49 protein-coding genes (2 of these 49 running past the window's edge) are annotated in these 57,047 nt (G+C 65.9%); 25 read left to right on the top strand and 24 right to left on the bottom strand.

Annotated elements, in window-relative coordinates:
* Positions 1-195: the 3' end of a CDP-glycerol glycerophosphotransferase family protein gene (locus G7Y82_RS08880; RefSeq protein ID WP_168147693.1), read on the top strand. It extends 945 nt beyond the left edge of the window; the window shows 195 of its 1,140 coding nt (coding positions 946-1,140); the start codon falls outside the window, past its left edge; it ends in the stop codon at positions 193-195.
* Positions 196-224: 29 nt separating this feature from the next.
* Here G7Y82_RS08880 and G7Y82_RS08885 read toward each other — a convergent pair whose 3' ends face one another.
* From G7Y82_RS08885 to ettA, 3 genes are all read right to left on the bottom strand, one after another.
* The gene (locus G7Y82_RS08885; RefSeq protein WP_168147694.1) at positions 225-1,145 is read right to left on the bottom strand and encodes a peptidylprolyl isomerase; all 921 of its coding nucleotides are present in this window, start codon (positions 1,143-1,145) and stop codon (positions 225-227) included.
* A complete protein-coding gene (locus G7Y82_RS08890) occupies positions 1,138-1,893 on the bottom strand; it encodes an ATP-binding protein (RefSeq protein ID WP_168147695.1) in 756 nt (251 codons plus the stop codon). Before G7Y82_RS08890 ends, G7Y82_RS08885 begins: the two co-directional genes overlap by 8 nt.
* A 262-nt stretch (positions 1,894-2,155) precedes the next feature.
* Positions 2,156-3,820 (bottom strand): energy-dependent translational throttle protein EttA, encoded by a 1,665-nt coding sequence (ettA, locus tag G7Y82_RS08895; protein WP_168147696.1) that lies wholly within the window; start codon positions 3,818-3,820, stop codon positions 2,156-2,158.
* Positions 3,821-3,984: 164 nt separating this feature from the next.
* Between ettA and G7Y82_RS08900 the strand changes: the two genes are divergently transcribed.
* From G7Y82_RS08900 to G7Y82_RS08915, 4 genes are all read left to right on the top strand, one after another.
* Entirely contained in the window at positions 3,985-4,827 is an 843-nt protein-coding gene (locus G7Y82_RS08900; RefSeq protein ID WP_168147697.1) for a sulfurtransferase, read from the top strand.
* A gap of 100 nt (positions 4,828-4,927) precedes the next feature.
* Positions 4,928-5,452, top strand: a complete 525-nt coding sequence (locus G7Y82_RS08905; RefSeq protein WP_168147698.1) for a DUF4124 domain-containing protein — start codon at positions 4,928-4,930, stop codon at positions 5,450-5,452.
* A complete protein-coding gene (locus tag G7Y82_RS08910) occupies positions 5,452-6,696 on the top strand; it encodes a threonine ammonia-lyase (protein WP_168147699.1) in 1,245 nt (414 codons plus the stop codon). Before G7Y82_RS08905 ends, G7Y82_RS08910 begins: the two co-directional genes overlap by 1 nt.
* A gap of 152 nt (positions 6,697-6,848) precedes the next feature.
* Positions 6,849-7,337, top strand: coding sequence for a hypothetical protein (locus G7Y82_RS08915; protein ID WP_168147700.1), 489 nt, complete (start codon positions 6,849-6,851; stop codon positions 7,335-7,337).
* Here the strand turns inward: G7Y82_RS08915 and G7Y82_RS08920 are convergent.
* Entirely contained in the window at positions 7,301-8,455 is a 1,155-nt protein-coding gene (locus G7Y82_RS08920) for an MFS transporter (protein WP_168147701.1), read from the bottom strand. The genes G7Y82_RS08915 and G7Y82_RS08920 overlap by 37 nt on opposite strands.
* 162 nt (positions 8,456-8,617) lie before the next feature.
* On the opposite strand from G7Y82_RS08920, the gene G7Y82_RS08925 reads away from it, so the two are divergent.
* On the top strand, positions 8,618-9,622 hold the full coding sequence (locus G7Y82_RS08925) for a 2-hydroxyacid dehydrogenase (RefSeq protein WP_168147702.1): 1,005 nt from the start codon (positions 8,618-8,620) through the stop codon (positions 9,620-9,622).
* A gap of 22 nt (positions 9,623-9,644) precedes the next feature.
* On the opposite strand, the gene G7Y82_RS08930 is transcribed toward G7Y82_RS08925, so the two are convergent.
* From G7Y82_RS08930 to G7Y82_RS08990, 13 genes are all read right to left on the bottom strand, one after another.
* Positions 9,645-12,020, bottom strand: coding sequence for a TonB-dependent receptor (locus G7Y82_RS08930; RefSeq protein WP_168147703.1), 2,376 nt, complete (start codon positions 12,018-12,020; stop codon positions 9,645-9,647).
* 251 nt (positions 12,021-12,271) lie between these two features.
* A complete protein-coding gene (locus G7Y82_RS08935; protein WP_168147704.1) occupies positions 12,272-13,420 on the bottom strand; it encodes an acyl-CoA dehydrogenase family protein in 1,149 nt (382 codons plus the stop codon).
* Positions 13,421-13,518: 98 nt separating this feature from the next.
* Entirely contained in the window at positions 13,519-14,343 is an 825-nt protein-coding gene (locus G7Y82_RS08940) for a diguanylate cyclase (protein WP_168147705.1), read from the bottom strand.
* The gene (gene siaC / locus G7Y82_RS08945; protein WP_168147957.1) at positions 14,340-14,726 is read right to left on the bottom strand and encodes a biofilm regulation phosphoprotein SiaC; all 387 of its coding nucleotides are present in this window, start codon (positions 14,724-14,726) and stop codon (positions 14,340-14,342) included. The genes G7Y82_RS08940 and siaC overlap by 4 nt, the downstream gene beginning before the upstream one ends.
* A gap of 19 nt (positions 14,727-14,745) precedes the next feature.
* Positions 14,746-15,285, bottom strand: a complete 540-nt coding sequence (gene siaB / locus G7Y82_RS08950; RefSeq protein ID WP_168147706.1) for a biofilm regulation protein kinase SiaB — start codon at positions 15,283-15,285, stop codon at positions 14,746-14,748.
* On the bottom strand, positions 15,275-17,302 hold the full coding sequence (siaA, locus tag G7Y82_RS08955) for a biofilm regulation protein phosphatase SiaA (RefSeq protein ID WP_168147707.1): 2,028 nt from the start codon (positions 17,300-17,302) through the stop codon (positions 15,275-15,277). The genes siaB and siaA overlap by 11 nt, the downstream gene beginning before the upstream one ends.
* A 569-nt stretch (positions 17,303-17,871) precedes the next feature.
* A complete protein-coding gene (locus tag G7Y82_RS08960; RefSeq protein WP_168147708.1) occupies positions 17,872-19,005 on the bottom strand; it encodes an acyl-CoA dehydrogenase family protein in 1,134 nt (377 codons plus the stop codon).
* Positions 19,006-19,073: 68 nt separating this feature from the next.
* Complete coding sequence (locus G7Y82_RS08965; protein ID WP_168147709.1) at positions 19,074-20,708, bottom strand: Na+/H+ antiporter; 1,635 nt, start codon at positions 20,706-20,708, stop codon at positions 19,074-19,076.
* 50 nt (positions 20,709-20,758) lie between these two features.
* The gene (locus tag G7Y82_RS08970; protein WP_168147710.1) at positions 20,759-21,652 is read right to left on the bottom strand and encodes a carbon-nitrogen hydrolase; all 894 of its coding nucleotides are present in this window, start codon (positions 21,650-21,652) and stop codon (positions 20,759-20,761) included.
* Positions 21,649-22,671 (bottom strand): agmatine deiminase family protein, encoded by a 1,023-nt coding sequence (locus G7Y82_RS08975; protein WP_168147711.1) that lies wholly within the window; start codon positions 22,669-22,671, stop codon positions 21,649-21,651. The genes G7Y82_RS08970 and G7Y82_RS08975 overlap by 4 nt, the downstream gene beginning before the upstream one ends.
* A 108-nt stretch (positions 22,672-22,779) precedes the next feature.
* Positions 22,780-23,115 carry a phosphodiesterase gene (locus G7Y82_RS08980; protein ID WP_168147712.1) on the bottom strand — a complete coding sequence of 112 codons (336 nt, stop codon included), beginning with the start codon at positions 23,113-23,115 and terminating at the stop codon, positions 22,780-22,782.
* Positions 23,116-23,240: 125 nt separating this feature from the next.
* The gene (locus G7Y82_RS08985) at positions 23,241-24,947 is read right to left on the bottom strand and encodes an Aq_1262 family (lipo)protein (RefSeq protein ID WP_168147713.1); all 1,707 of its coding nucleotides are present in this window, start codon (positions 24,945-24,947) and stop codon (positions 23,241-23,243) included.
* 76 nt (positions 24,948-25,023) lie between these two features.
* Entirely contained in the window at positions 25,024-26,772 is a 1,749-nt protein-coding gene (locus tag G7Y82_RS08990) for a PhoX family protein (RefSeq protein WP_168147714.1), read from the bottom strand.
* Positions 26,773-27,032: 260 nt separating this feature from the next.
* Between G7Y82_RS08990 and G7Y82_RS08995 the strand changes: the two genes are divergently transcribed.
* The 3 genes from G7Y82_RS08995 to G7Y82_RS09005 are packed head-to-tail and all read left to right on the top strand — an operon-like array spanning position 27,033 to position 31,322.
* The gene (locus G7Y82_RS08995; protein ID WP_168147715.1) at positions 27,033-28,280 is read left to right on the top strand and encodes a lipoprotein-releasing ABC transporter permease subunit; all 1,248 of its coding nucleotides are present in this window, start codon (positions 27,033-27,035) and stop codon (positions 28,278-28,280) included.
* Positions 28,281-28,329: 49 nt separating this feature from the next.
* The gene (lolD, locus tag G7Y82_RS09000; protein ID WP_206370539.1) at positions 28,330-29,022 is read left to right on the top strand and encodes a lipoprotein-releasing ABC transporter ATP-binding protein LolD; all 693 of its coding nucleotides are present in this window, start codon (positions 28,330-28,332) and stop codon (positions 29,020-29,022) included.
* A gap of 20 nt (positions 29,023-29,042) precedes the next feature.
* Positions 29,043-31,322 carry a DNA internalization-related competence protein ComEC/Rec2 gene (locus tag G7Y82_RS09005; RefSeq protein WP_168147717.1) on the top strand — a complete coding sequence of 760 codons (2,280 nt, stop codon included), beginning with the start codon at positions 29,043-29,045 and terminating at the stop codon, positions 31,320-31,322.
* A gap of 81 nt (positions 31,323-31,403) precedes the next feature.
* Here G7Y82_RS09005 and hisI read toward each other — a convergent pair whose 3' ends face one another.
* The 3 genes from hisI to G7Y82_RS09020 all read right to left on the bottom strand — a co-directional run bounded on the left by hisI (position 31,404) and on the right by G7Y82_RS09020 (position 33,508).
* On the bottom strand, positions 31,404-31,880 hold the full coding sequence (gene hisI / locus G7Y82_RS09010; protein WP_168147718.1) for a phosphoribosyl-AMP cyclohydrolase: 477 nt from the start codon (positions 31,878-31,880) through the stop codon (positions 31,404-31,406).
* 111 nt (positions 31,881-31,991) lie between these two features.
* Positions 31,992-32,609 (bottom strand): hypothetical protein, encoded by a 618-nt coding sequence (locus tag G7Y82_RS09015; protein WP_206370509.1) that lies wholly within the window; start codon positions 32,607-32,609, stop codon positions 31,992-31,994.
* Between the two features lie 53 nt (positions 32,610-32,662).
* Complete coding sequence (locus tag G7Y82_RS09020; RefSeq protein ID WP_168147719.1) at positions 32,663-33,508, bottom strand: 6-carboxytetrahydropterin synthase; 846 nt, start codon at positions 33,506-33,508, stop codon at positions 32,663-32,665.
* A 90-nt stretch (positions 33,509-33,598) separates the two neighbouring features.
* On the opposite strand from G7Y82_RS09020, the gene gltX reads away from it, so the two are divergent.
* From gltX to G7Y82_RS09065, 9 genes are all read left to right on the top strand, one after another.
* The gene (gltX, locus tag G7Y82_RS09025) at positions 33,599-35,014 is read left to right on the top strand and encodes a glutamate--tRNA ligase (RefSeq protein WP_168147720.1); all 1,416 of its coding nucleotides are present in this window, start codon (positions 33,599-33,601) and stop codon (positions 35,012-35,014) included.
* Positions 35,015-35,133: 119 nt separating this feature from the next.
* Positions 35,134-36,408 (top strand): mechanosensitive ion channel family protein, encoded by a 1,275-nt coding sequence (locus G7Y82_RS09030; protein ID WP_168147958.1) that lies wholly within the window; start codon positions 35,134-35,136, stop codon positions 36,406-36,408.
* A 173-nt stretch (positions 36,409-36,581) separates the two neighbouring features.
* The gene (gene thrS / locus G7Y82_RS09035) at positions 36,582-38,489 is read left to right on the top strand and encodes a threonine--tRNA ligase (RefSeq protein WP_168147721.1); all 1,908 of its coding nucleotides are present in this window, start codon (positions 36,582-36,584) and stop codon (positions 38,487-38,489) included.
* A gap of 8 nt (positions 38,490-38,497) precedes the next feature.
* Positions 38,498-39,358, top strand: a complete 861-nt coding sequence (locus tag G7Y82_RS09040) for a M23 family metallopeptidase (protein ID WP_366515645.1) — start codon at positions 38,498-38,500, stop codon at positions 39,356-39,358.
* 198 nt (positions 39,359-39,556) lie between these two features.
* Complete coding sequence (locus tag G7Y82_RS09045) at positions 39,557-41,908, top strand: catecholate siderophore receptor Fiu (protein WP_168147722.1); 2,352 nt, start codon at positions 39,557-39,559, stop codon at positions 41,906-41,908.
* Positions 41,909-42,124: 216 nt separating this feature from the next.
* Positions 42,125-42,811, top strand: a complete 687-nt coding sequence (locus tag G7Y82_RS09050; RefSeq protein WP_168147723.1) for a Fe2+-dependent dioxygenase — start codon at positions 42,125-42,127, stop codon at positions 42,809-42,811.
* A gap of 1 nt (position 42,812) precedes the next feature.
* The gene (locus G7Y82_RS09055) at positions 42,813-43,481 is read left to right on the top strand and encodes an energy transducer TonB (protein ID WP_168147724.1); all 669 of its coding nucleotides are present in this window, start codon (positions 42,813-42,815) and stop codon (positions 43,479-43,481) included.
* A 10-nt stretch (positions 43,482-43,491) separates the two neighbouring features.
* The gene (locus tag G7Y82_RS09060; protein WP_168147725.1) at positions 43,492-44,235 is read left to right on the top strand and encodes a MotA/TolQ/ExbB proton channel family protein; all 744 of its coding nucleotides are present in this window, start codon (positions 43,492-43,494) and stop codon (positions 44,233-44,235) included.
* A 1-nt stretch (position 44,236) separates the two neighbouring features.
* On the top strand, positions 44,237-44,665 hold the full coding sequence (locus tag G7Y82_RS09065) for an ExbD/TolR family protein (protein ID WP_168147726.1): 429 nt from the start codon (positions 44,237-44,239) through the stop codon (positions 44,663-44,665).
* A 209-nt stretch (positions 44,666-44,874) separates the two neighbouring features.
* On the opposite strand, the gene G7Y82_RS09070 is transcribed toward G7Y82_RS09065, so the two are convergent.
* Entirely contained in the window at positions 44,875-45,216 is a 342-nt protein-coding gene (locus G7Y82_RS09070; protein ID WP_168147727.1) for a histidine triad nucleotide-binding protein, read from the bottom strand.
* A 71-nt stretch (positions 45,217-45,287) separates the two neighbouring features.
* On the opposite strand from G7Y82_RS09070, the gene msbA reads away from it, so the two are divergent.
* The 4 genes from msbA (at position 45,288) to kdsB (ending at position 49,140) form a co-directional block, all read left to right on the top strand.
* On the top strand, positions 45,288-47,057 hold the full coding sequence (gene msbA, locus G7Y82_RS09075) for a lipid A export permease/ATP-binding protein MsbA (RefSeq protein ID WP_168147728.1): 1,770 nt from the start codon (positions 45,288-45,290) through the stop codon (positions 47,055-47,057).
* On the top strand, positions 47,054-48,037 hold the full coding sequence (lpxK, locus tag G7Y82_RS09080; RefSeq protein WP_168147729.1) for a tetraacyldisaccharide 4'-kinase: 984 nt from the start codon (positions 47,054-47,056) through the stop codon (positions 48,035-48,037). The genes msbA and lpxK overlap by 4 nt, the downstream gene beginning before the upstream one ends.
* Positions 48,038-48,074: 37 nt before the next feature.
* Positions 48,075-48,257, top strand: a complete 183-nt coding sequence (locus tag G7Y82_RS09085; RefSeq protein ID WP_168147730.1) for a Trm112 family protein — start codon at positions 48,075-48,077, stop codon at positions 48,255-48,257.
* 97 nt (positions 48,258-48,354) lie between these two features.
* Positions 48,355-49,140, top strand: a complete 786-nt coding sequence (gene kdsB, locus G7Y82_RS09090; RefSeq protein WP_168147731.1) for a 3-deoxy-manno-octulosonate cytidylyltransferase — start codon at positions 48,355-48,357, stop codon at positions 49,138-49,140.
* 285 nt (positions 49,141-49,425) lie between these two features.
* On the opposite strand, the gene G7Y82_RS09095 is transcribed toward kdsB, so the two are convergent.
* Positions 49,426-50,016, bottom strand: coding sequence for a TetR/AcrR family transcriptional regulator (locus G7Y82_RS09095; RefSeq protein ID WP_168147732.1), 591 nt, complete (start codon positions 50,014-50,016; stop codon positions 49,426-49,428).
* Between the two features lie 88 nt (positions 50,017-50,104).
* Here G7Y82_RS09095 and G7Y82_RS09100 point away from each other — a divergent pair, with 88 nt between their 5' ends.
* Positions 50,105-51,133: an NADP-dependent oxidoreductase gene (locus G7Y82_RS09100; protein WP_168147733.1), complete on the top strand. Its 1,029-nt coding sequence runs from the start codon at positions 50,105-50,107 to the stop codon at positions 51,131-51,133.
* A gap of 309 nt (positions 51,134-51,442) precedes the next feature.
* Here G7Y82_RS09100 and G7Y82_RS09105 read toward each other — a convergent pair whose 3' ends face one another.
* The gene (locus tag G7Y82_RS09105) at positions 51,443-54,634 is read right to left on the bottom strand and encodes an Rne/Rng family ribonuclease (protein WP_168147734.1); all 3,192 of its coding nucleotides are present in this window, start codon (positions 54,632-54,634) and stop codon (positions 51,443-51,445) included.
* Positions 54,635-54,962: 328 nt separating this feature from the next.
* Here G7Y82_RS09105 and G7Y82_RS09110 point away from each other — a divergent pair, with 328 nt between their 5' ends.
* Positions 54,963-55,850, top strand: a complete 888-nt coding sequence (locus G7Y82_RS09110; RefSeq protein WP_436286670.1) for an RluA family pseudouridine synthase — start codon at positions 54,963-54,965, stop codon at positions 55,848-55,850.
* 110 nt (positions 55,851-55,960) lie between these two features.
* Entirely contained in the window at positions 55,961-56,650 is a 690-nt protein-coding gene (locus G7Y82_RS09115; RefSeq protein WP_168147736.1) for an HAD family hydrolase, read from the top strand.
* A 98-nt stretch (positions 56,651-56,748) separates the two neighbouring features.
* Here the strand turns inward: G7Y82_RS09115 and G7Y82_RS09120 are convergent, their stop codons facing one another.
* Positions 56,749-57,047 carry the final stretch of a Maf family protein gene (locus tag G7Y82_RS09120; protein WP_168147737.1) on the bottom strand. It continues 307 nt past the right edge of the window, so the window shows 299 of its 606 coding nt (coding positions 308-606); its start codon lies beyond the right edge, outside the window; the stop codon is at positions 56,749-56,751.

The raw sequence follows: 57,047 nt of genomic DNA on the forward strand, positions 1-57,047 counted from the left end.
ATGGGGCCGGTCGTCGAGGCCTGCGATGAACTGGGCGCGACCGTCGATCGAGCGTTCGCCACGCATGCCGACTATGTCGATCGGCAGCGGCACTACTTCACTTCAAGCTTCGGCCTGACGCCCGGGCAGACCAGCTCGCCGCATGCGGCCGACGGCATCGCGCAGTTTCTCGACGGGCAGGCGATCGTCGTCTGAGCGGCGATGTAAGCCAGGCCGCGCCGACTCTATGGCGCAGTCGCTGCTTGCGGTGCTGGGCGAACCGGCAGCGGGACGCTGCAGACGTCGATGTGACCGGCCGGCACGAGATACCAGGCGTCGCGGCGGTTGCGCCGTGATTCGACGAGCGCGGTGAAGCTGGCGGTGTCGGTGCGCAGCAGTTGCAGACGCGGTCGCTCGGCGGCGGGCAGGTCGGCGGCGATGCGCACACGCACGATGGGCGGCATGGCTTGCTGGGCATCGTAGAAGCCCATCGCGCCGTCGCCGCGCGGCAGCGCCGCAAGCAGCGGCATGCCCTCGACGACACGACCGACCAGCGCGATGTTGCGGTCGAGCTGGCGCGGTGCCTGGCCGATCACCACATAGAGTTCGTTACCGGGGCCGGAGGTGGGCGCGTTGTCGCGGCCGGCGCCGACCATGCCATAGCAGTGCGTCAACCACGCGTGTCCATCGGCGCTGTCGCGCGCCGCCGGAAGGCCATCGACAAAGCCGGTCTGCGGTGCATAGCCGTCGACGTCGGGCAGGGCCGTGAACGGCAGCCCTTTTGCGCTGCGAGCGAATTCCGGTGCGACGCTGGTCGCAACCTTGCCGAGACTGCGCGCGCCGGGTTCGCCGGCTTTGGGGTCGCCCCACTGCGTGACGAAGTTGTCCTGCACGCGCGTGATCGCCAGACCGTCGAAATAATGCGCACGGACCAGCGCCTTGACGTTGGCAACATGCTGCGGCGCGAATTGCGGTGCCAGCTCGATGACGACACGGCCACCCGGCAAGTCCATCAGCAAGGTGTTGTTCGGATCAAGCGCGCGCCAGTCCGACGCCTGCGTGGCGTCGAGCACCTGCTGCATCGTCAGCGCCGGCGCTGGGGCCGCGTCGTCGGCGATCGCCGGCAGCGCGGTGAGCAGCGCCAGCGCTGCGAGCGCCTTACGCATGGCGGCCTGCCCAGTCGCGCGCGAACTGGCGTGCGACGCGGCCGGAGCGCGATGCGCGATTCAGCGCCCAGCGCAGCGCCATCTTCTCGGTTTCCTCGTCCCATGTGGCGTGGTCGAGCTTGTTCAGGTGCAGGCGCACGACGTCGAGATACTGCTGCTGCGAGAACGGCTGGAAGCTCAGCCACAGGCCGAAGCGCTCGGACAGCGAAATCTTTTCCTCGGTCGATTCGCCAGGGTGCAGTTCGTCGTCGATCCAGTGGTACTCGCCGTTGTCGCGCTTGGCTTCCGGCATCAGATGTCGGCGGTTCGACGTGGCGTAGATCAGCACGTTCTCCGGCGGCTCCTCGATACCGCCGTCGAGGGCGGTCTTCAGTGCGGTGAGCGCCGGGTCGTTGGAGGCCACCGAGAAGTCATCGACGTAGAGCACGAAGCGCTCGTCACGCTCACGCAGCGGTGCAACGACATCGGGCAGATCGATCAGGTCGTGCACGCCCAGCTCCACCAGGCGCAGGCCCTGCGGCGCGAAGGCATTGAGCAGCGCCTTGACGATCGACGACTTGCCGGTGCCTCGCGAGCCGGTCAGCAGCACGTGATTGGCCGGCTTGCGCTCGACGAACTGCCGTGTGTTCTGGATCAGCGCTTCTTTCTGGCGCTCGATGCCGAGCAGATCGTCGAGTTGCACGGTCTGCACGAATTCGATCGGTTGCAGTTTGCGCTGATGCCAGCGGTAGGCGAGATGCACGGTCATCGGAATCGGAAGTCTTGGCGTTGGGGGAAGGGCGGTTGCCGGGCGCTCATGCTAAGCGCTGCGGCGCTCGGCGTCTTGCGTCAGAGGGGCGTCAGGCTTTGCGATCCGGACAACGATGCGGATTGCCGACCGCACTTGTGGCGCGGTGTTGCGTCGGCGGTGGCGATCATGAGTCCGTCGTCAACCCGCGCCGCTAACGACAACGGCCCCGACAGGCGCGTGGTTGCGCGTGCCGGGGGCCGTTGTCGTCACGCACGAACAATCAGGCCAGCTTCTTGTGCCGCGCGCGGCGGTTGATGCCCGGCTCGCTGCCGGTCCGGCGACGGAAGTCGTCTTCGTATTCGCGGTAGTTGCCCTCGTGCCAGATCACTTCGCCGGAATCCTCGAACGCGAGGATGTGCGTGGCGACGCGGTCGAGGAACCAGCGATCATGCGAGATGACCAGCGCGTTGCCCGGGAAGTCGAGCAGCGCTTCTTCGAGCGCGCGCAGCGTTTCGACGTCGAGGTCGTTGGTCGGTTCGTCGAGCAGCAGCGTGTTGCCGCCGGCCAGCAGCAGCTTGGCCAGATGCACGCGGTTGCGTTCGCCGCCCGACAGATCCTTGATGCGCTTCTGCTGCGACTCGCCCTTGAAGTTGAAGCGGCCGATGTACGCGCGGCTCGGCATTTCGAAGCTGCCGGCGCGAATGATGTCCTGACCGTTGGAAATTTCTTCCCAGACCGTCTTGTCGCCGTCGAGCGCGTCGCGCGACTGGTCGACGTAGGCGATCTTCACCGTTTCGCCGACCTTGATCTCGCCGGCGTCCGGCTGCTCCTGGCCCATCAGCATGCGGAACAGCGTGGTCTTACCCATGCCGTTGGCGCCGATGATGCCGACGATCGCGCCGCGCGGAATCGAGAAGCTGATGCCCTGATAGAGATTGCGCTCGCCAAACGACTTCGACAGGTTGTTGACGTCGATGACCACGTCGCCGAGGCGCGGGCCGGGCGGGATGTAAAGCTCCTTGGTCTCGCTGCGCTTCTGGTATTCCTGCGACGACAGTTCCTCGAAGGCCTTGATGCGCGCCTTGCTCTTGGTCTGTCGGCCCTTGGGGTTCTTGCGTACCCATTCGAGCTCTTCCTTCATCGCCTTGCTGCGCGCGTCTTCCTGCTTCTGCTCGGTCTCCAGGCGCTTTTCCTTCTGCTCCAGCCAGCTCGAGTAGTTGCCCTGCCACGGGATGCCGTGGCCGCGGTCGAGTTCGAGAATCCAGCCGGCGACGTTGTCGAGGAAGTAGCGGTCATGGGTGACGGCGATGATGGTGCCCGGGAAGTCCTTGAGGAACTTCTCCAGCCAGGCCACCGATTCGGCGTCCAGATGGTTGGTCGGCTCGTCGAGCAGGATCATGTCCGGCTTGCTCAGCAGCAGGCGGCACAGCGCCACGCGGCGGCGCTCGCCGCCCGACAGCGTGGTGACGTCGGCGTCCCACGGCGGCAGGTTCAGCGCTTCGGCGGCCTTGTCGAGAATGACGTCGATGTTCTCGGCGTCGGCCGCGGCGATCTTCGCTTCGAGGTCGGCCTGCTTGGCGGCCAGCTTGTCGAAGTCGGCGTCTTCCTCGGCGTAGGCGGCGTAGACCGCGTCGAGGTCTTCCTTGAGCTTGAGAATGTCGCTCAGCGCTTCCTCGACGTTGCCGCGCACGGTCTTGCTCGGGTCGAGCTGCGGCTCCTGCGGCAGATAGCCGATCTTGATGCCGGGCATCGGCCGTGCCTCGCCGACGATGTCCTTGTCGATGCCGGCCATGATCTTCAGCAGCGTCGACTTGCCCGCGCCGTTGTAGCCGAGCACGCCGATCTTGGCGCCCGGGAAGAACGACAGCGAGATGTCGCGGAGGATTTCTTTCTTCGGCGGCACAATCTTGCCGACGCGATTCATCGTGTAAACGTACTGAGCCATGACACTTCCGGGAGTTCGTGAGAATCGTCGCGAACCACGCGACGCAGCCGCCGATTATCGCGGCCGCAGGGGGTGCTTGTCATGTCTGCGGCCGCGCGGCATGGCCCTCGGGCTGTGCTAAAAAGCGCGCCAAACCGTGCATTTCCACCATAACCGGAGCCGCCATGAGCGATCCGCTGATTCGCGCCGCTGCGCTCGCAACGCATCTCGATGACCCGCGCTGGCGGCTCATCGACTGCCGCTTCGATCTCACCGATCCGGCCGCCGGGCGGCGTGCCTATGCGCAGGCTCACCTGCCGGGCGCGCGCTACGCCGACCTCGACACCGACCTGTCGTCGCCGATCACCGCCGGCAGCGGCCGCCATCCGCTGCCGGATCCGGCGGTGTTCGCCGCACGAATGGCCGCCTGGGGCATCGCCGACGAGACCGAAGTGGTGGTCTACGACCATGGCAATGCGCTGTTCGCGTCGCGCCTGTGGTGGTTGCTGCGCGCGCGCGGGCATCGCCGCGTGCGCGTGCTCGACGGTGGCCTGCAGGCCTGGGTCGCGGCGGGTTTGCCACTGACCGATGCGCCGCCGGTCGCGGTGGCACCGGTGGCGGTCGAGACCCGGCCGTTCGTCGGCTGGCTGAGCAGCGCCGACGTCGAACGGGCGCTGGCCGACGACGCCATCCGTCTCGTCGACGCGCGCGCGGCCGACCGCTTTGCCGGGCAGAACGAGACCTTGGACCCGGTCGCCGGCCACGTGCCCGGCGCCGTCAACCATCCGCTGGCCGCCAATCTCGCCGCCGACGGCAGCTTCTTGCCGGCCGACGAGCTGCGCCGGCGCTGGCGGGCGACGCTGGAGGGTCGCGCGCCGACCGATCTGGTGACCATGTGCGGCTCCGGCGTCACCGCCTGCCACAGCCTGCTGGCGCTGGAACGCGCCGGCCTGACCGGCGGCCGGCTCTACGCCGGCTCCTGGAGCGAGTGGATCCGCGATCCGTCGCGGCCGGTGGCGCGCGGCTGAGCGCTATTTGGACTTGCGCTGTGCGCCAGGTCACAGCCCGCGGCCGTTGATGTGAAAAGCCCTCATGCAGGGGCTGCCGCGCAGGCGGATAATGCGCGCCATGTTGAGTTCCGCGCCTACCCAGTGTGCAACGGCGGCCGCGCTCGTCACGGCGCTGCTGATGGCGCCGGCCGAGGCCGGCGTCTACCGCTGCACGGTGGACGGCGTGACCCGTTACAGCGACCAGCCCTGTCAGGCTGGCGATACGCCGGTGGACGTGCCGGATGCCAATGTCGTGCAGCCGACCGCGTCGGATGCGCTGGCCGAGCAGCATGATCGCCGTGTCGACGCCTATCGCAAGGCGCGCGCCGCCGAGGATGCGGACTGGCGCGAGCAGCACGATGCGGCGACGGCCGATGCCGAGCGCATCCGCAATGCTCGTGTGCGTGGCGAGGCGGCGGTCGGCATGACCGAAGCCGATCTGCGTGGTGCGCTCGGCACGCCGGACAAGACGCGTACGCGGCAGTCCGCCAGCGGCACGCGCGAGACCTGGTCGTATCGCAACGACGACGGCAGTCGCACCACGGTCACGCTGCAGGACGGCATCGTCAGCAAGGTCAGTCGTTCCAGCAGTCGGAGTCGTTGATGAATACCCACCAGCCCCTGCCGATCGGCTTCGATGACGTGCGCCGCGCGGCGAACGTGATCGATGGCCAGGTCGTGCGTACGCCGTGTACGCGCTCGCGCGTGCTGTCGAAGATCACCGGCGCCGATGTCTGGATCAAGTTCGAGAATTTCCAGTTCACCGCGTCGTTCAAGGAACGCGGTGCGCTGAACAAGCTGGTGAGCCTCACCGAGGCCGAGCGCGCCGCCGGCGTCGCCGCGATGTCGGCCGGCAATCACGCGCAGGGCGTCGCCTATCACGCGACACGTCTCGGCATCAAAAGCGCGATCGTGATGCCGGCCAATACGCCGTTCACCAAGGTGCGCAACACGCGCGAGCTGGGCGGCGAGGTGATTCTGCATGGCGAGACGCTGGCCGACGCACAGACCTTTCTCGAACAGGAATTGATGGCTCGCCGCGGCATGACGCTGGTGCATCCATTCGACGATCCGTACGTGATGGCCGGGCAGGGCACGGTGGCGCTGGAGATGCTCGAACAGGCGCCGGACCTCGATACGCTGCTGGTGCCGATCGGCGGCGGCGGCTTGATTGCCGGCATGGCGGTCGGCGCGCACGGCATCAACCCGGATCTGCGCGTGATCGGCGTCGAATCGGCGGCGTTTCCGTCGGCCTACGCCGCACAGCAAGGTGATCTGTCGCTGGTCAAGGGTGGTCAGACCATCGCCGAAGGCATTGCCGTCAAGACCATCGGCCGCCTGACGATGGCGGTGATACGCGAGCACGTCGCCGAGCTGCTGCGCGTCGACGAGCCGGCGATCGAACGTGCCGTCGGTCTGCTCGCGTCGATCGAAAAAGTCATCGCCGAAGGCGCCGGCGCGGTCGGTCTGGCGGCGCTGCTGACCGATCCGGTGTCGTTCGCCGGGCGCAAGGTCGGCCTGGTGATTTCGGGCGGCAACGTCGACACGCGCTTGCTGGCGTCGGTGCTGCTGCGCCAGTTGGTCAACGAATCGCGGCTGATCTCGCTGTCGATCGACATCGAGGACCGGCCCGGCTTTCTTGCGCGCGTCGCCGGCCGCATCGGCGAATCAGGCGGCAACATCATCCAGGTCCACCACGAGCGCCTGCATCGCGGCCACGCCAAGAATGCGACGCTGGAGGTAATGGTCGAAGCGCAGGACGAAGCGCATGCGCGGCAGATCTTCGCCGACCTCGAAGCGCACGGTTACAGCGTGCGCAAGGGTTCGGGCGGCATGGAATTCGATTGAAATTTGCGCGAGGCGCTACTGCGCTCGACGGCTTGCCCGCGGGCGGTGCTCGCAATACTCACGTACTGGTGTACGCTGCGCTTGCTGCGCTCCGTCCTCGCGCAACCCGTCTTCGCTCGCAACGCGCCTCGCACAAATTTCGACGACTCACGATGAGCGCACGTACCAAGAATCTGTTCGAATCGGCGGTCAGTCGCGCGCGGGTGATCCGCCAGGGCGACATCGTTCAGGTCGTGATCGACGGGGGCGGTGCGTTCGTGACCTTCACCCAGGAATTCCGCATGGCGCAAAAATGGGCGTCATCGCGCATCGCGACCGGCAACATGGTCACCGACCGCGGCCGTTTCTTCGAGCAAATCGGCACGCTGGTGTCGCGGCCGGGCAGCATGGTCAGCACCCGCGGCTCCGGCAAATACGTCGAGAATCTGGTGCGGGCGATGAACCAGGGCGGCTATGAACTCAGCGAGTGGATGCTGACGCCAGAGCTCAAGGCGATTGCCCGCGCGCATCTGCAGGGCCCGGAGCCTAAGGTTCGAGACGCTGCAGAAGAAGCGCCATCTGAGGCGCCGGAAGCCGACGACGACGTGTCGCCCGACGTTGAAGCTCAGCCGCGCGACGGAGCCGGACGCCGCAGCCCGTAGCGGCCGACCAGCATCGACATCATGCCGGCCGTGCAAATCAGCGCGACGACGCCGGCCCAGCCGAAATGCGTCCACAGCGGCGCCGGCAGCACACCGCCGACGCTGCCGCCGAGGTAGTAGCTCGTCACGTACAGGCCGACCGCCGCGCCGCGCGCCGCTGGCATTGCCTCGCCGACGAAAGTCGTCGCCGCCGTCTGTGCGAAGAAGATGCCGGCCGAGAACAGCGCCAGACCGACGATGGTCAGCGCCAGCGACGGCAACAGCGTGATCAGCAGGCCGGTGATGGCGGCGATCCAGGCGCCGGTCAGTACCGCCCCGTGGCCGTAGCGATTGAGCAAACGCCCCGAGACCGGGGTCGTCAGCGCGCCGACCAGATAGACGACGAAGATCGCTGACAGCGCGCCGGGGCCGAGCAGGAACGGCGCGTCGGCGAGTCGCAGCGAGACATAAGTGAAGCCGGCGACCAGTGCGAACAACATCATGAAGCCGGTGGCGTACATGGCACGTAGCCCAGGATGCGACAGCGGTGCGGTGAACGGGACACGCGCGGCGCCGTTCGCCCGCGGCTGCACGCGATCCGGCGCCAGCCACGCGCGGATCAGTACCGCCAGCAACAGCTGCAGCACGGCCAGGCCGAAGAATGCCAGTCGCCAGCCGGAGAATTCGGCGATCAGCCCGGACACCAGGCGGCCGCAGAAACCGCCGAAAATGGTGCCGGCCACGTAGAGCGCGGTGACCGGGCGTGCCTCGGCAGGCGGCCACTGGTCGGCGGTATAGGCGACGGTGACGGCGAAGATGCCGGGTAGGGCCAGGCCTTCGAGCAGGCGCGCGGCGATCAACAGTGCCGGGGTCGGTGCCAGCGCCGACAGCAGGCTCGGCAGTGCGGCGAGAAAAGCCGCGAGCGTGATGACGTTGCGCCGACCGAGGCGGTCACCGAGGCGGCCCATGAACGGCGCGGCAAGCGCGACGCCGGCAGTGCCGGCCGAGACAATGGCCCCGGCCATCGCCGCGTTGTGGCCAACGAACAGACGCAGCAGCGGCAGCAGTGACTGCGGGGCATACAGCGGCACGAAGGCGGCGGCACCGCAAAGAAAGACGGCGAGACGGCGACGGTCCATCGGGTTCGGGGGAACGGATGCGGCGCGCACGGTACGCCGACGCCCGCGCCGTGTCCAATACCGACGCGGACGACGAGGACGTCGCGATGCCGGCGCTGTTCGTGGGCACTGGTGCGATCATTGCGGGACGCCTTGGACCCGACGAGCCGCGATGGAGGTCGCATGCGAGTTCTGTTCTTCAGTGCCAGGCCCTATGACCGCCGCTCGTTCGCTGCGGCGAACGGCCGCCACGAACTGGTTTTCACCGAAACGCGCTTGAGCGCGCAGACGGCGGGGCTGGCGGCCAGCTATCCGGCGATCTGCACTTTCGTCAACGATCGCCTCGATGCCGAGACGCTGGCGGCGCTGGCGGCCGGGGGCTTGCGCTATGTTGCACTGCGCTGTGCCGGCTTCAATCAGGTCGATTTGCGCGCCGCCGAGCGCCTGGGCATCGAGGTGGCGCGCGTGCCGGCGTATTCGCCTTATGCCGTCGCCGAATACGCGGTCGGCCTGCTGCTGACCTTGAACCGCAAGTTTCACCGCGCCTACAACCGTGTCCGCGAGAACAACTTTCTGCTCGACGGACTCGAAGGTTTCGACCTGCACGGCAAGACCGTCGGCGTGGTCGGCGCCGGGCGCATCGGTGCGGTGTTCGCGAACATCATGCTCGGTTTCGGTTGCCGTGTGCTGGTCCACGACCCGCACAGCGACGATGCGGCGCTGCGCGCCGCCGGCGCGCAGTTCGTCGGCCTCGATACCTTGCTCGCGCAGGCGCAGATCGTGTCGCTGCATTGTCCGCTGACGCCGGAGACGCATCATTTGATCGATGCGGCGGCACTGGCGCGCATGCAACACGGCGCGATGCTGATCAATACCAGCCGCGGTGGCCTGCTCGATACCGCGGCAGTGGTCGGTGCGCTGAAGTCCGGCCGGCTCGGCGCGCTGGGCCTCGACGTCTACGAACAGGAGGGCGATCTGTTTTTCGAGGATTTGTCCTCGACGATCGTCGAGGACGATGTCTTCCAGCGCCTGCTGACGTTTCCGAATGTTGTCGTCACCGGCCACCAGGCCTTCTTCACGCAGGAAGCACTGGCGGCAATCGCCAGGACCACGCTGGTCAATCTCGACGACTTCGCGGCCGGACGTCCCTGTCCGAACCGCCTCACGGCGGCTGCGTTGCTACGCTAGCTCGCGGTCGCGGGTGTCGCGCTCAGAAGTGCGCGCTGACACTGACGCCATAGGTGATCGGCGATGCCCAGATCGCCTGGATGCTGGTGGTATTGGCGTTGATGTACGACAGATAGTGCTCGTTGCCGATGTTGTCGCCATACAGCGCGACGCTGTAGCGGCCGCTCGGGTCGTCCCATTGCGCGCGCAGCGACAGCACTGAATAGGCGCCCTGGCGGAACTGCTCGCTCGGGTCGAAGTAGAAATCCGAGCTGTAGTACAGATTGCCGGACAGCGTGAACGCGCCGCTGGCGGCGGTCGGGATCAGGTAGTTGGCACCGAGGTTGGCGGTGAACGCGGGCGAGCGCTGCAGCCGGTCACCGCTGGCGTCGGAACGGACCTGCACGATCGAGCCTTGGCCGGACGTGCAGTAGGTCGGCGCGGTCGGATCACTGACCGCCGGATCGCAGTAGCCGTAGAACGGTGCGCCCTTGAACGAGCGATAACGCGCGTGCGTCCAGGTTGCGCCGGCGTTGACGTCGAGCTGATGCGTGACGCTGTAGCGGAGCTGCGCCTCGGCGCCGTAGACCCGCGCGGTGGCGGCATTGGTGATCTGCGCGGTGCCGGCCTGGAAGCTGGAGACCTGCAGATCCTTGTAGTCGTAGAGAAAGCTTGCGAGGTCGACGGCCAGGCCACGCTGCTCGTACTTGTAGCCGATCTCGTAGGCGTTGTTCTTCTCCGGCTTGATCGGTTGCAGCGAGTAGCCGCCGACGTTGAGGATGCCGGCCTTGTACCCCTGCGTGTAAGACGCATAGACGCTCGAGCGTTCGCCGGGCTTGTAACGCAGGACCACGCGCGGCGTGAACTGGTTGTTGCTGAGGTCCGGCACGTCGATCCGCGTCTGCGGGTTGCCGCTGAAATCGATGTGTTCGCCATTGCGTCCGGTGTAACCGGTATACGGGGTGAACTGGTTGCTGTTGAAGTAGGCGTCCTTCACGGTGTCGTGACTGAAGCGGCCGCCGAGCGTCAGGAACAGCCGTTCGGGGACCAGCGCATAGGTCGCGTCGGCGAACGTGGCGATCGAGCCGGTCGTGGTGCTGGAGCCGCCGAACGGTTGCAGATTGCTGGTGTCGGGATCGGTGCCGAAGGTAGGGGTCAGCCCGGACGCCTTCAGGTCCGACCAGTCGTCCTTGTAATAGAAGTAGTTGGCGCCGACGGTCCATTGCAGGCGGGCGTCGGTGTCGCGCGAGTTCAGCAGGAATTCCTGCGAGATCGTCGTGTCCTTGACGCCGATGTACAGCGTCAGCACCGGCGCCGCGGTCGAGTCGAGATCGTCGTAGTACGGCGTATAGTCGTGGCGATACTGCGTGTACGACGTCAGCTCGGCGAAGTCGAGATCGGTCTTGTACGTTGCCTCGACGGCGTTGGTGCGCAGGCGAAAGCTCACCGGCTTGTTCAGCGCGATGTCGCCGGGCCGCGTCGTGTACAGGTCGGCAGGCGTCTGCAGATTGACGAGCGCCACGCCTTTGGAGCTGCTGTAGCCGTAGCTGCTCTGCGGATCCTGCACCGTCGAGAAGAAGCGCGCGTCGCCGCTCTTGTCGACGAAGGCGTTGTACATCAGCGTCGACGGATCGTTCATCGCGCTGTGTTCGTAGCGCAGCAGCAGCGAGCCGAATGGACCGAAGTCCGCCTTCGCACCGGTGCGGACCGACCAGTTCCGGTATTGGCCGACCTGATCGTCGTGGTTCAGCACGTCGGTGTAGTAGCCGTCACCGCGCCGGTAGAGGCCTTCGATGTCGACGGCCAGGTGATCGCCGATGCCGGTGGTCGCATAGGCCTGGACCGACGGTGCGTTGTAGCGCGCGTAGCCGGCCTTGATCTGTGCCGAGGTCTGCGTGCTCGGGTCGGTGGTCGACACCAGGATGGCGCCGCCGGTGGTATTGCGGCCGAACAGGGTGCCCTGCGGCCCTTTGAGAACCTGAATGCTCTTGACGTTCAGCAGCTGAAAGTCGGAAGCGTAGGTATTGGCGCGAAAGAATCCGTCGACGTAGATGCCGACGTTCGGTCCGCCGCCGGAGGTCGTGATCGCCGTGCCGACGCCGCGGATGCTGGGCTGCACGGCCGGGCCGGCGGCGTCGAAGCGCAGGCCGGGCGTGACCTTGGCGGTATCCGACAATTGTTCGACGTGCGCGGTCGCGAGCTGGTCGGCGCTCAGGGCGGTGACACTGATCGGCACGTCACGCGACTTTTCCTCGCGACGCTGCGCGGTGACGACCACTTCGGCGATGTCCGAGGTATCGCTGGCGGCGGCCTTGGTGTCGCTCGCCGCGTTCTGTGCCAGCGCCACCGACGGCGGCAGCAGTGCAGCACCGATCACGGCGATGCCCGCCGCCGAGCGCAAGCCAAGCTTCGTTTGCATGATGTCCTCTCCTCACTCGCTGGCGCCATTGACGGCGCCGGGGCGCCGCGCGGAGCACTCGCGAAGGTGGCGGCCGATCCCGGCATCCACCGCGGTTTTTGTTATGCGACCGGGTCTAGGTGCCCGGTCCGGAGAAGTTAAAAGCAAACGCGCATCTATCGACAAGCGTTACGCGCATCGAAATCGGGACGAACGGCTTGCGCGATGGCCGGATCGGTGCAGCGCCCCGCAGATGGTTTGCAGGGCGGACTTCAGCGGCCGACCAGGGCGCGCGCGATCACTTCCTTCATGATCTCGTTGGTGCCGCCGTAGATGCGCTGGATGCGCGCGTCCGTCCAGTAGCGCGCGATCGGATATTCGCTCATATAGCCGTAGCCGCCGAACAGCTGCAGACAGGCGTCGACGACGCGGCCTTCCATCTCGCTGGTCGCCAGCTTGATGATGGCCGCCTCGGTCACGCCGAGCTTGCCGTCAGCGTACAGCGCGCGGCACTTCTCGTAATACGCACGGTGGACTTCGATGTCGGTCTTGATCTTCGCCAGTTCGAAGCGGGTGTTCTGGAAACTCGATACCGGCTGGCCGAAGGCCTTGCGCGCCGTCACGTATTCGACCGTGCGTTCTAGCGCGCCTTCGGCATGGGCGACGGCGGCGACCGCGAGCATCAGCCGTTCGCGCGGCAGTTCGTCCATGAGGTGGCCGAAGCCGTTGCCGGCGCGGCCCAGTGCGGCGTCGGCAGCCAGCGGCACGTTGTCGAAGAACAGCTCCGAGGTGTCGGCGGCGTGCATGCCGATCTTGTCGAGATTGCGGCCGCGCGTGAAACCCGGCCGATCGGTGTCGACCAGAAACAGTGTCATGTCCTTGCCGCCGCTGCGCGGGTCCTTGGCGGCGACGATGACGACGCCGGCATGCTGGCCGTTGGTGATGAAGATCTTCGAGCCGTTCAGGCGAAAGCCGTCGCCGTCGGCGGTCGCCGACGTCCGGATCGCCTGCAGGTCGGAGCCGGCACCCGGCTCGGTCATCGCCAGCGCGCCGAAGCACTCGCCGCTGACCATTTTCGGCAGGTAGTGGCGCTTCTGCGCCTCGGAACCCAGATGCAGGATGTACGGCGCGACGATGTCGGAATGCATCATCACGTTCGAGCACAGCGACATGTAGCCCAATCGCGCGCTTTCCTCGGCGATCGCGAACGAGAATTCGAGTGGCGCGCCGGCGCCGCCGTATTCCTCGGGCACATCGACACAGAGCAGGCCGGCTTCTCCCATTTTCAGGTAAAGCTCACGCGGCACGATGCCGTCCTTCTCCCAGCGCTCGTAGTGCGGTTCGACCTCGTCGGTGAGGAAGCGGCGGATGGTGTCGCGCCAGTCGGACAGTTCAGCGGCGAGGGGTTCGGCAGCGGTCATGGCATCGGCATCGTCGGTGGGCGGTCAGCGGCAAGGCCGCTGTCGCGATCGTCGCCGCCGCGGCGTGCCGGCGCATCACCGGATTGCAGTAGCCGGGTTCAGATTTCGGTGCGTTCGCGATCCGCCAGATCGTCGTCCGCGCTGCGTTCGGCGATCGTGCGATTGCGGCCGGCGCGCTTGGCCGCGTAGAGCGCGAAGTCCGCGCGCTTGATGATGTCGGCGCTGTCCTGATCGACGTCGGGGCGGTAGCCGGCGACGCCGATGCTGATCGTCAGCGTGCGCTGCACACCCTGAATCTCGAACGGCGTCCGCGCCATGGTCAGGCGGATGCGCTCGGCGACCTCGATGGCGCGCGACAGCTCCAGGTCCGGCCACAGCATCAGGAATTCCTCGCCGCCCCAGCGCGCGCAGACGTCATGGCTGCGCAGCTGGCTGCGCAGCAGCGCGGCGATGCGGGTCAGCACCTGATCGCCGATATCGTGGCCGTAGGCGTCGTTGATCTGCTTGAAGTGATCGACGTCGAGCAAGGCCAGCGAGAAATCGGTGTCGCGACGCTGGCCAGCGGCCTGCAACTGCTCGAGCATGAGGCGGCGGTTCGGCAGCCCGGTCAGCGGATCATGCGTGGCCGAGGTGCGCAGGTCGCGCGTCAACTCGCGCTGCATCTCCTGATAACGGTCGGAGATGCGCGCGATCTTCTGCAGGCGGCGCTGCTGTTGCTCGCTGCGCGCATTGAGCACGCGGTTTTCCTGCAGCATCGCCGCCTGGTAGCGATCTGAGATCCAGCTCAGACGCTCGATCTGCTCGCGTTGGTCGCAGTACCGGCGGTAGAGTTGTTCAAGCGCGAGGTAGAGCGGATCGTCGCGGCGTTGCTCGCTGTCGAGCAACGCGCGAATCTGCGCCTCGAGCTTTGCCGCGTTCCTCATTCGCCGGCGGCCGTCTCGGCGATGATCTCGAACGTGAAGTTGCAGTCTTCCTTGAACTCCTCGGCGAGTTCGGCGACGCGCACGTTCTGCTGGTCGTAGTACCAGTTCACGCCGACCTTGCGGCCGTTCTGATGAGCCGATTCGAGCAGGTCGAAGAGGTCCATCATGGCCTTGACGCTGCTGGTGTTGAGGTACAGCAGATACAGGTCGACGCTGACGGCGCCGTGTTCGGCGATGCAGCGCTCGGTCCATTCGATGATCGGCGCGAAGAACGCGAACGAGTTTTCCGGATAGGAATCGCCACGCATCACCAGGCGCCCGGCCTGGCTGTCGGCATGGATGGCAGGCGTCGACTGCGTCGCCGCAATTTCGATGTTGGTTATGGTCATCGCGTTCATCTCCTCAGATCACGACGCGCAGGCTGAAGAACTTGCGCGCAGTGTTCGGGGTGTCGCGCAGCGAGCACGACAGCGGCGCGCTGGCCTTGCGTGCGATGTCGATCAGGCCGAGTCCGGCCCCGGCGCCTGGCGTCGCCGGCCGGCGCAGCTGTTCTTTGTAAGCGGTCTTGAGCTGTGTTTTATCCATGCCCTGCAGGGCCTCGATGCGTGTCATCAGCCGGGCGGCGTCCTGTTCCTCGACCACGTTGCCGGCGAGCACTTCATAGCGGCGCTCGGCGTTGCGGCCGATGACGACGATGGCCGAGGCGGTGACGTCGTCGTAGCCCTTGGACTGAGCGTAGCTGCGGATGTTCTGGGTGATCTCGATATAGCAGCCGAAAACGTCGGCGAGTGCCGATGAGGTCGCGGCGTCGCTGGACAGATAGGTGCGCAGTGCACTCCCGATCTCTTCGATCAGGCCCTGCGAAAACGGGCCGTTGAAGCACAGCAGGATGCGCTTGTCGTCGAAGCTTTCGCGGATCAGGCGCAAGTCGTCATGATTCATGGTGATGTTCCGGGTCGGGGCGGGGGCCGTCGGCCAAGGGGCGAAAGCCGATCACGGTCACGTCGTCGCGCTGTGGTCGGTCACCCTGCCAGCTTTCGATTGCATCGATGAGTGCGGCGCTCTGGGTCGCCATCGGCTCCGTAGCGTGCGCGAGCAGGGTCGTCTGCAGGGCCTGTTCGCCGAAGCTGTAGCCCTTGTCGCCGCCCGCCTGATCGAGCACACCGTCGCTGCATATCCAGCAGACATGATACGGGGAAATGCCCATCTCCCGGTTCGTAAAATCGACTCGGCGGCGGTCACCGACCGCTCGGCGGTCACCGTGCAGTTCGCCGGCCTGTTGCCCATCGCTCCAATAGAGCGAGGTTTTGGCGCCGGCATAGCGCAGCAGTCCGGCACCGCGGTCGACGTAGGCGAGGCCTGCATCCATGCGCGTTGCAATATGCCGGGCATGGTCGGTGCCGAGCATGCCGCGCACGCGCTCGTCGAGCTGCTGCAGCAGCGCTGCCGGATCGCGCAGGCCCAGCGCATCGATTGCGGTGCTCAGCGCGGTATGCGCGATCATCGTCATCAGCGCGCCGGGCACGCCGTGACCGGCGCAGTCGATGACGCCGATCAGGTAGCCACGGTCGTCGGACTGGAAAACGTAGAAGTCGCCGCCGACGATGTCGCGCGGCCGCCACAGCACGAATTGCTGCTCGCCGAGCGCAGAACGCAGGGCCTGCGTCGGCAGGATCGCGCTCTGGATCAGCTGCGCGTAGTCGAGGCTGTCCCCCAGCTTGCGCGAGGCGATCGTCATCTGCTCGTTGAGCGCCTGCAGCTCATGCGTGCGTTCGGCGACACGCGTTTCGAGCATCTCGGTGTGTTCGCGGATGCGCCCGGCCATGGTCGCGAAGGCATCGGTCAGTTCGCCGATTTCGTCGCCACGCCGGTGCTGCAGATCGATGGCGTAGTCGCCACGACCGAGGCGTCGCGCAGCGCCGGTCAGTTGCACGAGCGGCGTCAGCACGATGCGGTTGACGGCGACCAGGATCGCCATCGTCAGCAGTGCCAGCAGCAGCAGCCCGGCGATCACCGCCGGTAGCCATTGTTTCGCCGTCACCGTCCGAGCCGCGGCTGGGTCGACGGCGGTGGCAAGCACCCATTTGAGGTCCGGGGCATAGGCCAACGACAGAATCTGCCGGCGCCCGTCGAGCCGTACGTCGAGTGACTGGATCGAGTCCGGGGTGGTGATCGCCGCCTGGATCGCCGTGCGGACCGCGGCGCGGTCGCTGTCGCGATCGAGCAGTTCGTAGATGGTGCGCCGCAGCATGTGGACCGTCTTGCCGTCGGTTTCGGCGATCAGCTTGCGGTCCGGGTGTGCTTCGATGCGGCCGTCGGTGCCGAGCAGCATCGGCGTCACGCCGGCACTGGCACGCTCGGTCAGGTGCGCGATGAAGGTGGTCAGATCGAGGCCGGTGCCGGCCGCGCCGAGCACGCGATCCCCATCGCGGATCACCAGGTTGATCCAGACCTTGAACAGGCCCAGGCCGGGGTCGAAGTCGGGATTCAGCTCGAAGTCGCGCGGCGAGGCGATCAGCTGAAAGTACCAGTCATGATCCGGATCGCCACGTGTCAGCAGGTAGCGCGGCTCGTCGCTGAACGGCGACTTGTCGTCGTTGAACCAGTAGCGGTGCGACAGGTTCGAGGCGATGAAATACGAGTGGTCCGAGAACGCGCGGCGGTAGCGCTTGGCTTCGGCAAAGAACATCTGCCGCTTGGCCGGATCGGACTCGTCGAGCAGCCAGGCGCGTGTGATCTCGGAATTGGCGAAGCGTTGCGCCAGCGCCAGCTCGCGCTCGACCGGCGCGACGATGCGTAGCTTGTTGTACTCGGTGGCGCTGCGCGACAGCGCCAGGCTCTGGTTGCGCTCCATGGCCTGCAGCATCACCGTGCCGCCGAGCAGCGCCAGCGCCAGCACGATCAGCACGCAGAACAGCAGGGCCAGCGCCGAACGACCGCGCAGACCCAGGCGCGACATGATGCCCGGCCGGCTCGGGGCGGCAGACTTCGGCCTCGCCGGGGCGGCGAGGGATGTGGGGGACTTTTTCGACATCGATTCGCCTTTCGCGTCGCCCGAAAGCACGCGTGAATGACTGGCGTAGGCAATTGGTAACTGTAACGTGCACTGGCGCACAGATGTGTAGATAAACCTTCCTATTCGTCCCCAATCGCGGGTATCGGTGTGGCATGTGCGCCGTTTGCAGCGTCGCGAGCAGGGCGTCGAACGATGCGCTGGCGGTCATGAGTGCGCCCAGCGTTTCGATGTCGAATTGAAGCGGTTCGGCGTAGACGACGAGCACGCTAGCCGGGCTCGCAACGACCGCGTGACGGCGCAGCGATGGGATCAGGATGCAGCGTGTCGCAAGGCGCGCGCCGTCGATGTCGACGATCAAGCCACCGTCGGCGGTCAGCATGCACTGGTGCGCGTAGTGCGCGTGGGCGCCGGTGATGCCGGCGCTGCCGCGCAGCAGTGCGAAATCGCGGGCCAGGTGCAGCGTGCCGGTCCAGGCTTCGGACGACACGGCACCGGCCCGCGAGCGCCGTCGATCAGCGCCCGACCAGCGAGCGTGCGATCACTTCCTTCATGATTTCCGAGGTGCCGCCATAGATGCGCTGGATGCGCGCGTCGACGAAGTAGCGCGAGATCGGGTATTCGGTCATGTAGCCGTAGCCGCCGAACAGTTGCAGGCAGGCGTCGGTGACGCGGCCTTCCATCTCGGTGGTGGCGAGCTTGATCATCGCCGCGGTCGGCACGTCCATGGTGCCCTCGGCGTACATCGCCGTGCACTTCTCCATGTAGGCGCGGTGGACCTCAATGTCGGTCTTGATCCTGGCCAGCTCGAAGCGCGTGTTCTGGAAGCTGGCGATCGGTGCGCCGAAGGCCTTGCGCGTCGTCACGTATTCGATGGTCTTTTCGAGCGCGCCCTGGGCATGTGCGACGGCGGAGACGGCGAGCACCAAGCGTTCGCGCGGCAGCTCGTCGATCAGGTGACCGAAGCCGCCGCCGAGACGGCCCAGCACCTCGTCCTTGCTGAGGCGCAGATTGTCGAAGAACAGCTCGGAAGTGTCGGCCGAATGCAGGCCGATCTTGTCGAGATTGCGACCGCGCTTGAAGCCGGGCAGCGAGGTATCGACGGTGAACAGCGTCGTGCCCTTGGCGCCGACCTTCGGATCGGTCTTGGTCGCCAGCACCACGACGCCGGCGTGCTGGCCGTTGGTGATGAAGGTCTTGGAGCCGTTGATGACGTAGTCGTCGCCGTCCGCCAGCGCGCTGGTCTTCATGCCCTGCAGGTCGGAGCCGGCGCCCGGTTCAGTCATGCCGATCGCGCCGATGCATTCGCCGGACGCCATCTTCGGCAGATACTTCTGCTTCTGTGCCTCGGTGCCCAGATGCAGGATGTAGGGCGCGGCGATGTCCGAATGCACGGTCAGGTTCGATGCCAGCGCCAGGAAGCCCATGCGCGCCGCTTCCTCGACGATCAGACAGGAGAATTCGAACGGCGCACCGATGCCGCCATACTCCTCGGGCTGATCGACACAGAGCAGGCCGGCCTCGCCCATCTGCAGATACAGCTCCTTGGGGAACATGCCGTCCTTTTCCCACTGTTCGTAGTGAGGCTCGACGTTGTCGGCGAAGAAGCGCACGACGTTGTCGCGGAACAGCTCCAATTCGTTGCTCATGTCCCTCTCCTGATTTTGAGTCTGCGCATCATACGGGAGCATCAGACGCCATCCATTGGCCGCAATACTCAGCGGTAGCGCGATTCGCTGAGGTCGATGTCGCGGACCAGCTTGCGCGCGGTCTCGTCGGAGACGTGGCGGCGCCGCGCCAGCTCGAAGATCGCGTCGCGTTCGGCCTGCAGTGCGGCCAGGCGCAGCTCGCGCTCGGCGTCGTCGGCGCGGCGCAGCGCCTCGGCGGCGATACCGGTCGGCGCCTGGTCGCTGAGCTGGCGTTGATACAGGGCGATGACGCGGCTGGCGGCGTCGTTGTAGCGCTCGACGTCGGCCGGCGTCTGCGCATGTGCGTTCTGCGCGCGGTGGATGGCGTCGAGTGCGGCCCGCGCCGCGACCCGGCGGGCGTGGTCTTCTTCGCGCTGCGGCTCGGTCGGCGGCGGCAGGTGCAGCCCGGTCAGCAGCCGCGGCAGGCCGATGCTGGCGGCGATCAACGACAACAGGATCACCGAGGCGGCGAGGAAGATCACCAGCTCGCGGGCCGGAAACGCATGGCCGTCCGGCAGGGTCAGCGGCAGCGTCAGCACCGCGGCCAGCGTCACCGTGCCGCGCACGCCGGCCAACGAGGTTGCGACGGTCAGGCGCCAGTGCGGCGCCGCCTGCGGACTCGCCGACTGGCGCGTCCACCACCGCCGTACATGCAGGGCGCCCCAGACCCAGAGCAGGCGCAGGGCAAACAGGCCCGCGGTGGTCGCCAGCGCATAAACGGCCAGCCACCACGGGTTGCTGTGACCGCTCTGGGCGACCGACGCGATCGCCTGCTTGAGGATCTGCGGCAGTTGTTCGCCGAGCAGCACGAAGACGACGCCGTTGAGGGTGAATTGCACCGTGTCCCAGACCGCCGCGCGATGCACGCGGGTGGTCGCCAGCGCCGTGCCGCTGAGTTCGACATAGCTCATGGTGATGCCGGCGGCGACCGCGGCCAGAATCGCCGACGCGCCGATGTGCTCGGCGATCAGGTAGGCGCCGAACGGCGTCAGCAGGTTGAGCAGGATCGGTGAGCCGCTTTCCTCGCCGAAGTGACGCGACAGCCACAGCTGCGCGCGGCTGGCGCCGAGCGTGAAGCCGACGCCGACGCCGATACCGCCAATGGCCAGCCAGACGAAGGTCAGCCCGGCTGAACTGAGCGACAGGCCGCCGGTCGTGACGGCGGCCACCGCGAAGCGAAAGCAGACCAGGCCGGAGGCGTCGTTGAGCAGCGATTCGCCTTCGAGAATGTGCATCAGCCGTTTCGGGATCGGCACGCGCGCGGCGATCGACAAGACGGCGACCGGATCGGTCGGCGACACCACGGCGGCGAGGGCAAAGGCCACGGCCAATGGGATCGCAGGAATCAGCCAGTGGATCAGAAAGCCGGCGCCGACGACGGTGAACAGCACCAGGCCCAGCGCCAGCTGCAGGACCACCGACAGGTCGCGGAACAGGCCGTCCTTCGGGATTCGCCAGCCGTCGAGAAACAGCAGCGGCGGCAGGAACAGCAGGAAGAACAGGTCGGGCTGCAGCTCGACGCCGCGATCGAAGCTGCCGGCGATGACCGCGCCGAGGCCGATCTGCACCAGCGGCAGTGGCAGCGAGAACGGCAGGACGCGGACCAGATAGCCGCTCACCAGCACGGCGAGCAGCATGAACAGGGCGATTTCGATCGATCCCATGATGGCTTCGTGGGCCCTTGCGCGAGGCACGTACCCCGTGGCGGCGAGACTCAGTCGCGGAAGCGCTTGGTCAGGTCACCGTAGGCGTCGACCCGACGGTCGCGCAGGAATGGCCACCAGCGTCTGACGTTCTCGCTGCGCTGAAGGTCGACGTCGGCGATCAGCACATCGGCGACTTCGTCGGCCTTGGCGATGAATTCGCCCTGCGGGCCGGCGATGAAGCTGTGCCCCCAGAACTGCGAGCCCGGCCACTGGCCCATCGGGTCCGGCTCGAAGCCGACGCGATTGGCGACGACCACGGGCAGACCGTTGGCGACCGCATGCGCGCGCTGGATCGTCACCCAGGCATCGCGCTGGCGCGCCCGTTCATCTTCGGTGTCTTCCGGATTCCAGCCGATCGCGGTCGGATACAGCAGCAGGTCGGCGCCGGCCAACGCCATCAGGCGTGCGCCTTCGGGGTACCACTGGTCCCAGCAGACCAGCACGCCGAGCTTGCCGACACTGGTCTCGATCGGCGTGAAGCCGAGATCGCCCGGCGTGAAATAGAACTTCTCGTAATAGCCCGGATCGTCCGGGATATGCATCTTGCGGTACTTGCCGGCCAGCGTGCCGTCGCGTTCCAGTACCACGGCGGTGTTGTGGTACAGCCCCGGTGCGCGGCGCTCGAACAGCGAGCCGACGATGACGACGTCGAGTTCCTTGGCCAGCGCGCCGAGAAAGGCGGTTGATGGCCCCGGAATCGCCTCGGCCAGATCGAACAGCTCGGTGGCCTCGTGCTGGCAGAAATACAGCGACGTATGAAGTTCCTGCAGCAGCACCAGCTGCGCGCCGCCGGCGACCGCGGCGCGGATACCGGCCTCGGAGGCCTTGAGATTGTCATCGCGGGTCGACGTGCAGGCCTGCTGGACGACACCGACGCGGAGGATGCGGGGCTTGTGGCTCATGGGGCGCTCGGAATCTGCATGGTCACGCAATGAAGGCTGCCGTACTGTTCGATCAGGGCTCGGCAGTCGATGCCGATCACGTCGCGGTCCGGGAAGCAGGGCTGCAGGCGGCCGAGGGCGATCGGGTCGTTGATCGCATCGCCATAGGTCGGCACCAGCACCGCGCCGTTCAGGATCAGGAAGTTCGGATAGCCGGCCGGCAGGCGCTTGCCGTCCTCGTCGTGGATCGCATGCGGCAGCGGCAGGGCGACGAGCTTGTACGGCTCGCCGTCGGCGGTGCGCAGGGCCTTGAGCTCGACTTCCATCGCCAGCAGGTCTTCGTAGTGCGGATCGTTGGCGTCGTCGCAGGCCTGATAGGCGATGGTCCTGGCGTCGCAGAAGCGGGCGATGGTGTCGATATGGCCGTCGGTGTCGTCGCCGATCAGGTCGCCGTGCGTCAGCCACAGCACGCGATCGAGGCCGAACCACTGCTTGAGTTTGGTTTCGATCTGCGCCTTGTCGAACTGCGGATTGCGTGTCGGCGCCAGCAGGCAGCGCTCGGTGGTCAGCAACGTGCCGAGACCATCCGATTCGATGCCGCCGCCTTCGAGCACGAAGTCCAGCGCCTCGACCGGCGCCGGCCAGACGCCCTGTGCGTCCAGCGCCTGCGTGACCTGATTGTCGAGCGAGGCGTCGAACTTGCCGCCCCAGCCGTTGAACACGAAATCGAGGTGGACGGGCGCGCCGTCGCGAAAGACGGTGATCGGGCCATGGTCGCGCGCCCAGACGTCATTGGCCGGCGCGGCGACCAGGGACAGCCGCTCGGCCTGGGCGCCCGCCGCGAGCAGTTGGGCCCGCAGGCCGTCGATATCGGGGCCGCAAGCGACGATCAGCGGCTCGTAGCGGGTGATGGCCACAGCCAGCGCCGTGAACGTCGCGTCGACCGCGGCGAACGATTTGGCGAAGTCGCCGTCGGGGCGTGGCCAGGTCAGCTGGATGGCGCGCTGCGGCGCCCACTCGGCGGGAAGAACGGCAGTCATCGGTAGCGGCAATCGGCTGGGGGGCGGGAACGCAATGCGGGGTGCCCGGCACCCCGTCTATTTTCTGCGGCCGATTTTACCGCGCTGCGGCGGTGGAGGTGGCGACGTTCAGCGCACCGGCTGTAACTCGTCGGCGTGCTGCAGCGGCGGCGGGGCGCCCTTGACCACGACATCGACGACCGTCGTGCGCTCGAAGAACACCGACCAGCCGTCGTAATCCCAGCGGGTAATCGGCGGGCGCTTCGGGCCACTGCCGCCGACCGGTGCGTGACGAACCTTGGGCTGCCCGAATTCGCGCAACACGGCCGCCTGCTTCTCTCCGCGCTGTGGCAGCGCCGTCGGCGCGGGGCTTTGCGCTGCCGGAACGGCGAGGACGTCAGCCAAGGCCGGTCCGGCAGCGATGACGCCCAATGCCAGCGCAGCAGCGGAAATTGTCTTTCTCATAAAAGGCTTGGCCCCCGAAGCTCGCGCTGACTATAGCATCGGCGACGCGGCGTCCAAAGTTGGCCGGCGCAAGCGGCATAGAGGCCGACAGCAGCGCCAGGCGCGCTGCCGGCCTTCGTTGGGCTTCAGGGCGCCAGGCGTGGCGCCGGCAGTGCCGTCGCAATGCCGGTCGGCAGGTCTTGCTTGACCTCACGCAGGACGTTCTGGGCCGGCTGCAACATCGGATCGCGGCCCAGCGCGTACGACTGCTCGCGAACGACGGCGAGATAGGCCTTGTTCAGTGCCAGTGCGCGCGCGGCCGACGGCAGCATCAAGCTCGACAGGTCGCCGGCCAAGGCCGCGAACGCGGCGTCGCGCGGCTGGCCGTCGTCGTCGAAGAAGCGTGCGCGGACCTCGTCGTTGGCGCGGTATTCGTCGCCGGCGTGGTTGGCGAGCAGATAGCTCGCGTATTCGGCCTGGCCGTCGGCGCGCTTCGGGTCGGCCCAGTTCGCGAACGGCCGCGCATCGCTCGCGGCGCCGCTCCAATGGCCCCAGCCCTGCGTGGCGCCGCCGCGCTTGCGTGAGTACGAGAACACCGTGTCGTCGGTCGCCGATAGGCCGCCGTGGCAGCCGAGGCAGAACTGCGATTCCTCCTGCGTCTGCGGTCGCAGGCGGCCGCCGCGATCCTCGATATAGCCCTGATAAACCCAGCCGAGCTTGCTCTTCATGCCGCGCTCGGGGTCGCCGTAGTACTGCTCCGGTTCGTCCGGCGACAGCGTCGCTTCCTTTTCTTCGTCGAGCGCTTGCAGGCGCAGCGACGAGTAGGTTTCCCAGCGCTGCTTGCGGCTGTAGCGCAGCTCCTTCATGCGCGCCGCCGGACGCACGACGCCGTCGTCGCCGACGTCGAGGTAGCGCACGCTGTGCAGGAACTCGGTGCCGACCGGGAACAGGCCGGCGGCGGCCTGGACACGGCCGGCGCGCTGCTCGTCGCCGGCGCGGCCGACGTAATACATGAATTGCTGCTTCAGCGGCGCCCAGTCGTAGACGACGTGCGTCGCGGTGCCGAGCGTGCCGTCGCGATCGAGGTCGGCGTCCAGCGCGCGCTCGTCGGTGGCGTCGATGGCGATGTCGGTGCGGCGCACCAGGCTTTCGACGATGGCCAGATTGGTCTTGTAGACGGCGGCGTCCGCCTTGCCGTCGCGGTCCTCGCGGAACGCGGCGGGCAGGCGGATCAGCACGTCGTCGAACGCGCCGTTGGTCGGCATGAAGGTGCCGGGAAAGGGGTAGTAGGTGAAGGCGCGCCAGCCAGTGGCGGCGCCGTCCGCGCTGCGGTCGAAGCCTTCGGCGTCGAAGCTGAACGCGGCGTCGGGAATGTAGCCGTCCCATTGGCCGTCGCCGTCCAGATCCCAGCGCTTCGGCACCGCGCGCAGGCGCTGCGCCAGATCGATGTGGCCGCGTGCGTCGTGGTAGTTGTCCTGACGGACGTACGCGAGGATGGCATCGTCGCCGGTCGCGGCGATCGCATCGCGGCGGTCGACGAAGAAATTCTTCCAGTCATTGTGCACGACGCCGGTCTGGCCGATCGACGGGAATGCGTACGACAGCTGGTTTTCCGGCTGGCTCTGCCAGTTCGGCTGGTCGGCGTCGGCGTGACAGACATAGCAGGGGTTCTGCACGGCGCTGTTGGCGACGTCCTGCGTACGCGTGAAGCACTGCGGCGGGATGTTGGCGATCTTGTTGCGCACCGGGCGCGTGCGTAGATCGATGCCGCTGTCGTCTGATTGCGGGTGGTGGCAGGCGGTGAGCAGCAGGGCCAGCGCCGTGGTGGCGGCGAGCGTGCGGAAATTCGACATGGGAAACCGGTGCAGGTGAAAAGCAAAAAGGTTCCGGCGCGCCAGGCGCGCCGGAACCGTGACCACGGATGACGACTTACTGATGCGCCGGCAGCGAGCCGACGTAGCCGAAGTACGAGCGGCGCTCCGCGCTTTCGTCGGCAACCAGGTCTTCATCGCTTTCGCCATACGGATGCTGCACGACGAACATGATGTAGCCGAAGCCATTGACGTCCGGGTAGTAGTACAGCGACGTCGTCTCCGAGCCGTACGGCGTCGAGCCGATGCGCGTCAGTTCGGCGCTCTCGATGTTGTACGCCCAGACCATGTCGTTCTGGTGCGCGCTCGAGGCGTCCTCGCCGATCAGCAGCGTCTTCTGGTCCGGCATGAAGCTGATGTTGTCCGGATTGCCGATGCCGTCGACGCTGCAGCTGTTGCCGTAGAAGGTGTCGCCTTCGGCGTATGACGCGGCAATGCCTTCGAGCACGCCGCTGGCGGTCGTCGCGGTGTAATCAGCGTCGACGTCGTAGGCGTAGATGGCGCCGCAGCTGTTCTTGCCGAGCTGCACGTCACCGGCGCCGTCCGACATGCTGGAGCCGACATCGCTGTAGGCGACATAGAGCTTCATGCCGGCCGGGTCGAAGCTCACGCCTTCTTCCTTCTTCATTTCGACCGTGGCGCCGAGGTAGCCGGCGTAGCGACGCGTTTCGAGGAAGGCCGCGGCCTGCTCCATGCCGGCGTTGAGCTTCAGGCATTCCTTGCTGCCGTTGGCGCTGACGTAGGTGTAGCCGGTCGCGCAGCTGCCGTCGGTGACGGTGCCGACGCTGAAGATGTCCTCGAACGTGGTGCCGGCGTCGATCAGTGCCTTGACCTCGGCGTCGGTGCCGCTGCCGAGTTCGATCCACGAGATGTCGGCGGTGCCGAGCGCCGAGTCGCTGCTGTCGCTGGTCTGCGACCACTTCATCGCGTACAGCGTGCCGCCGCTGAGGTCGCCGGCGGTATCGGCGACGTAGCGGAAGAAGCCGACATCGGTGCCGTCGTCCGACTGGTAGACGGTTTTTTCATCCGGCATCACGTACGACAGCTCGTGCGCGAAGCGGCCCATGGAGTAGTGCTTGGCGACGCTGGCGGCGCCGGCATCGCTGACCGTGACTTCGACCGGGTAGCCCCAGTAATACGGGTTGGTCGTGGCGCCGGCCAAATAAGCGCTCATCGACGAGGCGCTGTCGGTGCCGTTGGCGGCGTTCGGCTCGTATTCCTCGGAACCCAGATGCGTTTCCCACGGCGTGACCATGCCGGCGCAGGGGTTCCAGATGCCGTTGATGCCGGACAGGTCGATCGCGGTCGTTTCGACGGCGGCGAGCTTGCCGGTTTCGCTGTCCTGCGACAGTGCGGTCAGATACATGCCGCCCGGGCGGCTTTCGAACTGCGAGACGGCGTAGAGCTTGCCGCCGACCTGCAGGATCGACGAAAAGTCGTTGGAGTCGGCGATGGTCGTCGAGCCGTCGGTCTGGTAGATCGGCGTCATGGTGTTGTCGACGATCTGGCCGAACACATTGAGGCTGGTGCTGGCGCCGCGCTGTTCGCCGGAACGCAGGATCGTCACATACGAGGTTTCGCGTGTGACGCCGTCGACGGTGGCGTAGTCGCTGGCATAGACCTGGCGCTTGGCGCCGTCGGTGGCGGCGGCCTCGACGGGCGCGAAGCTGGTCGTCTTGACCACGTCGCCGCCGTCGTCGTTGTTGTTGTCATTGTTGTCGCTGCAGGCAGCCAGCAGCAGGGTGCCGACGACGGCGCTGGCGCTGAGCAGATACGCGCCGTGGCGGCGCAGATGCAGGTACGGCATGTTGGGGGGCTCCCTTGGGGTTGCTATGGATTCGCTGCCTGCGGTGCAACGGGCTGTTGCGCCGGGAAGACGGGCGAACCCTAGGGGCCGAGAATTGCGCTCCGGTGACGCTTCCGTGACGTCGTGAGTCGACTGACTCAAGCGAAAATTGAAGGTCAGTTCTTTGTCAGAAATGGAACGAAATCGGCGAGGTTGCGGTCTGCTCCTGCGGACGCCCGGAACTGGCGCGGCGTCCGGCCCTGTGCTCCAATCCGCGACTTATGCGTAATCCCTACGAGCTGTTCGCCGGCCTGCGCTATACGCGGGCAAAACGGCGCAATCACTTCATTTCGTTCATCTCGGCCGCGTCGATGCTGGGTATCGCGATCGGCGTCATGGCGCTGATCACGGTGCTGTCGGTGATGAACGGCTTCGAGCACGACCTGCGCGTGCGTATCCTCGGCATGGCGTCGCACGCGACGATTTCCGCGTATCGCGGCGGTCTCGAGGACTGGCAGGGCGTTGCCAAGCTGGCTTCGCAGAACAAGTCGATCGAAGGGTTGGCGCCCTATATCGAAGGCGAAGGCATGGTCAAAGTCGGCTCGAACCTGGCGGGTACCATGCTGCGTGGCGTGATTCCGGACGAGGAAACCAAGGTTTCCGACATCGACCAGCACATCAAGGCCGGCAGTTTCGATTCGCTGAAGGCCGGCAGCTTCAACATCGTGCTCGGTAGCGAGCTGGCCGAATCGCTGGGCGTGTCGGTCGGCGACAAGGTCGACCTGATGGTGCCGCAGGCCTCGGTGACGCCCGCCGGTCTGCTGCCGCGCTTCCGCCGCTTCACCGTCAGCGGCATCTTCCGCATCGGCATGTATGAATTCGACCGCGGCCTGGTGCTGATCAACCTGCACGACGCGCAGGCGCTGCTGCGCATGGGCGACACGGTGACCGGCGTGCGCCTCAAGCTCTACGACATGTTCGCCGCGCCGCGCGTGTCCCGCGAACTCGCCAATCAGCTGCCGGGCATCTACTACGTCGACGACTGGACGCACAGCCACGCGAATTTCTTCCGTGCCGTCGCCACCGAAAAGATGGTGATGTTCATCATCCTGTCGCTGATCGTCGGCGTCGCCGCGTTCAACATCGTCTCGACGCTGGTGATGGTGGTGCAGGACAAGCAGGCCGACATCGCCATCATGCGCACGCTCGGCGCGTCGCCGCGCTCGATCATGATGGTGTTCATGGTGCAGGGTTCGATCATCGGCTTCGTCGGCACGCTGATCGGCGTGGTCTGTGGCGTGGCGCTGGCGCTGAACATCGAGACGCTGGTGCCGATTCTCGAAAAGCTCACCAACCACCAGTTCCTGGCGCCGGATGTCTATTACATCAGCGACCTGCCGTCGCAGCTGAAGTGGACGGACGTGATCCGCATCGGTGGCCTGTCGCTGTCGCTGGGCCTGCTGTCGACGCTGTACCCCGCCTGGCGCGCGTCGCGCCTGCAGCCGGCGGAGGCGCTGCGCTATGAATAATGCCCCGAGCCGCTTGACGGCGAGCGACGATACCGACAGCGTTACGGCCATGGCCGACACTCCCATCATTCGCGCCGAGGGTCTGGCCAAGACCTTCGACGAGGGCCGCCTGCAGCTCGACGTCCTCAAGGACATCGATTTCAGCGTAAGCCGCGGCGAACGCGTTGCCATCGTCGGTGCCAGCGGCACCGGCAAATCGACGCTGCTGCACTGCCTGGGTGGCCTCGACGCCGTCAGCGGCGGCGCGGTCTGGGTCGGCGGCGAGAACATGTCGTCGCTGTCGGATGCCGCACGTGGCCGGCTGCGCAACCGCATGCTCGGCTTCGTTTACCAGTTCCACCATCTACTGCCGGAGTTCACGGCCGTCGAGAACGTGGCGATGCCGCTGCTGATCCGGCGCATGCCGGCCCGTGAGGCCGAGGCCAAGGCCGCCGAACTGCTGACGCGCGTTGGCCTGCAGGGCCGCCTGCAGCACAAGCCTGGCGAAATGTCTGGCGGCGAGCGCCAGCGTGCCGCTGTCGCGCGTGCGCTGGTGACGCAGCCGGCCTGCGTGCTGGCCGACGAGCCGACCGGCAATCTCGACACCAAGACCGCCGAACGCGTGTTCGATCAGATGCTCGACCTCAACCGCGAATTCGGTACCAGCCTGGTCGTCGTCACGCACGACCTGCATCTGGCGCGCCGCATGGATCGCATATGGACGCTCGAAGGCGGGCGCCTGGTCGAGACCTCCGCGCCCTAGCGGCTGCTTTCACGGCCGGCGTGCTGCTGGTGCACGCCGGGCCGTCGCTGGTTCCCTTTCCTGTCTTGTTGCTGATCGTCGCGGTCGCGTTGTGGCCGTGGCGGCTCAGACCCTTGTTGCTGGCGTTCGCGTTCGGTGTGGTGCTGACCCAGTGGCAGGCGCAGCGTGTGCTCGACCGGCAATGGCCGGAGGCGCGGTACAACCAGGAGCACTGGGTGCGCGGTCGCATCGCGTCCTTGCCTGAGCGCAGCGCCTCGTCTTACGGCGACGGCTCGCAGATCTGGCGTTTCACGTTCGCCACACACGATGCTGCTGCGGCAGCGCTGCCGGCTCGCATGCGCGTGTCGTGGTACGGCAGTGACGCGAAACTGGCCGGCAATCAATGCTGGCGTTTCCTGCTGCGGCTGCGCAGCCCGCATGGCTCGCTCAACCCCGGTGGCTTCGACTACGAAGCTTGGCTGTTCCGCCAGGGCCTCGGCGCGACCGCGACCGTGCGCGACGCCGAGCCCTGCGGTCGTGCCGGCGGTCATCCGATTCTCGATCTGCGGCAACGCTGGACGACGCGGGTCGACACCGCGCTCGGCACGCGGCCCGGCGCGGCATTGCTGAAGGCCTTGACGGTGGGGGCCACTGCCGATTTGCGCGATGCGGACTGGAATGCGTTCCGCCGCACCGGTACGACGCACCTGATTGCCATTTCCGGCTTCAATCTGGCGCTGGTCGCCGGCGTCGCGTTCTTCGTGCTGCGCTGGGCGTGGTCGTGCCTGCCGCGCGCCTGTCTCTGGATCCCGGCGCAGCGCGTGGCGCTGATCGGTGCCGCCGGCTTTGCGCTGTTCTATGCGCTGCTCGCCGGCTTCGAGCCGCCGGTCGCGCGCGCCGCGTTCATGTTGCTGGCGCTGCTGGTTGCGGCGCTGGCGCACCGGCTGTCGCAGGCGGGGCATGCACTGGCATTCGCGTGGCTGGCGATACTGATCGTCGATCCGTTCGCGGTGATGGCGCCAGGCCTGTGGTTGTCGTTCGGGGCGGTGTTGTCGATCTACTACATCGCTGCCGGTCGTTACCGGCCCGACCCGGCGTGGCGTGCAGCGTTGCGCATGCAGTTGTTTCTGAGCCTGGTGCTGGCACCGCTGACGCTGTACTACTTCCACGGCCTGGCCTGGGGCGCACCGTTCATCAATCTGCTCGCCGTGCCGCTGTTCGCCGTTCTGACGCCCGCAGCGCTGCTGGTCATGGTTGCGGCCAGTCTGTCGGCGGCTGTCGCGCATTGGGTGTTGGTGCCGAGCGCCGTCGTCCTCGAGTGGCTGTTGCAAGCCCTGCAGTGGCTGGCCGTGCACTGGCCGCACGCCTGGGTGCCGGCGGCACCGCCACTGGCGGCGCTGGTCTTGGCGATGGTCGGCGCCGTGTTGCTGTTCGCGCCGGCGGGCTTGCCGTTGCGAGCGACCGGGGTGCTGTGCCTGATGCCGCTGTGCTTTCCGCCGCGGCCATCAGCGCGCGGCGGCCTGGAGATCAGTGCGCTTGACGTGGGGCAGGGCCTGTCGGTGCTGGTGCAGACGCCGCATCACCGCTTGCTCTATGACGCCGGGCCGGCATTCGGCAGCGGCTTCGACGCCGGTGAATCGGTGGTCGCGCCCTTTGCGCTGAATCGCGGCGTGCGCGCCCTCGATATGCTGGTGCTGTCGCATGGTGACAACGATCACGCCGGTGGCGTGCCGGCCGTGCGGCGACTGCTGCAGGTCGACGACGAAATCGGCACGTCGCGAGGCCAGCCGTGTGCGGATGGCCGGCACTGGCAATGGGATGGCGTCAAGTTCACGATCTGGCAGCCCGATCCCGGCAGCCTTCAGGACAATGATGCGTCGTGCATCCTCAAGATCGACGGGCCGTTTTCGGTGCTGTTGCCGGGCGACATCGAGCAGACTGCCGAGTCCGACTTGCTGGCGCAGCATCCGGGTGCGCTGCATGCCGACGTGCTGCTGGCACCACACCACGGCAGCAACACCTCGTCGACGCCCGCCTTCGTCGAGGCTGTGGCGCCACAGCTGGTGATTTTTCCGGCGGGTTGGCACAACCGCTTCGGTCACCCGCGACCGCCGGTCGTGCGTCGCTACCGTGATTGTGACGTGCGCATGGTGATGACCGGCGAATCGGGCGCGGTCAGCGTCTGGCGGCGCGATGGCGGCGCGCTGGCCGTAGAGGCCTGGCGCGATATCGGCCGCCACTTCTGGAACGCGGCGCCGGAGCCCCGCGCATATTGGCGCCGGGCCGCCGCCTCGCTGCCGCACGAAGCTTGTGGCGGCTGACGCGCGGCAACTGCTACGGCAATGAAAAAGCCCGGGCGTTCGGCCCGGGCTTGATTTGTTGCGCCTGATGTCGCGCGCGGCTCAGAGCTTGGTCGGATTGGGCGCGTCGCCGTAGACGGCCTTCGGATCGAAGGTCTTCTCGGCCTCCTCGAAGTGCAGTTCGCGGACGTCTTCGCCGTCGCCGGTCGGCACCGAGCGATAGAAGCACGAGCGGTAACCGACATGGCAGCTGGCATCGCCGATCACGTCGACCTTGAGCCACACCGCGTCCTGGTCGTCGTCGATGCGCAGTTCGACAATCTTCTGCACCAGGCCCGAGGTCGCGCCCTTGTGCCACATGACCTGACGCGAGCGCGAGTAGTAATGTGCTTCGCCGGTCAGAATCGTCTGCTTCAAGGCCTCGGCATTCATGTAGCCGAGCATCAGCACTTCACCGTTATGCGCGGCGGTGGTGACGCAGGGCAGCAGACCGTGCTCGTCGAACTTCGGCGCGAGTTCGCGACCTTCCTCGACTTGCTCGATGGTGACACGCGGGAAGAAGTGGATGTCTTTGGCCATGGCTGACGACGGATTCCTGCTGTAAAACGCGGCGCCAAACAAAAGGCCGCCCGAAAAAGGGCGGCCTTTATATCACAGCGCACCGTCAGGCGGTGCGACGCCGCACGACGCCTATGGGCGCGCCGCGCGCTTGTTGTCGCTGTGATTCGGCGCGCGCATCTGCGGGGCCGGCGCGCGTTCAGCCTGCACCGAGCCGCGGAAGCTGTTGCCGCCGCCATTGCTGGGGCGTGCCGGGCTGACCGGGCCACCCATGATGGGCCGCTGGCGGTGATTGTCCGGCGGCGCCGACGGGCCGCTGCCGCCGCGATAGCCGCCACCCGGCGAGCCGCCGTAGTGGCCGCCGCCATCATGCCCGTCATGGTCGTCGTGTCCGCCGTGATGGCCGCCGTCGTGATCGTCCTGGCGATACCGGTAGCTGTCACGATAGTTGTTGCTGTAGTGATTGCTGCGATAGACGATCGTGGCATTCGGGCCGTAGTAATAATCCGGTCCGTAATAGCCGTAATAGCCATAGTTGCCGTAGTAGTACGGCGAACTGTAGCCATAGTAGCCGCCGTCATAAGGCTGATATGGCCCTGGTGCCGGAGCCGCCGCCGCGCCACCGACGACGTAACCGTAGTCGACGCCCGGGCGAGCTGGCGGATCGACTATGCAGCCCGCGAGTCCGGTAGTGGCGATGGCCAATACTCCCAGCGTCGCGAGCCGAAATTTATATCTTTGGGTGCTCATGGCCCAACTCTAGCGGGCCGCGCTGAACTCGATGTGAACGGGGTGACGAACGGTCAGCACTGGCCTGCGGCGAGCGCGCCCTTCATCACGCCCTCGTAGGCGCGGACCGTGATGCTGTGCCCATGCTTTTGGGAAGTCATTAATTTATTCAAAAGCTTGCTGGCGATCTGCTCGACCGTGCTGTCAGTTTCGAGCAGATCGACGCGGCCGCGGGGCAGCGTCAGTGCATAGGCGCCTTCGGCGGCCGTATAGGCGAAATGGATGCGCTCGCCGTCATCGCTGACGATGTCTTCGCAGGTGCCGAGATAGATGTCGCGCCACTGCCGTGCGATATCGGCTTCGAGGGTCGCGTCGCGCTGCCCGTCGATCCGCACTTCGATCCGCGAGCGATGCCCGTGCGCGATGCGCTGACACAGACCGTCGTGTTTCTTCAGCCCATGGACGTAATGGTAGAGGGCGCCGTCGATCTGTTCGTGGCGCAGGCTCAGGCCGAGGCGCCGAACCGTGGCCGGCAACACCGCTTGCAGGCGCGGCCGCAGGTAGGCGGTCAGCGTGTCCGCGGTCACCACGTCGGTATCGAGCACGCTGACCGCGGCATCCGGAGAGTGGTGTTCGATGTCGCCGTGGGCGCTGGTGAAGCGCAGCATCGTCCGCCCGGCCTCACGGGCAATCGTCAGCGCCGCCGAGCGGCCCGGCACCAGCAGGCTATGGTCGACGCTGCTGTCGATCGCGCGCTTCAGGCGCTTTTTGACCTCGCCGAAGTCGAGCACCATCGACTGTCCGTCGAGATCACCCTCGAGTTCGATATCGACGATCCAGCTTTCGCCGACCAAGCCGCGCGTGGCGTCGAGGTAGGCGCAGTCGATGACGGTGAGCTGTTCGACGAAAAGGCAGGACACGGGCAGGGCAAGGATGAGGCGGGAAGAATGCATAGTTTAGAATGCGCGGCTTTCCGGCGCCTCCCGCCTCACTGCGATTTTTTGAAAAACATGTCCGTCGTTACCCGCTTTGCGCCGAGCCCGACCGGCTTTCTCCATATCGGTGGCGCGCGCACCGCGCTGTTCTCGTACCTCTACGCCAAGCGCTTCGGCGGCAAGTTCCTGCTGCGCATCGAGGACACGGACCGTGAGCGCTCGACGCAGGAAGCGGTCGACGCGATCTTCGAAGGCATGGCCTGGCTGGGCCTGAAGTCCGATTTCGACGAGGTCTATCAGACCCAGCGCTTCGATCGCTACAAGGAAGTGGTCGAGCAGATGATGGCCGCCGGTCATGCGTACTACTGCTACGCGTCGAAGGAAGAACTCGATGCGATGCGTACCGAGCAGATGGCGCGCAAGGAAAAGCCGCGCTATGACGGACGCTGGCGTCCGGAGACCGGAAAGACCTTGCCGCCGCCGCCGGCCGGCGTTCAGCCGGTGGTGCGCTTCAAGAACCCGCTCGAGGGGCAGGTCGTGCTCAAGGACCTGATCAAGGGCGAGATCGTCTTCGACAACAAGGAACTCGACGACCTGATCATCGCCCGTGGCGACGGCACGCCGACCTACAACTTCTGTGTGGTCGTCGACGACTGGGACATGGGCATCACGCACGTCATTCGCGGTGACGACCACGTCAACAACACGCCGCGGCAGATCAACATCCTCAAGGCACTGGGCGCGCAGGTGCCGCAGTACGCGCATGTGTCGATGATCCTCGGCGCCGACGGCGCCAAGCTGTCGAAGCGCCACGGCGCGCTCGGCGTCACCGAATACCGTGCGATGGGCTTTCTGCCGGAGGCCTTGTTGAACTACCTGGTACGTCTCGGCTGGAGTCACGGCGATCAGGAGCTGTTCACGCGCGAGGAAATGATCGAGAAGTTCGACTTCGACCACGTCTCGGCCAGCCCGGCGCGCTTCGACATGGAGAAGGCGTACTGGGTCAATCACCAGTACCTGAAGAGCGCCGATCCGGCGGTCGTGGTGCCGGAGTTCGACTGGCATCTGCGCCGCATCGGCGTCGATCCGGCCGCCGGGCCGGATCTGGCGGCGGTGATCGAGCAGCAGCGCGAGCGCTGCCGGACGCTGGTCGAGATGGCCGAGAAGTCCAGGTTCCTCTATGCGGAACTCGACGCTTACAACGAAAAGGACGCCGCCAAGCATCTGACGGCTGACGGGGCGACGGTGCTCGACGAACTGGCCGCGCAACTCGAAGCGCTGCCGGCGTGGACGGCCGCGGCGCTGCACGAGGCCGTCAACGGCTTCGCCGCCGGCAAGGGCCTGGGACTCGGCAAGGTCGCGCAGCCGATTCGCGTGGCCGTGGTCGGCATGGCGATCTCGCCGCCGATCGACCAGACGCTGTTTTTGCTCGGCCGCGAACGCACGCTGGCGCGCTTGCGCGCGGCCGTGGCGCACGTCCGCGGCGCCTGAATGGTGGACGCCGTGACGTCGGCCGGTGACGGTCGTCGACGCGGCGCGAGCCCGGTGTCGCGCGTCACCGCCCGCGCCATGCCGATTTCCACAAGGAGCAGGCGGTGCGGGGTTCGATGATGGAACAGATCGCGGCGCTGCTGGAGCAGCCCTACATGCGGAGCGCGCTCGGCGCGGCGCTGCTGGTGTTGTGCGCCTGGTTGGCTGATCACGCCGCCAAGCGACTGTTGCTCAAGGGCATGCGCCTGCTGACGCGGCGCACCGTGTGGCGCTGGGACGACGCATTCTACGAACACGGCGTGTTCAAGCGCCTGGCGCAGATGGCGCCGACGCTGATCATCCAGTTCGGCATTCGTCTGGTGCCGGGCGTGCCCGACAAAGTCGAGCTGATCGTTCGCAATATCGCGTTGGCCGGCACGGTGCTCGCCGCGGTGCTGACGATCAGTGCCGTGCTCAATGCGCTCGACGCCTTGTATCAGGCCACTGAGCAAGGCCGCACGCGCTCGATCAAGGGCTATGTCCAGCTGGCCAAGATCGTGCTGTTCGTGGTCGGCGCGATTGTCGTCATTGCCTTGTTGATCGACCGCTCGCCGCTGTTGCTGCTGTCCGGACTCGGTGCGATTTCGGCGGTGCTGCTGCTGGTGTTCAAGGACACCATCCTCAGCCTGGTCGCCAGCATCCAGATCGCGTCGAACGACATGCTGCGCGTCGGCGACTGGATCACCATGCCGCAGTTCAATGCCGACGGCGACGTCATCGACATCGCCCTGCATACGGTCAAGGTCCAGAACTGGGACAAGACCGTCACCACCATTCCGACCTGGCGGCTGATCTCCGATTCGTACAAAAACTGGCGCGGCATGCAGGACATCGGCGCGCGGCGCATCAAGCGGGCGCTGGTGATCGACGCCAGCAGCGTGCGCTTCCTCGACGATGCCGAGCAGCACGACCTGCACCGTTTCAATCTGCTGCGCGACTATCTGCAGAGCAAGCGCGAGGAACTGGCGCGCTGGAACCGCGAGCTGGGTGAGCACGGCAAGGTCCCGGTCAATCAGCGCCGACTGACCAATCTCGGCGTGTTCCGCGCCTATGCGCAGGCTTACCTGCAGGCGCATCCGGAAATCGAGCATCGACAGACCTGCATGGTGCGCCAGCTCGACCCGACGTCGACCGGCATTCCGATGGAGATCTACTGCTTCACGGCGACCACGGTCTGGCTCGAGTACGAACGCATTCAGAGCGACATCTTCGACCATCTGCTGGCGATCCTGCCGGAGTTCGGCATGGCGGCCTACCAGCAGCCGTCCGGTGTCGACGTGCGCCATGCCCTGGCCCCTGCCGGCGCGGGCGTGTCGGAGCGCACAGCGCCGGTGCAGGCTGATAAAATCGCTTGATGTACGCCTTCGCATCGCCACCGCAGCGGCCGCGACCTGAGCGAACGTTCGAGCGGCTGACGGCCGCTTTCATGTTCGATTGAGTTCCGCCGAGCGGCGCCCGTTCCGGGGCGTCGGCGGTGTGGTCGCGCCATCCTGGCGCCTGCTACGGCAATCCGTTTTCCAGAAAATCTATGTCCATCGAAATCACCTTCCCGGACGGCAACGTCAAATCGTTCGACGCGCCGGTTACCGGCCTTGCCATCGCCCAGGGCATCTCGCCTGGCCTCGCCAAGAAGGCGGCGGTCATCAAGGTCAATGACGAACTCTGGGATCTGACGCGGCCGATCGACCGCAGCGCGTCGGTCAGCATCGTCACCCGCGACAAGCCCGAAGCGCTCGAAGTCATTCGCCATGACGCCGCGCATGTGCTGGCGCAGGCGGTGCAGGAACTGTTTCCGGGCACGCAGATCACCTTCGGTCCGGCGACCGAAGTCGGCTTTTACTACGACTTTGCGCGCGACACGCCGTTCACTGACGCCGACCTCGAATCGATCGAGGCGAAGATGCGCGAGATCGTCAAGCGCGATCTGCCGATCACCCGCGAGATCTGGCCGCGCGAGCAAGTGCTCGAGTTCTTCCAGACCACCGGCGAGCGCTTCAAGGCCGAATGGGTCAGCGAGGGCATTCGCCCGGACGAGGAAATCAGCATCTATCGCCAGGGCGAGAAGTGGCTGGACATGTGCCTCGGCCCGCATCTGCCGTCGACCGGCAAGCTCGGCACCGCGTTCAAGCTGATTCGCGTCGGTGGCGTCTACTGGCGTGGCGATGCCCACAATGCGCAGCTGCAGCGCATCTACGGTGTGGCGTTCGCCACCGACGACGAGCTCAAGGCCTATCTCAAGCAGGTCGAGGAAGCCGAGAAGCGCGATCACCGCAAGCTGGCGCGTCAGCTCGACCTCTTCCATCAGCAGGAGGAGGCGCCGGGCATGGTGTTCTGGCACCCTAAGGGCTGGGCGATCTGGCAGGCCGTCGAGCAGTACGTGCGCGGCGTCTACCGCAAGTCCGGCTACCAGGAAGTGCGCGGCCCGCAGATCATGGACGTCAGCCTGTGGAAGAAGTCCGGTCACTGGGACAACTACCACGACAACATGTTCTTCACCGAGTCGGAGAAGCGCACCTACGCGATCAAGCCGATGAATTGCCCGGGGCATGTGCAGATTTACAACGCCGGCCTGCATTCGTATCGCGACCTGCCGATCCGCTACGCCGAATTCGGCGGCTGCCACCGCAACGAACCATCCGGCGCGCTGCACGGCATCATGCGCGTGCGCGCGTTCACGCAGGACGATGGCCACATCTTCTGCACGCTGGAACAGGTCGAGGGTGAAGTCACGGCCTTCCACCAGCAGGCGATGCAGGTCTACCAGGACTTCGGCTTCGACGACATCGCGGTCAAGCTGGCGCTGCGTCCGGACAAGCGGCTCGGTAGCGACGAAGCCTGGGATCGCGCCGAAAACGCCTTGCGTGCGGCGCTGCGCGCCGCCGGCGTGGCCTGGGAAGAGTTGCCGGGCGAGGGTGCGTTCTACGGGCCGAAGATCGAGTACCACATGAAGGATTCGATCGGCCGTAGCTGGCAGGTCGGCACCATGCAGTTCGATCCGATGATGCCCGAGCGCCTCAACGCCGAATACATCGACGAACAGTCGCAGCGGCAGCGGCCGATCATGCTGCACCGTGCCATCGTCGGTTCGATGGAGCGCTTCATCGGCATCCTGATCGAGCATCACGCCGGCAGCCTGCCGTTCTGGCTGTCGCCGGTGCAGGCGGTGGTCGCACCGATCGTTTCCGACGCCGACGGCTATGCCGAGGAAGTCTGCGCGCTGCTCAAGGATGCCGGCCTGCGCGTCGAGACCGATCTACGCAACGAGAAGATCAACTACAAGATCCGCGAACACGCCACGCAGAAGATTCCGGTCATCATCGTCGTCGGTCGCAAGGAGGCCGAGCAGCGCAGCGTGACGCTGCGCTTCCGCGGCGTCGATGCGCAGGAAACGCTGTCGCTCGACGAGGCCGTACAGCGCCTCAAGACGCTGCGCTGAGGCAAGTCGTGACGGCACGCCTGCTGCGCGGTATTGCACTCGTGGTCGCCGCGCTGGTCGCGGCGACCGCGGTGCGCGCCGCCGAGCTGCCGTCCGGCATCAGTCTGCGCGGCAAGTGGACGCAGGGCGCGGTGCTGTTCGGCAAGGCCCCGGTCGGCACGCGAGTCTGGGTTGGTGGTCGCGAGCTGAAGCTGACGCCCGGTGGAAACTTTGTTTTCGGTCTCGACCGCGATGCGCCGCGCGATGCGGTGCTGCGTGTGCAGATGGCGGGGCAGGCCGATCCACGCGACTACCACTACGCGGTCGAGCAGCGCCAGTACAAGATTCAACACATCGACAACCTGCCGGAAAAGATGGTGACGCCGCCGAAGGACGTCATCGACCGCATCATCGCCGATGCCAACGAGGTCAAGGCGGTGCGGCAGATCGAAACCGATGGCACCGGCTTTCTGCAGCCCTTCATCTGGCCGGCGCGCGGGCGCATCTCCGGCGTGTTCGGCAGCCAGCGCATTCTCAATGGCCAGCCCAAGCAGCCGCACTACGGCGTCGATGTCGCGGTGCCGGTCGGCACCAAGGTCCACGCGCCGGCCGACGGTGTCGTCGTGCTGGCCGAGCCGAATCTGTACTACACCGGCGGCACGCTGATGGTCGACCACGGCTATGGGCTGCAGTCGGCGTTTCTGCATCTGTCCAAGCTGCTCGTGAAAAAGGGCCAGCACGTCAAGCAGGGCGACGTCATCGCCCTGTCGGGCATGAGCGGCCGGGCCACCGGCCCGCATTTGGACTGGCGCGTGAACTGGTTCGACGAGCGCGTCGACGCGCAGATGCTGGTGCCGCCGATGTCGTCGGCGACTCCGATTCAGCACTAATCCCACCCCAGCGGGTTTGCGCTTCGAGTCGAAGCGTCACGAAGTGTCTCGATTTTGCTTTTACTGAAAATGATTCTCATATAGACTTTCATTGTTGTCCGTACCCAGTCATCAACAAGCCAGGTCCTCGGACGGGGTGAGGCGCCGGCGGCATGCCGGTGCGCTTGCGATGAATAATCAACAGGGAGCGCGTACGTAATGAAGTTCCGTCTCAGTCCGATTGCGGTGGCCATGCTGGCGATCCACGCCATGCCGGCGGTGGCACAGCAATCGTCGACGTCCACGACGAGTGATGAGCCGTCCAAGGATCAGGCCACACAGCTCAGCGGGGTCAAGGTCGAAGCCGATGTCGAAGCGACCAGCCCCTACAAGGCCGATGCCGTGCAGTCACCGAAGTTCACCCAGCCGCTGCGCGATACGCCGCAGACGATTCAGGTGATCACCAAAGAGCTGTTCAACCAGCAGGGCGCCACGTCGCTGACCGAGGCGCTGCGCAACAGCCCGGCGGTCGGTACGTTCTATGCCGGCGAGAACGGCTCGACGACTACAGGCGACACCATTTACATGCGTGGGTTCGACGCCTCGAGCAGCATCTTCGTCGACGGTGTGCGCGATCTGGGTTCGGTGACCCATGATTTGTTCAACATCGATCAGGTCGAGGTGGAAAAAGGGCCGGCCGGAACCGACAACGGTCGTACGTCGCCGTCGGGCGCCATCAATCTGGTCACCAAGCAGGCGAATCTCGACAACGCGATCTCCGGGACGCTGACGACCGGCACCGACGGGCAGCACCGCGCGACCGCTGATCTCAATCAACGGCTCGACGCCATCCCGGGAGCGGCACTGCGTCTGAACGTGCTGTGGCAGGACAGCGATGTTGCCGGACGCGACCACGTCAACAATTCACGTAGCGGCATCGCACCGTCGCTGGGCTTCGGGCTCAATACCGATACGCGTGCCTATATCGATTTGTTCTACGTCAAACAGAACAACGTGCCCGACGGCTTCGTGCCGACCATCGGCTTGCCGACGTGGACGCCGCAGACCGGCGAAGAGGCGCTGGTCGGTCATCCGGTCGACTCGAGCAACTATTACGGCACGCGTTACGACCACGACGACGATACGTCGAAGATGGCGACGCTGCGGCTCGAACACGACTTCTCGGAGAAGCTGAAGGTTCGCAACATCGCACGCTGGGGCGAAACCTCCCAAGACTACATGCTGACGTCCTTCATGGGCACCAGCGCGAATGTCACGACCTCCAATCCCGACGATCCGAGCGACCTGTCGGCCTACACGTTGGCGCGCAGCAATCTCAACACAAAGGATCAGATCAACAAGATCCTGACGGATCAGCTGAATCTGACTTATGAGTTCGAAACCGGCCTGATCAAGCACAGCCTGAGCACGGGCTTGGAAGTGACGCGCGAAGAGCTTTACTCGCATGATGTCAGTGCCAGCGGGGTTTCGGCAGCGAACCTCTATGACCCGGATTGGAACGATGTCGGCACTCTGACCGTGACGCGCCCTGGTTCGAGAAGTCACGGCAGGACTGACACCGAATCGGCCTACGCGTTCGATACGTTGAAGTTTTTCGAAGATCGCTTGCTGGTGACCGGCGGTGTGCGCTTCGATCATTACAAGACCGATTACCTGGCGACAGGCGTCTGCAACACTGAGGGCTACGGCGTCAATTCCCGCCGTACCATCTACTGCAACGGCGCGGATCTTGGCGACATTGTCACCTCGGCTGACGCGAGCGATAGCGATACGCTGTTCAACTGGAAGCTCGGCGTGGTCTACAAGCCTGTCGAAGCGGCGAGCCTCTATGCCGACTACGCCTTGGCGCAGCAGCCGCCGGGCGGGTCGAACTTCCAGCTCGCGGCCGCCAGCGACACGTCGCTTTCGGCAAACAGCATCAACGCCGATCCGCAAAAGACCAAGACCGCCGAGTTGGGCGCGAAATGGGATGCGCTCGACGGCCTGCTGTCGCTGAATGGGGCACTGTTCCGCACGGAGGTCTCGAACGAGATCAATTCCGATGATCTGGACGAGAACGGCGCGCCGACGCAGACCGGCAAGAAGCGGGTCCAGGGTGTCGAGCTTTCGGCGGTTGGCAACATCACCGAAAACTGGTCGATCTCGGCTGGCTATACCTATCAGAAGACCAAGATCGAGGACGGCCCGACCGTCACGTCCGATGGCTCGTCGAATCTGACGTACACGCCGAAGGATGCCTTCACCAGCTGGACGACGTATCGACTGCCATACGGCGTCACCATCGGTGGCGGTGCGCGCTATGTCGCCGGCCTGCACAAGGGCAGCGACGGTGGCGACACCGCGGGTGGCGGCGCGACGCCGTCCAGCACCTCGTCCTACACGGTCTGGGATGCGGTCGCATCCTACGACGTGAGCCGCAACTTCACGCTGCGTGCGAACGCGTACAACGTGTTTGACAAGGACTACATCGCGGCTATCAACAAGAGCGGCTATCGCTACCAGCCGGGAACGCCGCGCACGTTCCTGTTCAGTGCCGATTTCCGCTTCTGACGTGACACGCGGCGGGAGACGGGTGCTCCCGCCGCATTCGAATTTTCGGGATTTTGTGAACGCACGAGCATCCAGAATTCAGCGGCAGATGAGGGCGCCCATGGCGCACGGGTCAGGTCATGCCATCGGCTTTCGTGAGCCCGGCAAGGCCGCTCGCCACAGCGATGCGGCGTGCCGTGGCATGAGCCGAAGTGCGCGCCTGGGCGGGATGCGCTGATGCTGTTGCAGATCCCCAAGGTCCTCAGCGCGGAAGCCGTTCAGGCCGTTCGGCGGGCGCTCGAGCAGGCGGACTGGGCGGATGGCCGTGAGACCGTCGGCGTGCAAGGTGCGCAGGTCAAGCGCAACGAACAACTGCCTGACAGCTCGCCGCTGAAGGCCGAACTCGGTGCGCTGGTCCAGGCGGCACTCGATCGCCATCCGCTGTTTTTCGCAGCGGCCTTGCCGGTCCGCGTCATGCCGCCGCGCTTCAACCGGTATCAGAACGGCGGCACGTACGGATTTCATATCGACGGATCGGTGATGCGGGTGCAAGCGGCGGATCGTGCCGCCTACGTGCGGTCGGATATTTCGTGCACGTTGTTCCTCAACGAGCCGCAGGACTACGACGGCGGCGAGCTGGTCATCAGCGACACTTACGGCGAACACCGGATCAAGCTGCCCGCGGGCGACATGGTGTTGTATCCGTCGAGCAGTCTGCATCAGGTGACGCCGGTGACACGTGGTGCACGACTGGCGTCGTTTTTCTGGGTGCAGAGCATGGTTCGCGATGACGCGCATCGGCGGCTGCTGTTTGAAATGGATACGACGATCGAAAGCCTGCGGCGCAGTGGCGCCGACGCCGCGGCCGTGCTGCGGCTGACTGGCGTTTATCACAACCTGCTGCGTGGCTGGGCCGAGGTCTGAGATGGCAGCCGTCATTGCCACTGCGCCACATTATCTGGGACGCCCGCGGCCAGCGGGCGCGCCGCAATGGCTGGCGCTGGCGCTGATCGTCGGCCTGCATACCGTTGCGCTGGCGGCACTGTTCGCCGCGCACGCGGCGCCACCGAAGCCGGCACAACCGCCGCGGACCATGATGGTGTCGTTCGTTACGGAGCAACCCAAACCGACGCCACCCGCGCCGCCGCCGCCGAAACGGTCCGAGCCGCCGAAACCGAAGCCGAAGATGATCGCGACGCCTAAACCGAGCCCGTCGCCGATTGTCGCGCCGCCGATCGACAAGCCCCCGCCGCCGGATTCCGCGCCCAAGGTCGAGGAGGTGCCGCCCGCGCCGCCTCAGGTCGTGCCACCGAACTTTGTGGCGGCCTATCTCAACAACCCGGGGCCGCGTTATCCGCACCTGTCGGTTCAGATGCGCGAGCAGGGCACCGTGCTGCTTCTGGTGTTGGTCGACGCCAATGGGCGTGCGCAGAAAGTCACCGTCAAGACCAGCAGCGGCCACTCACGCCTCGACGATGCCGCAGTCGACGTCGTGCGTCAGCGCTGGCGCTTCGTGCCGGCCAAGCAAGGTGACCAGAACGTCGCCGCCTGGGTCGAGATTCCCATCACCTTCGAACTGAAGCACAGACACTAGAGACCCTCACATGGACGCAACGCAAGCACTGGGCGTCAGCCATTTCGTCGTGCATGCCGACGGCGTGGCCAAAGCCATACTCGTCATCATGCTGATCGCATCGATCGTCAGCTGGTATCTGATCGTCACCAAGGCGATCGGCAATCTGCGGGCGCGCCGCCGCAGCGCACGCTTTCTTGATTTCTTCTGGAATGCGCCGTCGCTGAATGAGGTGGCGATCAAGCTCGAGAGCGATCATCCGGATGAGCCGTTCTCGCATCTGGCCTATCACGGCATCGCCGCGGTGCGCCACCACGAGCGTTATGGTGCCAATCGTCTCAACGAGGCCGGCAGTGCCAGCGACTTCGTCACGCGCACGCTGCGCAAGACCATTGACGAGGAGACGGCGCAGATGGAATCGGGGCTGACGATTCTGGCCTCGATTGGCTCGACGGCCCCATTCGTGGGCTTGTTCGGCACGGTCTGGGGTATTTATCACGCGCTGCTGGCGATCGGCGTGTCCGGCGTCGGCACGCTCGACAAGGTGGCCGGGCCGGTCGGCGAAGCGTTGATCATGACGGCGATCGGTCTGGCCGTCGCGATCCCGGCGGTGCTGGGCTACAACTTCATTGTCCGTGCCAATCGCGTCACGCTGGCGCAGCTCGATGCGTTTGCGCACGATCTGTTCACCTTCCTCGGCACCGGCGCCAAGATCGAGCCACAGGCATCGCCGAACGTGACGCCGCTCAATCCGACGCTGTCGACGAGAGGCTGACATGGCATTCGGGAGTTTCAGCGGCAATCGTAGTGCGGCGCCGATGGCGGAGATCAACGTGATTCCGCTCGTCGACATCATGCTGGTCCTGCTGGTGATCTTCATCATCACCGCACCGTTGTTGACCAATGCGGTGAAGATCGATCTGCCGAAGGCGTCGAGCGAGCCGAATGTCACGCAGGTCGACAACGTGCAGCTGGCGATCGACGCCGACGGGCAGCTGTATTGGGATGGCGAGAAGATCGACCGTGCGACCTTGCTGGTGCGCCTGCACGACGCCGCGCAGCGGCAGCCCGAACCCGAGCTGCATCTGCGCGCCGATCACGACACGCGCTACGAAGTGATTGCCGAGGTCATGAGCGAGGCTGGCAAGGCCGGCCTGACCAAGATCGCTTTCGTGACCGACCCGTCGCCGTCTCCAGCGCCCTGAGCGAACGGCCGGCTGGCGGTTGAGGTGGGCCGGAACCAGGCGCGGTGCCCGTGCCAGCCGCGGGGCACGTACTGCTTAACGGCGCCCGACCGTCGTTTCTGACCGGCTCGGTTCGCGATCGAGGTATGGCTAGGCGGGGCCAATGGCCCCGAGTGGAGCGGGACCCCGGCCAGGGTAAGTCCATCGGACCTTTCCTGGCGTCGCCGGTTTCATCCCGGGGGCCACTTGAACGGGCGGCCGGCGAGGATGTGAATGTGCAGGTGGAATACCGACTGGCCGACCGCCGCGCCGTTGTTGACGGCGAGCCGGAAGGCGTCGGCATAGCCACCCGCGGCGGCGATGCGCGGCGCCGTCAGCAGTAGATGGCCCAGCAGGGCCTGATCACCCGCGTCAGCGTTCATCAGCATCGTGATCGGCTTGCGTGGCACGAGCTGGACGTGAAACGGCGCCTGCGGGTTGATGTCCTTGAAGGCCACGCACAGTTCGTCCTCGTAGACGATTTCGGCGGGGATTTCGCGGTCGCAGATCTTCTCGAACAGGGTTTTGCTCATCGGTGATTCCGGTGCGCTGTGTCGGTCTTGGTTGACTGATAGCATACCGGCTGCCTCAGATAACGACCGAAATGGCAAAAAAATCGAGTCTGGATAAGAGTGCCTGGCCGACGTACCGTCGTCTGCTCGGGTACTCGCTGCCGCACTGGAAGGTGATGGTGCTGGCGTTGATTGCGACCGCGGCCCTCGCCGCAGTCGACACCGCGTTTGCCGCGCTGATCAAGCCGCTTCTGGATCGCGCGTTCGTGCAACAGAACCAGGCCTACATTCGCTGGGTGCCGTTCTATATCGTCGGCCTGTTTCTGCTGCGGGGCCTGTCGTCTTTCGCTTCGATCTACGGCATGGCCTGGGTTGCACGGCGGGTCGTCAAGGACATGCGGGCGCGGGTCTTCAACAAGCTGCTGGACTTGCCGTCGCGCTATTACGACCGCATCAATTCGGCATCGCTGGTGTCGCGGCTGACGTACTTCGTCGAGCAGATCGCCGAGGCGACGACGACGGTGCTGACCAGTACGCTCAAGGACACCCTGACGGTGATTTTCTACGTCAGCTACATGTTCTATCTGAACTGGCGACTGACGACGTTCGCCTTCGTCGTCCTGCCGTTCATCGCGCTGATCATCAATTACGTGACCAAGCGCTTCCGGCGCATCAGCTCGCGCATCCAGGACAGCATCACCAACGTCACCGAAGCGGTCGATGAAGCCGTGCTCGGCCAGCGCATCGTCAAGGTCTACAACGCGCAGGATTTCGAGCGCGAGCACTTTGATCGCGTCAACGAGAACAACCGCTGGCTGAGCATGAAGGTCGTCGCGACGCGCGCCGGCAGCTCGGCGCTGATCCAGTTCATCGCCGCCTGGGCGGTGGCCGCGATCGTGTACTTCGCGACGCAGCCGAGCGTGCTGCAGCAGATGACGCCGGGTACGTTCGCGGCGTTCATGCTGGCCATGCTGTCGCTGATGCAGCCGATCAAGAGCATGGGCGGCGTCAACGAGAAGTTGCAGCGCGGCATCACCGCCGGCGTCGAGTTGTTCAAGGTGCTCGACGAGCCGGCCGAGATCGCCGATGGCCAGCGGCCGCTGGCGCAGGCGCGTGGCGCCCTCGAGTTTCGTGATCTGCGTTTTCGCTATGAAGGGCAGGCGCGCGACGCACTTCGCGGCGTCAACCTGAGGATCGAGCCGGGGCAGACGGTGGCGTTCGTCGGCAAGTCGGGCAGTGGCAAGTCGACGCTGTTGGCGATGCTGCCGCGCTTCTACGATCCGGACAGCGGCAGCATCATGCTCGACGGCCACGATCTGCGCGAATATCCGCTGCGCGATCTGCGCCGACAGATGGCGCTGGTCGACCAGCAGGTGCGTTTGTTCAACAACAGCATCGCCGAAAACATCGCCTATGGTCTCGATCCGCTGCCGGACGAAGCGAAGATCATTGACGCGGCGAAGCGGGCCCACGCCTGGGAATTCATCGAGCAGCAGCCACAAGGGCTGCAGACGCTGGTCGGTCAGAACGGCGCCAAGCTGTCCGGCGGCCAGCGCCAGCGCCTGGCGATCGCACGCGCGCTGCTCAAGGATGCGCCGATCCTGATCCTCGACGAGGCGACCTCGGCGCTCGATACCGAGTCGGAGCGCATGATTCAGGACGCGCTGGAGCGGCTCGTCGAGGGCCGCACGACGCTGGTGATCGCGCATCGCCTGTCGACGATCCAGCACGCCGATCTGATCGTCGTCATGCAGGACGGTGCGGTTGCCGAAACCGGCACGCACGACGCGCTGCTGGCGCGCGACGGTCTCTACGCGGCGCTCTATCGCATGCAGTTCAGCGACGAGCAGGGCGAGACTTGAAAACGGCGCTGGAGCGACGCTGGTACGCGTCGTCGGCGCCACCGGCGCTGTTGCAGCCACTGGCGGCGCTGTACGGCGCGATCAGTCGCGCTCGTCGGCGGCGTCTGCAGGACAGGGCCGTCCAAGTGCCGGTGCCGGTCGTCATCGTCGGCAACATCAGCGTTGGCGGCACCGGCAAGACGCCTTTTGCGATCTGGCTGCTGGAGCGTTTGTGCGAATGGGGGTGGACCCCGGGCGTCGTCAGTCGCGGCTATGGCGCGCAGCCGCCGCAGCGGCCTTATCGCGTTCCGACGGGCGGTGATCCGCGTCTGTGCGGTGACGAGCCGCTGCTGATCGCGCAGCGCAGCGGCTGCCCGGTCGTGATCGATGCTGATCGTGTCGCCGCGGCGCGGTATCTGCTGGCGACGCATCCCGCGGTCGACATCATCCTCAGCGACGACGGTCTGCAGCACTATCGGCTGGCGCGAAACGTCGAGATCGCGCTGGTCGATGGCCGGCGCGGCCTCGGTAATGGCGCGCTGTTGCCGGCCGGGCCATTGCGTGAAGCGCCGGCACGGCTGAACGAGGTCGACCTGGTCGTCATCAACGGCGGCGACTGGTCGCGCGGCGGCGCGCTGCACATGTGCCTGCAGGCAGACGACGCACGACATCTGCTGGACGGCGAGCGCCGCCCGCTGGCGGCATGGCGCGGACAGCGTGTGCACGCTGTCGCCGGCATCGGCGATCCGACGCGTTTCTTTGCCACGCTGCGTGACGCCGGGCTCGACGTCATCGAGCATCCGTTCGCCGATCACCACGCCTACACCGCCGCCGATTTGGCGTTCGGCGACGCGCGACCGGTGCTGATGACGGAGAAGGATGCCGTCAAATGCACGTTGTTCGGCGATGGCCGATTGTGGAGCCTGCCGGTGGTGGCATGGCTAGACGAGCGCGACGCAGCGCGTGTGCGACAATGCATGGAAACCGCACGGCCGGTCTGAACCGGCCTGGCAACGAGCAAGAGGTCGAGTCACGACGATGGACAAGCGTTTGCTGGAAATTCTCGTATGTCCGGTCAGCAAGGCGTCGCTCGAATGGCGCGCCGATCTGCAGGAGCTGTGGTGCCGTGCGTCGCGGCTGGCGTATCCGGTACGCGATGGTGTGCCGGTGATGCTCGAAGATGAGGCGCGTGCGCTGGCCGACGAGGAATTGCAGGCATGAGCATGCGACACGGGGCTCTGCGCGCCGCGCAAACGGGGGCGGGAGCCGGCTCTCTCATGCGAGCGACCGTCCTTGCAGCTGGCGCGAGGGTGGACGAATGAGCGACGAGCCGGCCGTCGTTGCCGAGCCGTTCAAGGTCGTCATTCCCGCGCGCCTGGGGTCGACACGCCTGCCGCGCAAAGTGCTGCGCGAGATCGCCGGCAAGCCGGTCGTTCAGCACGTCTGGGAGGCGGCCCGCAAGGCCGGCGCCGACGAAGTCATCGTCGCCACCGATTCCGATGAAGTCCGGGTGGCTTGCGAGGCATTTGGTGCCGACGTCCGACTGACGGCACCCACGCATAATTCCGGCACCGACCGCGCCAACGAGATCGCGCGCCAGGCGGGCTGGGATGCATCGACCATCGTCGTCAACCTGCAGGGCGACGAGCCGATGATGCCACCGGCGCTGGTGGCCCAGGCCGCGCAATTGCTCGCCGATGATCCGCAGGCGCACATCGCGTCGCTCTGCCATCCGTTGCAGTCCGTCGACGAGTGGCTGAACCCGAACGTCGTCAAACTGGTCATGGATCGTCGCGGCTATGCCATGTATTTCTCGCGCGCGCCGATCCCGTGGCGCCGCGAAGGTGCCAGCCGCGAGCAGCCGCGCCTGCCGAGCGGCCTGGCCTTCCGCCACATCGGCCTGTACGCCTACCGCGTGGCGGCGCTGACCGAATTCAGCGAGCTGTCGCCGGCGCCGCTGGAGGACTGCGAGGCGCTCGAGCAGTTGCGCGCGCTCACACATGGCTTTCGCATTCGCATGGGCATTACCGAGACGCCGCCGCCGCGTGGTATCGATACGGAAGAAGACCTGCAAGCCGTCGAGCGCCTGTTCAGCGCGGGCTGAGCAGCGGGCCTTCGCCAGCGCGTTGCGCAAGCAAGCCGCCGGGTAGCTGGCGATCCGGTTGCGGTCGCCACCGCGGCGGAGGTGGCCGTGCTTGGCTGGCTTAACGATGCCGCTTTGTGCGCTTCAGTGGACGCGACGCCAGGTTCGATGCGGGCAGGGGCTCTCGTCGGTGACTAGGACGTCGGTTGTCGAATTGTGCTTAGGGCGGAATCTCGCTGCGCAGATGTCCTGTGGTGGTGTGTCTTGGCGATCGGGTGGCAGCAAGGCCTGAGCATGCCATCGCCGCTATCTCGGGTTGCCGCTGCGGCCGTTTGATTCAGGGATGCGGCCATGATCCACGAGGATCGCGCTGGCGATCACGTCGAAAAGGCGATCAGCACGCAGCGCGTGTGTGGGCTGCTCTCGGAGCCAGGCGAGGGCCGCGATCAGGTCGAACAGTTCGTCGCCATTCAAGTCGGGTCGCGCCATCCCTTCGTCTTGAGCACGAGCGAGCAGCGCTGCGCCTGCTGCGCGCAACGTGACGCATGACGCGTGCAGTGCGGAATCAGGATTTTCGATAGCGCCCATCATCAATGCGATGACGCCACGGTGCTCGTGGGTAAACGCGGTGGTTTCCTGCAACCACGATAAAAGCGCTTCATCGGGAGCTTGCGATGCTTCGAGCGCCTGGGCCTTTTCCGCCAGCGTATTGAAGCTCGCACGCAATATGGTTTCCAGCAGAACTTCCCGCGTCGGGAAGTGCCGGTACAGCGTGCCTAAGCCAACGTCGGCCCTGCGGGCGACATCGCGCAGGGAGGCATTGGCACCTTGCTCAGCGAAGACGTCCCGCGCGACCGCAAGCAGTTGTTCGTAGTTCTTTTTGGCGTCGGCTCTCATAGGCTTAATTTGACAATCGGAGCACTGCTCCATATATATGGAGCAGTGCTCCGATCAAGATAATTCATTTCCGCCCCAGGAGAAAGCAATGCCAGTCAAGACGATGAAAGCCATTCGCCAGCATGCGTTCGGGGGACCTGACGTGCTGCGTTACGAAGACGCCCCGATGCCCGAGTTGAAGACGGGCGAAGTGCTGGTGCGCGTTCAGGCCGTGGGCGTCAATCCACCCGACTGGTATCTGCGCGAGGGATACAAGATGTTACCCCCGGAGTGGCGTCCCCCTGTGTCCTTCCCCCTCATTCTCGGGACCGATGTGTCGGGCGTCGTCGAAGCCGTCGCTGACGATGCAGGCGGCCTGGAACGTGGTGACGAGGTGTACTCGATGGTCCGATTTCCTGCTGGAATGGCCGGAGACAGCGGAGCCTATGCTGAGTACGTTGCAGTCCCGGCTTCGGAGATTGCGCGCAAGCCGACCCACATTGACCATGTGCATGCCGCAGGTGCTCCGATGTCGTTGCTCACCGCCTGGCAGTTCCTGGTCGATCCGGGACACGACGAACCGAACCCGCTGCAGCCGAATCGGCATGAGCCCGTGCCGCTCGAAGGCAAAACCGTCCTCGTGAACGGCGCCGCCGGTGGCGTCGGGCATTTCGTGGTGCAGGTGGCCACATTGAAGGGCGCGCGCGTGATTGCAATTGCGTCGGGCCGACATGAAGCGCTCCTTCGAGATCTGGGCGCAGATGAGTTCATCGACTACACCCAAACGATTGCCGACGACGTCGTGCGCAACGCTGATCTCGTGGTTGACGCAGTAGGGGGCGCGACTTCGGGACGCTTCTTGCGCACGCTGAAACGTGGCGGTGCCTTATTCCCGATCTTTCCCTTGGGCTTCTCTGGCTTCGACGAGGCCGAGCAGCTGGGCGTTACCGTCTCAGCAACTCAGGTGCGGTCAAATGGGGCGCAGCTTGCGGCGCTCGGCCGTCTGTTGCACGCGGAGGCGATTCGTGTCGTGATCGACAGTACCTATCCGTTGGCCGATGCGGCAGAAGCGCATGAGCGCGCAGCGCGCGGGCATATCCAGGGCAAGATCGTGCTCACGGTCAACGAAGCGAGATGATTCTGATGCGCGCCATCGAGCGCGCGATGAATGACCTATTCAGTCCGCGGCTCACGGCGGAGGAGGCGGACAGTCGGCATTTCAGTGATGACTTTCGCCAGCGCGTGAACGGACGCTGGATTGATCGAGCGACGTTTCTTTCCCGCATCGACCAGATCAGGGCTATGGCTGATCGTGTCCCGTCGCGGGCTTGCGCCGCTCGCCAACCTTTGTCTGGTGTGGAGCATGAATATTTACGGCTCACTGCGGTGAGTCAGCGCAAAGAAAAAGGCGGCCTGACGGCCGCCTTTTTCTTGACCGCTAGCGCATTCAGGCCGGCTTGTTCGACGTGTCGTCGGCCTTTTCGGGTTTCTCTGCTGGCTTGGCTGCTGCCTGCTCGGCCGTGGCCTTCTCGAACAGCTTGAAGTAATCCGACGCCGGCGCGCTGGCGCGAAATTGCGGCGTACGGGTCGGGTCTTCGGTGTGTGGCTCGGCCGTGACCGGCGCCGGCTCCGTTTCGCCCGCTTCTGCTGCCGTCGCGACTTCCGGCGGCGTGGCTTCGGCGGCGTTTGGCGTCGCCGACGGTTCTTCCGACGGCTCGGCACTGGCCGCGACTTCGACGGGCTTCGGTTCCTCAGCTTCGACGGTCGCTGGGGTCTCGGCCGGCGCCGCCGATTCCGATTCGACGCTGGCCTCTGTCACGTCAGCATCGGCTGCCGGCTCTACCGCCGCCAGCGGCATGTCGCTGGCCGTGCCATCGCCGGCGATGGCTGCAGCGGCGGGCTGTTCCGGCACGATTTCAGTCGTCGGTGCGGGCGCGGCTGCCTCGGCTGCTGCGGTCACGGCTTCTGCCGTTTCCAGCGACTGCGGGGGCTCGTGTGCGGCTGTGGGCTCAGCGTCCGGCGTCTGCGCTTCCATTGACACTTCGACCGGTGCTTCTGCGCGCGGGGCGTGGTCTTCGACCACGTCCGGCGGTGTGGCATCGACGGCCGCAATGTCGGCCGCTTGCGCTTCAGGTGCGACTGCGGTGGTCGCCGCCACCGCTTCGTCAGCGGTTGCCGGCGCGACGTCGCCCTCGATCGCGGCATCGGTGGTTGCTGCCGGTTCGCGTGACACCTCGCGCAGCAACGGCAGCTGCGTCTCGATGCGTGGCGCGCTGGCCGGTGCCGGGCTTGTCTCCGGCGTTGCCGATTCGTCGGCGTCGACCATGTCGTCGCTCAATTCGGCGTCGCCAGCATCCCCGGCCGTTGCCTTCTCGCGCGCGGCTGCGGCTTCGGCGCGCTCCCGGCGGTCGCGGCCGCCACGGCGGCGGCGGCGGCGGCCGTTGCCGCTGCCTTCCGGACGTGCGTTGCCTTCGCCGGCGCCCGCGACTGTTGCGGTTGCGCCTGCAGCGACTTCGGCTTCGACAGCGACTTCAGGCGTCAGCTTCTCGGCGACGGCATCGGCCGGGCGCGGTACCGGCGTCTGCGATGTCGCTGGCGGCTGTGCGTTGCGTGCCGGCTGCTGGACGTTGTCCTTTTCCTTGGCCTTGTCCTTATTGCCCTGATCCTTGCTGACGTCCTTGGCCTGCGCATTGCCGCGCGCCTGCTGCGCAGTGGCATTGCTGCGCTGACCGCGCTGGGCATTGTTCTGCTGACCGCCACGGGCGTTGTCGCGGCCACCGTCGCGGGCCGAGCGCTCGCCGCCACGGTTGCCGTCGCGGCGCTGTTCGCCGCGACCCCGACGGTCGTCACGATCGCGACGGCCGTCGCGACGCTGCTGCGGTTTCTTCGCCGGGGCGGCGGCGACCGGTTCGGCGACCGGGCGCGGGCCGATGCCGAGCAAGCGCATCAGTCGCGTCCAGAAACTTTCCGAGGCGGCTGCACCGGCCGGCTGCATGATGACCTGCACCGGTTGCTGGATGACGACCGGTGCCGGCGTCGACGGCAGGATCTGCTTGACCGCCGGTTCGGCGAGCACGCGCTGGACCTGCACGGCCTTGCCGAGCTCTTCCTGCGCCTGGACGTCGAAGTCCTGTGCGAGCTGGTAGCTGGTGTTGCCGTTGCCGTCCTGCTGCATGGCGTCGTTGCGCACGCGGCGGATTTCGTAGTTGGGCGTGTGCAGCGACGGATTCGGCACCAGCGTGATGTAGGTGCGATAGCGTGCCTCGATTTCGCGAACCGCCAGTCGCTTTTCGTTGAGCAGGAAGGTGCCGACGTCGACCGGTACCTGCGCGATGACGCGCCCGGTGCGGTCTTTCATGGCTTCTTCTTCGATCAGGCGCAGGATCGACAGTGCCAGCGATTCGACGCTGCGGATATGGCCGCGGCCGGCGCAACGCGGGCAGGGGATCTGCGTGTGCTCGCCGAGGCTCGGGCGCAGGCGCTGGCGCGACATTTCGAGCAGGCCGAAGCGCGAGATCTTGCCGATCTGGATGCGCGCGCGATCCATCTCGACCGCCGCTTCGAGGCGCTTTTCGACTTCACGCTGATTCTTCGACGAATTCATGTCGATGAAGTCGATGACGATCAGGCCGCCGTGGTCGCGCAGGCGCAGCTGACGTGCGATTTCGTCGGCCGCTTCGAGGTTGGTGTTGAGCGCCGTGTCCTCGATGCTGCCGCCGCCGGTGGCCTTGGCCGAGTTGATGTCGATCGCGGTCAGGGCTTCGCCGTGGTCGATGACGATGCTGCCGCCGGACGGCAGGCGCACGGTGCGCTCGTGCGCCAGTTCGATCTGCGATTCGATCTGGAAGCGCGAGAACAGCGGAATCTCGTCCTTGTACAGCTTCAGACGCGGCAGGTTCTGCGGCATCACATGTTCCATGTGCTGCCGGGCCTGCTCGAAGATTTCGGCGTTGTCGATCACCACCTCGCCGATATCCGGGCGCAGGTAGTCACGCAGCGCGCGCAGGATGATGTTGTTTTCCTGGTAGACCAGGAACGGCGCCTTGCGCTCGCTGCCGGCCTTCTCGATCGCGCCCCAGATTTCGGCCAGATAGTTGGCGTCCCACTGCAGCTCTTCGACCGTGCGGCCGACGCCGTTGGAGCGGATGATGACCCCCATGCCGTCGGGGATCTCCATCTTTTCCAGCGCTTCCTTGGCCTCTTCGCGCTCGTCGCCCTCGGCGCGACGCGAGACGCCGCCGGCCTTCGGGTTGTTCGGCATCAGGACCAGATAGCGGCCGGCCAGCGAGACATAGGTGGTCAGCGCCGCGCCCTTGTTGCCGCGCTCTTCCTTCTCGACCTGGATGATGACTTCCTGGCCTTCCTCGAGCTGCTCGCGCAGATTGCCGCTGGACTTGCCGTCCTTGAAATAGCTCTTGGCGATTTCCTTGGCCGGCAGGAAGCCGTGGCGCTCGGCGCCGTAATCGACGAAGCAGGCTTCGAGCGACGGTTCGACGCGGGTAATACGACCTTTGTAGACGTTTCCTTTCTTTTGTTCGCGGGCAGCGGTCTCGATATCAAGGTCCTGCAGCTTCTGCCCGTCCACGATCGCCACGCGCAGCTCCTCTCGCTGCGTGGCGTTGATCAAAATGCGTTTCATGCAATAAGTCCTGTGAGGCACGGCGAGCGCCGTCGGAGGACTCGTCCCGGATTCGGCGGGTGTCGCGAATCGTCATGGAATCCCCCGGCGCGTTTCGTGCGCGATTCTGGTTCATACGAGTCGACGCGCGAGTTGCGCGAGCGACTGAAATTCGGAGCGGACGCGGGGCTGATACACTATGCGAGATCCCTGCATCTCATTTTTCTTCCGTAACCGTTGATTCGGGAACGGAAAATTTCGTCCTGAATTAACGGAAGTCTTTATTTTGACACAAGATCGTCCACAAGTCAGATATGTGTCGGCCGGGGCCGGGGACGACGGTCAGCGGATAGATAATTTCCTTCTGAAACAATTGCCTGGCGTTCCGAAGTCGCACATCTACCAGCTGCTGCGTTCCGGTCAGGTCCGCATCAACGGCGGGCGTGCCAAGGCCGAGCGCAAGCTCGTCAAGGGCGACGAGGTGCGGATTCCGCCGGTGCGCGCCGCCGACAAGGCGCAAACCGCCCGCCCGCCCGATGCCGTGCTCAACGCGCTGCGTGCCGCCATCGTGCACGAGGACGAGCACTACCTGGCGATCAGCAAACCGGCCGGCCTGGCCGCGCATGCCGGCAGCGGCGTGCCGTACGGCGTGATCGAGTCGGTGCGGGCGTGGAACAAGTATGAGTTCATCGAGCTGGCGCATCGTCTCGATCGCGATACCAGCGGCGTGCTGCTGCTGGCCAAGACCCGGCCGGCGCTGCTGCGCGCCCAGCGCGCGCTCAAGCACGGCGAGGCCGACAAGCGCTACTTCGCGCTGCTGGTCGGCAAATGGCGGGGCGAGGATCGCGACGTCGATGCCGCTCTGGTGCGTAACCGCCTGCAGTCCGGCGAACGCCGTGTGCAGATCGACGAGGATGATGGCAAGCCGTCGAAATCGCGGTTTTCGCCGAAGGCCCGCTACCGTGACGCGACGCTGTGCGAAGTGCAGATCTTTTCCGGCCGCACCCACCAGATCCGCGTGCACGCGCTGGCACTGGGGCACCCGGTGGCCGGCGACACCAAGTACGGCGAACGCAGCGACAACAAACCCCTGCGCGACCTGGGCTTGAAGCGCATGTTCTTGCACTCGCATTTCCTGCAGCTGCCGGCGCAGGGCGACTTCGGCAAGCTGTTGCTCAACGCGCCGCTGCCGGACGAACTGCGCGACGTCCTCGACCGCCTGCCGCGCCCGCGCTGATGAAAAGCCACGGCGGAACCACAGATTTCACAGATTCCACAGAAGTTACGAAGGGTGTGGGCTTTTCCATCTGCGAAATCTGTGAAATCTGTGGTTGATCGCTTTTGCTCATGAACCAGATCAAGCTCGTCATATTCGACTGGGACGGAACGCTCGCCGACTCCGCCGCGATGATCGTCGGCGCGATGCAGCGCGCGATTGCGGCGTTGCAGTTGCCGCCGCGCGACGACCGCACGATCCGTGAGCTGATCGGCCTGGGCCTCGACGACGTGCTGCAGCGCCTGTACCCGGAGTACGAGCTGGAAACGCTGCGCGCATTGCTTGGCCAGTACCGGGCGCAGTGGCTGGCGTCCGACGCCGGCGAGGCGCCGCTGTTCGCTGGCGGCATCGATGCGCTGCGCACGCTCGGCGCCAACGGCCTGCGCCTGGCGGTGGCGACCGGCAAGAGCCGCAAGGGGCTGGACCGGTCGCTGGCGCATCACCACGAACTGGCGGCGCTGCTCGTCAATACGCGCTGCGGCGACGAGACCGCCGCCAAACCCGATCCGCGCATGCTCGTCGAGCTGCTGCAGGACGAGGGCCTGGATGCCGAACAGGCGCTGATGGTCGGCGACACCGAATTCGATGCGGCGATGGCGCGCGCGATCGGCATGCCGTCGGTCGGCGTCGCCTGCGGCGTGCATCAGCCCGACCGCATCCGCGGCGCCGGCGCGATCGCCGTGCTCGAGTCGGTGGCGGTGCTGCCGGCGTGGCTGCGACGCGCCGCGTCCGACCCTTCGTCCTGGCACCAAGGCGTTTAAGCGCAGATGACGCTGGCCACGCAGAAGAAGGGTGCGAGATTCCACACTGCTGATCTGCGTTAATCCGCGAAATCTGCGGTTCTATCTTTTCGGCAGCGTTACGGAAGCGGAAAGCCAGCCGTGCGCAGCAACCGCGCGGTGGCGATCAGTGGCAGGCCGACCAGGGCCGTCGGGTCCTGGGTCTCGATCGCCTCGAACAGCGTGATGCCGTAGCCCTCGCACTTGAAGCTGCCAGCGCAGTCGAGCGCCGGCTCGATCTCCACATAGCGCCCGATCTGTTCGGCGGTCAGTGCGCGGAAGCGCACCGTGGTGACGTCGACGGCGCGATAAAAGGCGTCGCCGCGCTGCACGGTGACGGCGGTGAAGAACTGAACGGCGCGGCCGGCACAGTTCGCGA

The sequence above is a fragment of the Solimonas marina genome (assembly GCF_012241385.1).
Classification (GTDB): domain Bacteria; phylum Pseudomonadota; class Gammaproteobacteria; order Nevskiales; family Nevskiaceae; genus Solimonas; species Solimonas marina.

Bases quoted from the DNA above. Each gene is read 5' to 3' on its own strand.
- G7Y82_RS08885 (WP_168147694.1), bottom strand. From the start codon at position 1,145: ATGCGTAAGGCGCTCGCAGCGCTGGCGCTGCTCACCGCGCTGCCGGCG.
- G7Y82_RS08890 (WP_168147695.1), bottom strand. From the start codon at position 1,893: ATGACCGTGCATCTCGCCTACCGCTGGCATCAGCGCAAACTGCAACCG.
- ettA (WP_168147696.1), bottom strand. From the start codon at position 3,820: ATGGCTCAGTACGTTTACACGATGAATCGCGTCGGCAAGATTGTGCCG.
- G7Y82_RS08900 (WP_168147697.1), top strand. From the start codon at position 3,985: ATGAGCGATCCGCTGATTCGCGCCGCTGCGCTCGCAACGCATCTCGAT.
- G7Y82_RS08905 (WP_168147698.1), top strand. From the start codon at position 4,928: ATGTTGAGTTCCGCGCCTACCCAGTGTGCAACGGCGGCCGCGCTCGTC.
- G7Y82_RS08910 (WP_168147699.1), top strand. From the start codon at position 5,452: ATGAATACCCACCAGCCCCTGCCGATCGGCTTCGATGACGTGCGCCGC.
- G7Y82_RS08915 (WP_168147700.1), top strand. From the start codon at position 6,849: ATGAGCGCACGTACCAAGAATCTGTTCGAATCGGCGGTCAGTCGCGCG.
- G7Y82_RS08920 (WP_168147701.1), bottom strand. From the start codon at position 8,455: ATGGACCGTCGCCGTCTCGCCGTCTTTCTTTGCGGTGCCGCCGCCTTC.
- G7Y82_RS08925 (WP_168147702.1), top strand. From the start codon at position 8,618: ATGCGAGTTCTGTTCTTCAGTGCCAGGCCCTATGACCGCCGCTCGTTC.
- G7Y82_RS08930 (WP_168147703.1), bottom strand. From the start codon at position 12,020: ATGCAAACGAAGCTTGGCTTGCGCTCGGCGGCGGGCATCGCCGTGATC.
- G7Y82_RS08935 (WP_168147704.1), bottom strand. From the start codon at position 13,420: ATGACCGCTGCCGAACCCCTCGCCGCTGAACTGTCCGACTGGCGCGAC.
- G7Y82_RS08940 (WP_168147705.1), bottom strand. From the start codon at position 14,343: ATGAGGAACGCGGCAAAGCTCGAGGCGCAGATTCGCGCGTTGCTCGAC.
- siaB (WP_168147706.1), bottom strand. From the start codon at position 15,285: ATGAATCATGACGACTTGCGCCTGATCCGCGAAAGCTTCGACGACAAG.
- siaA (WP_168147707.1), bottom strand. From the start codon at position 17,302: ATGTCGCGCCTGGGTCTGCGCGGTCGTTCGGCGCTGGCCCTGCTGTTC.
- G7Y82_RS08960 (WP_168147708.1), bottom strand. From the start codon at position 19,005: ATGAGCAACGAATTGGAGCTGTTCCGCGACAACGTCGTGCGCTTCTTC.
- G7Y82_RS08965 (WP_168147709.1), bottom strand. From the start codon at position 20,708: ATGGGATCGATCGAAATCGCCCTGTTCATGCTGCTCGCCGTGCTGGTG.
- G7Y82_RS08970 (WP_168147710.1), bottom strand. From the start codon at position 21,652: ATGAGCCACAAGCCCCGCATCCTCCGCGTCGGTGTCGTCCAGCAGGCC.
- G7Y82_RS08975 (WP_168147711.1), bottom strand. From the start codon at position 22,671: ATGACTGCCGTTCTTCCCGCCGAGTGGGCGCCGCAGCGCGCCATCCAG.
- G7Y82_RS08980 (WP_168147712.1), bottom strand. From the start codon at position 23,115: ATGAGAAAGACAATTTCCGCTGCTGCGCTGGCATTGGGCGTCATCGCT.
- G7Y82_RS08985 (WP_168147713.1), bottom strand. From the start codon at position 24,947: ATGTCGAATTTCCGCACGCTCGCCGCCACCACGGCGCTGGCCCTGCTG.
- G7Y82_RS08990 (WP_168147714.1), bottom strand. From the start codon at position 26,772: ATGCCGTACCTGCATCTGCGCCGCCACGGCGCGTATCTGCTCAGCGCC.
- G7Y82_RS08995 (WP_168147715.1), top strand. From the start codon at position 27,033: ATGCGTAATCCCTACGAGCTGTTCGCCGGCCTGCGCTATACGCGGGCA.
- lolD (WP_206370539.1), top strand. From the start codon at position 28,330: ATGGCCGACACTCCCATCATTCGCGCCGAGGGTCTGGCCAAGACCTTC.
- hisI (WP_168147718.1), bottom strand. From the start codon at position 31,880: ATGGCCAAAGACATCCACTTCTTCCCGCGTGTCACCATCGAGCAAGTC.
- G7Y82_RS09015 (WP_206370509.1), bottom strand. From the start codon at position 32,609: ATGAGCACCCAAAGATATAAATTTCGGCTCGCGACGCTGGGAGTATTG.
- gltX (WP_168147720.1), top strand. From the start codon at position 33,599: ATGTCCGTCGTTACCCGCTTTGCGCCGAGCCCGACCGGCTTTCTCCAT.
- G7Y82_RS09030 (WP_168147958.1), top strand. From the start codon at position 35,134: ATGGAACAGATCGCGGCGCTGCTGGAGCAGCCCTACATGCGGAGCGCG.
- thrS (WP_168147721.1), top strand. From the start codon at position 36,582: ATGTCCATCGAAATCACCTTCCCGGACGGCAACGTCAAATCGTTCGAC.
- G7Y82_RS09045 (WP_168147722.1), top strand. From the start codon at position 39,557: ATGAAGTTCCGTCTCAGTCCGATTGCGGTGGCCATGCTGGCGATCCAC.
- G7Y82_RS09050 (WP_168147723.1), top strand. From the start codon at position 42,125: ATGCTGTTGCAGATCCCCAAGGTCCTCAGCGCGGAAGCCGTTCAGGCC.
- G7Y82_RS09055 (WP_168147724.1), top strand. From the start codon at position 42,813: ATGGCAGCCGTCATTGCCACTGCGCCACATTATCTGGGACGCCCGCGG.
- G7Y82_RS09060 (WP_168147725.1), top strand. From the start codon at position 43,492: ATGGACGCAACGCAAGCACTGGGCGTCAGCCATTTCGTCGTGCATGCC.
- G7Y82_RS09065 (WP_168147726.1), top strand. From the start codon at position 44,237: ATGGCATTCGGGAGTTTCAGCGGCAATCGTAGTGCGGCGCCGATGGCG.
- G7Y82_RS09070 (WP_168147727.1), bottom strand. From the start codon at position 45,216: ATGAGCAAAACCCTGTTCGAGAAGATCTGCGACCGCGAAATCCCCGCC.
- msbA (WP_168147728.1), top strand. From the start codon at position 45,288: ATGGCAAAAAAATCGAGTCTGGATAAGAGTGCCTGGCCGACGTACCGT.
- G7Y82_RS09085 (WP_168147730.1), top strand. From the start codon at position 48,075: ATGGACAAGCGTTTGCTGGAAATTCTCGTATGTCCGGTCAGCAAGGCG.
- kdsB (WP_168147731.1), top strand. From the start codon at position 48,355: ATGAGCGACGAGCCGGCCGTCGTTGCCGAGCCGTTCAAGGTCGTCATT.
- G7Y82_RS09095 (WP_168147732.1), bottom strand. From the start codon at position 50,016: ATGAGAGCCGACGCCAAAAAGAACTACGAACAACTGCTTGCGGTCGCG.
- G7Y82_RS09100 (WP_168147733.1), top strand. From the start codon at position 50,105: ATGCCAGTCAAGACGATGAAAGCCATTCGCCAGCATGCGTTCGGGGGA.
- G7Y82_RS09105 (WP_168147734.1), bottom strand. From the start codon at position 54,634: ATGAAACGCATTTTGATCAACGCCACGCAGCGAGAGGAGCTGCGCGTG.
- G7Y82_RS09115 (WP_168147736.1), top strand. From the start codon at position 55,961: ATGAACCAGATCAAGCTCGTCATATTCGACTGGGACGGAACGCTCGCC.